Below are 57,308 nucleotides of genomic sequence, written 5' to 3' on the forward strand. Positions count from 1 at the left end.
CAGTACGACCGCCAAACGGAGTCGTTCTACCTCCACGCACGGATGCGCCGAACCACGGACGAGCAAGAACAGTCCACAACTGATTCTCCCGACGCCAAGCACAGAACAGTCCTTGGTGTTGACCTGAACGTGGACGGCTCGCTCGCCGTGACTTCCACAGGCGCGTTCATCGGGAACGCCGACGAGATGAACCACCGACGCCGAGAGTTTGAGAAGACTCGCGGGTCGATGCAACAGATAGGCACTCGGTCGGCACATCTGTCGATTCAGTCGATGAAAGACCGCGAACACCGCTGGATGCAGGACGAAATCCACCGTGTCTCGAACCAGATTCTCGAAGAAGCCTCCGACCACGGATGTACACATATCGCCTTCGAGAATCTGACCGATATTCGTGACCGGATGGCTGGTGCAAAGCGATTCCATGCGTGGGCGTTCCGACGGCTCTACCAGTACGTCGAATACAAAGCCGAAATGGACGGCATCGAGGTTAAGCAGGTGAGTCCTGCGTACACGTCTCAGCGGTGTTCGTCATGTGGGTTTACGCATGAGTCGAATCGGCGGTCGAAACACCAGTTCGTGTGTCAGAAGTGCGAGTACGAACTGAACGCGGACTACAACGCGAGTAAGAACATCGCTCGCAAACTTCTCAAGAAACTCCGCTCGGGGCAGAAGTCTCCGAGTGGAGGCGCACCCTGTCAGTGTGCGCTCGCGTCAGGGACGCTGAACCTGAATGGTGATTTCCACACCTACTCCATTACGGAGTCAGAAGGGGAGTCCACTGACAAGCCCACGACTTCAGTCGTGGGTTACTGACTCCGACTTGAGTGGCTCCGTCGACTGTCGGTCCGCACCCCGGATGTCGATACTCCCCGTGAGCTGTTGGTACGGATACGGCATCTCGATGCCCGCCTGGTCGAACCGCTCTTTGACCCCTTGGATGTACTCCGAGCGCACCTTGCTCAGATCGAGCTGTGCGGGGTCGCGGACCCAAAAGCGCGCCTGCAGCGTGACGGCCGACGGGGCCAAGTCTTGGACCCGCACACTCGGCCGGGGTCGGTCGAGGATGTCCGGATGCGCCAGTGCCTCGTCGACGATAATCCGCTTTGCCTCCTCTAGGTCGCTCTCGTAGCCGACGCCGAACTGGTAGGTCGAGCGGAGATGTTCCTTGGCGACGGGGTTCGTGACCGCGTTGGCCGTCAGCTCGGAGTTCGGTACCGAGATGAGTTCGTTGTTGAACGTGTGGACCCGCGTGACCCGGAAGCTGATGTCTTCGATGATGCCCTCCTGGCCGTTCCACTGGATCCAGTCGCCGATGTTGAACTTCGGGTCGGCGACGATGAAGACACCGCTGACGAGGTTGTTCAGCACGTCTTTCGACGCGAAACCGATAGCGATAGTCGCACCCGCGACGACCGCCTCCGTCGCCTGGAGGAAGTCGCTGAAGTCCGAGGCGACCGCGGCGTTGAACAGCGCGAAGATCGTGATACCCGCGTGCAACACCTTCAAGAAGGGGAGTTCGAAGGTGTCGTTCGTCCCCGCCCAGTCCATCAGCCGTCGCGCACCGGGGACGACGAGAAACCGGCCGGGGAGGTAGATGAGGAGGGCCGTCACGACGAACAGTCCCGCGCCTTCGAGAAACGGGGCGAGTCGCCCCGCCCACAGGTCGAGGAGGTCCTGCAGCCACGGCGTCTGTGGGAGCGTCTGAAACCACATGGACAGAGGCTGACGCGGGGCGGGCAAGAAGCCACGGGATAGCGATAGCCCCACGTGAGAGACGAAAGAGATAGACCGTCGGCGAGTGACACCTCCAGTACCGATGTCTTTCGGCGACGACGCACCCGACCGGCTCGCGTACGACCTCGCACAGAGTGACTTCGACGCCGTCGAACGCGACGGCTACCGCGCCGAGTGGGGTGACGACGACTCGACGGTCGACGTCCTCGCGCTCGGCGGCGACGAGCGGATCGTCTACGACGCCGAAGACCTCCTCCGCGCGGAGTCGGACACCGAAGTGCGCAACGCGCGGAACGTCTGAGCGGACGCGAGCAACCGTGAGCGACTGCGAGCGACCGGCCGTCACTCCGACCGGTCGACGTCGACGCGACCCAGTAGCTCCCGCTTCGACGGCGGCGCGATGGTCAGGCCGGCGGCGTCGAAGCGGCTTTTCACCGAGCGGGCGAACGCCGAGCGGACGGCGAAGACGTCCCGGCGGTCGGGGTCGTCGAGCCAGTAGTGGACGCGGAGGACGACCGCGTCGCTCCCGAACTCGTCGACGTAGACGCGCGGACTCGGCGCGTCGAGGATGGTCTCCAGTTCGTCGGCGGCCGCTTGCAGCTGTCGGAGTGCCTCGCCCACGTCGTCCTCGTACGCGATGGCGACGGTGTCCACGATCTGGTATCGGCCGTGGCCGAACGGCCGGGTGATGGACTGACTCGTCAGCACGGTGTTCGGAATCGTCACCAGTTTGCCGCTGGGTGTCTGGACGCGAGTGACCCGGAGCGTGATGGAGCGAATCGTCCCCTCGCCGTCGGCCCACTCGATGTAGTCGCCGATGTTGAACTCGGGGTCGAGCACGAGCACGATGCCGCTGACGAGCGAGCCGATGAGTGCCTGCGCCGCGACACCGATTGCGAGCGTCGCGGCCGCGATGACCAGCGCGGAGTTCGTCAGAAAGCCGCTGTAGCCAGCGACACCCGCGCCGACGGCGACGGCGACGGCGAGCATCACGAGCTGGACGTAGCGCGAGACGGCCTCCTCCAGCGTCGCATTGTTTCGGTTTCGCCGCCGGACGACGCGGGTGACGAGCGGTTCGACGAGATAGACGCCGACGAACAACGCGACGACGACGCCCGCACAGAACCACGCGAGCCGGACGAGGGTCGGCCAGTAATCGGCGAGTGCCTCGGGACCGAGAGTGACCAGTGGGGCAGAGAGCACGAGACCGTGTCCGACGAGAACCATGTTCTCAGTACCCCCGCAGCGGCCAAAAGTCCGCTCGTGGGTGTCGGTGGGTCATCGTCGCAGCCACCACCAGCCCGCACCGAGGACGACGAGGACGACGACGATACCGAGTCCCAGCACCTCCACGTCGCTGTTGCCCGTCTCGGGTTCGACGACGCTGACGGCGACCGCGTGCGGACCCGAAGTAAAGGGGTCGTCGTCGATGGTCTCGCCGGTGACGTTGACGACGACCGCGTGGGTGTTGGCGACGGCGTCTTCCGAGACGGTGAGTTCGAAGTAGACGGTCGCCGACTCGCCGGGCGCGAGGCTCGCGACGTAGGAGGTCGGTGCGTCGCTGGTGAACGGCGCGTCCGCGAGCAGTCGGGCGTCGAGTTCCGACAGCGGCTCGTCGCCGACGTTGGTCAGCCGGACCGCGAGGCGGTTGCCCGAGTCGACGTCGAACGTCGCGTTCACCGGCTCGACCGCGAGCCGGTCGACTTCGGGACCGACGGGGCGGGTGAGCCGGAGCGGCTCGCTCGTCCGCGCGTTCCCGTCTTCGGTCTCGTGAGTGACAGTGAGGCTGACGCTCCGCGGGCCGCTCTCGGCCGTTCTCGGCACGTCGACCCTGAAGCCGACGGGCATCCGCTCGCCCGCTGCGAGCGTCCCGACCGGATACGACGGCTCGGGGAACGTCAGCGACGGCGACGACGACTCGACGTGGACGACCGCGTCGTAGACGGTTCTGTCGCCCTCGTTGACGACGGTCACGTCGAGCGTCCCCCGTTCGCCGACCGCGAGGTCCGAGCGGACGTCGGCGAGCGCGAAGGGGACGCGTGCGAGCGGTGTGACGCCGACGGCGTCCGTCCCGGTCGACATCAGTCGGCCGTCGGCGTCGGTGAAGGTCGTCGTCACCTCGAAGCTGTAGGGCTGGGGTCGGACGCTCTCGCTCGCGGTGACGACGTACGACACCTGCCGCGTCTCGCCGGACGCCCACGTCCCGACGTAGCGGCTGCCGGTCGGCGCGCCGTCGACGGTCAACCCGGCCGCCGTGGACGTGAGCGACACCCGCGCGTCGCGGGCCGTCTCGCGGCCGACGTTCTCCATCTCGACGGTGACGAGACCGGTGCTGCCCGGTTGGAGATCCGTCGTCGCGCCGCCGACCGCGAAGCGCGGGCGGTCCTCGATGCGGAGCGTGACGCGCGCCCGCTTCGTCCGCTGTTCCTCGTCGACGCTTCCCTCGTCGCTGACGGACTCGGCGTAGCTGTAGCGGACGACGACCGGGAGCCGGTAGGTCCCCGGCCGGGCGTCTTCGTCGACCGTGATGTCGACAGCCGCCGTCCCGACCGCGCCGTCCGGGAGCCCGCCGAGGGACTGCCGTCCGGTCTCGATGGAGACGGGCGCGTCGCCGGGACGGACCTCGACGGTGACGCCGCGGGCGGTCGTCACCTGCGCGTTCAACGCCGGGTTCGTCGTCGACGCACGGTCGAGGTCGGCGTCGTTGGTGACGGCGATCCGCAGCGTCGTCTCGTCGCCGACGCCGACGATGTACTGCGGAAGCGTCACCTGAATGCGGGGCGAGCCTTCAACCTCGGCGACGGCAGGGACCGAAGCGACCAGCAGGCTGACGACGAGCACGACTGCGAGGAGCCGACGGCTCATCGCCGGACCTCCCCGTGACGCACGGTGGTGTCTGGTCGTGGTCGACGGTCGGTACGGACCGGTGGTAGGGGGTGTGAGCGGATGTGCGTCATATGTCTGTCTCCTGGAACAGCTTGCAGCTGACGACGACGAGGACGATGGCGGCCACGAGGAGCACGAACGCGCCGCCGACGTCGACCGTCGAGTCGACGAGTATCTCGGTCGGGTCGAAGTAGCGCGTCGGACTCAGCGTGCCGAGCCACTCGAAGTCCGTCCCCGCCGTCACCGTGTCGACGAGGAAGAGCGCGAAGACGGCGGCCAGGCTCCCGCGCTGGGCGAGGTCGGCACGCTTGATGAGCACCGAGAGCAGGACGCCGATGGCCGCACAGACGAGGAGATACGGAACCGAGAGGAGATGGACGAGGAGGACGTCGCCGAAGTCCAAGGGTTCGTCGATGGCGACCGCGCCGGCCAGGACGAACAGCGGGACGACGAGGTTCAAGAGCGCGATCGGAACCAAGAGCGAGAGCGTCTTCTCGACGAGGACGGTCGTCCGCGAGACGGGTGTCGCGAGGACGACGTCCATCCGGCCGCTCTCGATGTCGCCCGCGACGGTGTTGCCCGCGACGTAGGCGACGTACAGCCCGAGCATCAAGAGCCAGATGAACTGGTAGATCTCCGTCGAGAGAAAGCCCTCCAAGGTACTCAAGGCGGCCCCGTCGACGCCGAACCCCTCCTGAAACGCCGGGGGGAGGTTCTCGACGTAGGCCTCGAAGTCGACGCCCGACGCCTCGATGGAGGGGAAGATGCCGACGATGAGCAGGGTGAAGACGCCGACGCCCAGCGTGAGCGCGAGCGACCCCTTCGCGCGGCGGCGCGCCTCGTAGCGGGTTATCTCAAGCATCCTCTTCCTCCCCGTAGAAGTGCATGAACACGTCTTCCAGCGGCGGCTCTTCGATGTCGAGGTCGACCACGTCGTACGCGGCGAGGAGCGCGACGAGGTCGTTGTAGTCGCCGGTAAAGGTGAACCGCGCCTCGTTGCCCGCGCGTTCGAGGTCGACGACGCCGTCGAAGTCGAGGTCGGCCGCGTCGAGCGGGTCGGCGGTGTGGACGCGGACGAGCTTCCCGCCGCGTTCGAGCAGCGTCCCGACGTCTTCGAGCGCGACAAGCGTCCCGTTGCGGATGACGCCGACACGGTCGCAGACGCGGCGGACCTCCCCGAGGATGTGCGAGGAGAAGAGGACGGTCGTCCCCCGGTCGCGCTCGGCGCGCAGGAACTCGTTGAACCGCTCCTGCTTGATGGGGTCGAGTCCGGCCGTCGGTTCGTCCATGATGACGAGGTCGGGGTCGTGCATGAACGTCTGGACGATGCCGAGCATCTGCTTGTTGCCCGTCGAGTAGGTGCTGATTTTGCGGTCCAGCGGCGGGGTGAACATCGCGAGCAGTTCGTCACGCCGGTCGTCGCCTTTCAGCGAGGCGTGGAAGTCGAGATAGACCTCGCCGGTGACGTTCTCGTCGAAGCTGGGTGTCGCCGGGAGATAGCCGATTCGGGCCTTGGCCTCGCGGAGCGCGCGCTCGTCGGCGATGTCGTGGCCGAGGAGGGTCGCACCGCCAGCCGTGGGCGTCTGAAAGCCGAGCAGTGCGCGGATGGTCGTCGTCTTCCCCGCGCCGTTGGGACCGAGATAGCCGAATATCTCGCCTTCTTCGACCTCGAAGGAGAGGTCGTCGACCGCGACGACGTCGCCGTAATGTTTGCTCAGATGTGAGACCTCAATCGCGCCCATACGAGAATGTACGCTCTCTGAGACGATAAGCGGTGAGCGACGTTCTCGGTCGGTGAGAAACCGACGGACATCGCTCGGAACCCGTCGCTGGCGACGAAGCCACTCTGTCACGTCGTACGAGTTATACGCCTCGGCCGAGACGGTTCGCGCAGAGATGCCCTCCACCGATACCGACGCGCTCGCCATCGAGGCGACCGACCTCCGGAAGACCTACGGAGACGAGATCGCCCTCGACGGCGTCTCACTGTCGATTCCGACCGGAACCGTCTACGGCTTTCTCGGCCCGAACGGGGCGGGCAAGACGACGACGATGCGTCTCCTGACCGGCCTCTCGAAACCGACGAGCGGGACGGTCCGCGTCTGTGGCACGGCCGTCGACGACCGGCGAGCGGTCGTTCCCCATCTCGGCTATCTGCCGGAGACGCCGCCGCTGTACGAGGAGTTCAGTGCGCGCGAGCAGTTGGAGTACACCGCCGAACTCCGCGACATCCCGCGGGAGGCGGCCGAAGACCGCATCGCCGAGTTCCTCGACGAGTTCGACCTCGCCGCCGACGCCGACAAGCGAATCGGGACGTACTCGAAGGGGATGAAACAGAAGACGGCGTTCATCCAGGCCGTCCTGCACGACCCCGACGTGGTCTTCCTGGACGAGCCGACGAGCGGTCTCGACCCCCGCGCTGCACGGGGGCTTCGGGAGTCCATCGTCGGTCTCGCCGAGCGGGGGACGACCGTCTTCCTCTCGACGCACATCCTGCCCGTCGTCGAGGCCGTCGCCGACGAGGTCGGCGTCCTGTTCGAGGGCCGCGTCGTCGCCGAGGGGACACCCGCGGAGCTGACCGCCCGCGCGGAGACGGGGTCCGGTGGCTCGCTCGAAGACGCCTTCCTCGCGGTCACGGGCGGCGAGTCGGCGGAACGTGACCGGGTCGGAGCGCGTGCGGAAAGCGAGTCCGAGCCGGGCGACGAGAGCGAGTCCAAGCCGGGCGACGAGAGCGAGTCCGAGCCGGGCGACGAGAGCGGCTCGACTGGCGTGGGCGCGGCTCGGTCGACGCCGACCGGCGACGGCGGAGCCGACGAATGAACGGCCAGACCGACCTGCGGCACGGTCTCCGTATCGGCCGCGCCGAGTTCCTCCGGAGCCTCCGGAGCTACTTCGGGAGCACCCGGCGGATACTGGGCTTTTTCGTCGTCCTGTTGGTTCTCGGGGGGAACGCCCTGCTGTCGCTTCCGGCGGTGTTCCTGCTCGCCCGACAGGTCGAGTCCGTGGCGGCGATTCCGCTCTTCGGCCCGCTTGCGACGGCGCTCCCGGTCGGCTTGCTCCTGCTTGCGGCGTTGCGAACGGTCGAGCGGATCAGCGGCGTCGACGGCGAGGAGAACCTCTTGACGACGGTGCATCCGCGCGCGCTCATCGTCGGCCTCCTCCTCGCGGAACTCGCGCGGCTGACCCTGTGGTTCGGCGTGCCGATTGTACTCACGGCGGCCGTGTTCGCGGCGGGAGTCGGCGCGCCGACGCTCGTCGTCACCACCCTCGTCGTGGTGGCTCCGCTAATCTGCTGTACGGCCGTCTGGGGCTACGCGCTCGGGATGGCCGTCCTCCGGCTGCTCCGACGGCTCCCGACCGTCCGACGGCTGGCGAAGGTCGGCGGGGTTCTCCTGTTCGTCGCCGTCATCGTCGGCTCGCAGATGGCCGGGCAGTTCGCGGCGACGACGGACGTCTCGCTGACCTCGATTCTCACCGTTCTCACCGTCGGCCCGCTGACCGAGTACGTCGCCCTCGCCTTCGTCGGCACGCCGCTGTCGCCACCGACGGGCGTCGGCGGCGTCGCGGTGCTCGTCGGCTGGGTCGCGCTGACGCCGGTCGGTCTCGTCGTCGCCGAGCGGCAGGCGACGGCACTGTGGTTCTCCGACGGGCCGGTGCGCCGCGAGCGGTCGGCGGCGGCCGACGAATCCGCCCGGCAGCCGAAACATTTCTCGCCGCCGAGACCGCTCGCCTGGCACACCGCGGGACACGTCGCCTGGGGCATCATCGTCCGGGCGATCCGCAAGCCGCAAGAGCTGGTCCATCTCGTCGCCATCGTCTTCTTCGTCGGGCCGGTCGCCGGGACGTTGCTGCAGGACGGGGCACTCAACGTGCCGGTCCTCGCCGGTGCGGGCGTCGTCCTCGGGACGTATCTCTCGGGGGCGACGTTCGGGCTGAACCCCCTCGGCGACGACCGCCCGCAGTTCCCGCTCCTCTTGCTCACGGCGGCGAGACCGCGGACGTACGTCCACGGCCGTATCGTCGCCGGACTCGCCGTCGGCGTGCCCGTCGCGGTCGGCGTGCCGCTCGTCGCCGCCGCCCTCGGTGGAACCCCGACAGTCGCCGCCTTCGCCGGGTTCGGTCTCCTGTCGTGTCTCGGTGCCGGGCTACTCGCGCCGGGCGTGGGCTGTCTGTACCCCATCTACGAGGAGCGGGCGGTCTGGGGGACCGAGACCGTCTCGCCGTCGATGCTCGTCGTCATGGGCTTCATGTTCGCGACGATCATCGTGACGGCCCTCGGTCTCGTCGCGCTGTGGACGCTCCTTGGTGGCGGCCATCTGTCGGTCGTCGTGCTCGTGGCACTCGGGGTGTTTCTCCTCATCGTGGTGGGGCTGCCGCTCGTCGCCTACCGGTACGCTGTCCGGCGGTACCGACGGTACACCGTGGACTGACCCCGCGGAGCCGTCGAACCGAGAGGAACTATGTACTCCCCGAGCGACGCGACAGACATGAGACAGTCCTCCTTCCGCTATCTGGGTCTCTTCGACCTCCTCATCGTCGCGGCCTTCACTGCCTTCTTCGGGGTCGAAGCCTTCACGAGGCTGCTCGCCATCCCTGCGATGACGCTCGCAGGCGTCTCCGCGCTCCTCGCGGGCACCGTCTCGCGCATCACGCTCGGGCCGGTGACGGTGACGTGGCGGTATCTCGCCGCGCTCACCTACGCCCTGTTTGCGGTCATCCTCCCGAGCAGTTTCGCACCGAGTGTCCTCACCGGAACGGCAGCGCGACTCGACTGGTTCATGCTCGTCGTCGGGCTGGTAGGCTCGCTGTGTATGCTCTACTTCGCCGCCGCCATCGTTCGCGACGGGGACGGCTTCGTCGTCGAGGAAGACGTCGAGACTGTCGTCGGCTGGTGAGGCGGTCGGTACTCGGGTGAGGTGGCAATCGCTCCGACGAGTCGCCGACGGACTCAGGCACCGGCGTCGACGACGTCCACCGCACAGCTCGCACTCGCTTCGACCTGTCGGCCGACGCCACCGAGATGCTCTCTGTGCTCGCCGTGGGCACCGAGGACGATGCGGTCGGCGTCGAGGTCGGTCGCGTACTCCAGGATGCACTCGTGGGGAACCCCGTGACAGGTGGTGGCGTCGACCGAGATCCCCGCGGCGGTCGCCATCGTGACGATTCGAGAGACGTGCTCGTAGCCGTGGTCTTCGGCGTCGATGGTGGCGAGTTCGCCGGTACTGAGTGCCGGTTCGTCGAACTTCCGGCTGTCGACGACCGAGAGGACGTGCAACGAGTGGTCGCCCTCGGTGGCGAGGTCGATCGCGTGTCTGGCGGCTTCCAGGGAGTGGACACTCCCGTCGGTCGCGAGGAGGATGAGAGCCATGACTAGAGAGACGCTCGCAAACGACATATGGGTTTGCGCGAGCGTGCCTCCACGATACCCTTTATGAGCGTGGCTTACGACCACAGAGCCGTGTCTCAGTCCGAACGCATCGCGGTGGTCGGTGGGACGTTCACCCCGATCCACAACGGCCACCGTGCACTCCTGCACACGGCGTTTCAGACCGCCAGCCACGACGACGGCGGCGACGGCCACGTCGTCGTCGGTCTCACGTCGACGGCGTTGGCGACGCGGACGCGGAGCGATCCGGCGCACGTCGAACTGCTCGGCTCCTTCGAGACGCGCCGCGACGCCCTGGACACGGAGTTAGAGCGCGTGAGTGCCGCCTACTCGGCCTCTTACGAGATCATCGAGTTGACGGACACGCAGGGACCGGCGGCGACGCGTGCCGACGCCGACGCGCTCGTCGTCTCACCCGAGGCGAAGGCCCAACGCCGCGCCCACGAGGTCAACCGGAAGCGGATGACCGACGGGCTTCGGCCGCTCGAAATCCACACCGCGCCGTTCGTCATCGCCGAGGACGGGACGCGGATCAGCAGCACGCGGATTCGAGACGGCGAGATCGACGTTCATGGCCGGGTTTTGGACGACGGCGAGTGAGCCGCCGAGCAGCACTGTCGCCGCACGAACTTGACCGACGGTGACTATTCGACGATGACCGCGCCCTTCATCCCGAGCGACTGGTGCGGTTCACAGGCGTACAGATACACACCGGACTCTTCGAACGTGTGCTCGAACGTCGCGCCCTCCTCGGCTGTCGGCGTACCCGAAGTGACGTCGATGTCTTCGAACGCGACGTTGTGTGGGCCGGCGCCGGTCCACTCCCACGTGATAGTGGTGTCAATCGAGACTTTCAGCACCGGCGGGTCGAACGCGAAGGTCCCTCTGTTGCCCTCGGCACCGACACGAACTGTCGCCGTCTCGGAGTCGGTCTCGTCGGCGACGCTCCCGTCGAAGTTGCCGCTGTCGACGACCCACTCGTCGACTTCCTCGTATCCCGTCGATGGTGGTTCGGCGACGACGACGGCACCTTTCATCCCGTCGCCGTAGTGGGGTTCCGAGACGAACGGATACACGCCCGGTTCGTCGAAGATGTAACTGTACGCGAGGCCCGACGAGCCGTTGGGTCGGCCGCTGTCGAACGTCCCGTCGAGAGCGACGACGTTGTGTTCGCCGTGGCCGGTCCACTCCCACGTGACGCGTGTCATCGGTGCGACCTCGACCGCCGGCGGGTAGAAGGCCAAGCCGCCGTCGGTCGGTTCGCCGACGCTGATGCTTGCGCGCCCGCCGTGGCCGACGCGAGTGATCTCGCCGGGGTAGTGGTTCGCGTCCGAGAGCCAGCCGTCGAGGTCCTCGGGCGGCGTGAGCTCGGTCGCTTCGACACCTGGTTCGTCCGGCGAACACTCCTCGGCCGGCGTGGTGTCGGCGGTGGTGGACTGCTCGGCGTCGGCGGGCGTGTCGCCGTCGCTGTCGGAGACGGCACTGGAGAGACAGCCCGCGACCGACGTGACACTCAGGAGGGCGGCACTGTGCAAGAGTCGTCTGCGGTTGGGGGACCACGTCATTGCACTTCGGCGATACTTACGGCTGATAGCAAAAGAGGGGGTGCGATTCTCAGATTCTGAAAACCGTCTAACAGGTAGTGGACTGTGTCTCGGAGTGACGCGCTCACCGAGGCCACGGAGTTGTCACGCCACGAGTGGCTCGTTGGGCGGCGAACTGCACTATCCAGGCGTATGTCGGTTGGTTGAAAACACTCTTGCCGGCGGCGGTCGACGGGGTAGTCACGATGGCCCTCCACACGACCCTTTACCGGCGCGTGACCGACCCAGACCTCCGACTCGCGACGCTTCTCGGACTCCTCTCGGTTCCCATCACGGGGGCACTCTCGTGGGGAACGGTCCCCGACGAGCGAGTGGTCGCTGGCGGCACCCTCTCGGGGGCTGCGTTGGTTGTCGTTGGCCTCCTCGTCGGCTATCTCTACTACGACCGGCCGACCGACAGGCGACGCGCCGGGATTCGAGCCGGGCTCGCCGCTTCGCTCGCAGTGGTCCCGGTGTATCTGGCCACCATGGTCTCGACGGTCGAGTCGTCGTCGCCGACAATCGCCGCCGTGAGCGTGGTCGTGACGCCCATCGGCATCGCCATCGGCACAGGCTTCGTCGTCCTCGTCGTGTCCGTGACTGCCGTCGTCGGCGACCGACTCGCCGCAGTCCGGTCGTGGCGTGCGGAGGTACGGGAGCCGGGACGTGTGCGACAGCAGGAGACAGACGGGTCGAGCTGGTGGCTGTACGTGGCCGTGTACGTCGCGCTCGTGCCAGTGGCGGCCGGCTACGTCTTCGGAATCGTCCCGAGGGACCTCGGCAGTGGTCTCGTGGGGGCACTCCTGGTGTTGCTCACGACGGTCGTTGCGGCACTCGCGCTCGTCTCCGTCTACAGGGACGCGAAACGGCTCTACGAGGACGGCTCACCGTGGGTTCCGAACGTCCTCGCGTACGTCGGTGTCCCCGTCGCCGCGTTCGTCGTCGGGTACTACGTCACGACGCTCAGCGCGTGGGAGGCCCCAGCCGCGGCGGTCGGCCAGTACAGCTTCATCGGCGTCTGCTGGGCCGTCGCGGTCGTCTATCTCGTCGACCGGAGACGCGCTACGACAGCGGCGTGATCGGCCGACCCTCTCGGCGACGACGCCCGGAGAGATCGGGGCCGTCCCCTGATGTTCGGCGACGTACAGGCCGAGAAGATACTGGTTGGGCTTACTCATGGGTGGGGACCTCCACCGGCATGCTACACCGCCGACTCGATAGGGACGCTCGTGAGGTCACTCGGCCCGCCGTCTCGTGAGTGGACGAGCGTCAATTGCCAGTCGTCGTCGTCGATGACGCGAACCGACGAAAGCGGCCATGCAGACTCCCGTCGATAGACTCCGAGGACGAGCGGCAGCACCGGAAGCCGCCCGTCTCGGGGCGACAGGGCGTAGTCCGAGACGCGGACGACGATCGTCCGCGTCCCCGAATCGAGGTCGACCGAGGGAGGGCCACAGCGGTACGCCGAGAGCAGGCCATTCCCCTCGAGCGTCGCCAGCGCGGCCGAAACCGCGTCGTCGTTCGACTCGGCCGCGGGGAGGAGGGTCGCCGCCTCGGCGAGGACGTCGGCCTGCTCCGACGGCGTCAGCCGGCTATCGAGTTCAGCGGCCATGCTCTCGAGGAGACAGAGACAGAGTTCGTCGGGGTCCCGAACCGTCTCGGCTAACTCGAAGTAGGCGTCCATGACCGCCGTCTCGACGGCTCTGTGCCCTGCATCACAGAGTGCCTCGAACACGCTCGCGGCGACCTGGTGACAGAACTCGACCAGCGGCGGCTGGCCGACGGCCGCCGAGTCGGCTGACGGCTCCAGCGTCGGAGCCGCCGTCTCGTCGGTGTCGCGGTCTCGGCTGTCGGTTCCGTACACTCCCGTCTCGTGGGAGACGACGAGGGCGTAGTGGGGCAGCTGTGGGTCGTACCGTCGCAGTGCGGCGCGGTACTGTGTGGCCGCGGCGACGGCACGTTCGGCGAGCGTGCGGCTCGCGAAGCGTTTCCCGGCGACCGGGACCGGACGCTCTCCCGTCCGGCTACAGTGGACGACGTACCGTCCGTCGGGAGCGGCGAGCGATTCGACGTGTTCGCGGATCGCGGCGAGTGTCGTTCCGACCATCGTGGGTTACTCCACGTTCCACCCGACCCACGTGGGCCGCGTGCAGTGTCCGTCCGTCACCACGCTTCGGTCCGTCATCGCGACAGCTCCCCGGTGACGATGTCGGCGACTCGCTGTCGGTCGAACAGCTGCTCGTCGCTCGTCACGTCGCCGAAGACGTCCGGATACAGCTGTTTCGCCCCGCGCTCGGTCAGGAACAGGTTGTGGATGGGACCCTGATAGAGATAGCCGCCGCGGTAGACCCGGCCGTTCCGGACGGCGGTCAGCTCGCTGGCGACGGGATGGTCGCGCATATACGCGAGGACCGTGTCGCGGAACTCGGCCGCGGACTTGCGCTCGTGTGCGCGCAGCATGATGACGTCGGGGTCGACTTCGAGCATCGTCTCGTAGTCGATGCGGCCCCGGTCGGTCGTACTCAGCCCGTCGACGCCGGTCCCGGCGAGCGCGTCGCTGACGCCGAGGTCCCGGAACTGCTTCTTGCTCGTCCCCTTGTCGTTGAGCCGGTACGGCGAGAACTGCTCCGGCTCGTCGCTCCCCTCGTAGACGAGCAGCACGTTCGGGCGGTCGTCGGCTGGCGGCAGCTGCCGTTGGACCTCGGCGATGAACTCGTCGTGCAGTTCCTCAAACGCACGGTAGCGTTCCTCCTCGCCGAAGACCTGCGCGACCTTCTCGAAGGCCTCGTAGAGGGTGTAGTAGCGGTACTCGTGCCAGGCGTCCTCGCGACGGAAGACGAGGTTGCCGACGAACGGGCCGACGTTGGTCGTGATCTCCTCGACGTCCGCCTCGCTCCAGTCGAACCAGTTGCGGAGCATCCCCGGATCCATCAGATGGACGTCGTTGTCGAGTTCGTAGAACAGCTCTTTGGCCATCCCCGACGCGCCGAGGTCGTTGGCTTCGAGCGTCTCGCGGTCGACGCTGACGCCGGGCAGTTCGTCGTAGACGTACGTGTAGTAGCGGCCCGCACCGCCGATGCCGGTCATCCCGTCGCCCTTGCCGAGTGCGACGCCCATGTCGGCGTAGCCGCCGCCGTAGGCGACCCACCGCTCGGGGACGGAGTCGAACGTGACCTCGCCGACGGGTTCCATCGTCACCGAGTACGAACTGTCTCGGGCCGTCGTCTCCGCAGTCGACGGTGCTGTCGTTGTGTCGGCTGCAGTCGGATCTGTGTCCTGGCCAGCGTTGCCAGCGCAGCCGGAGAAGAGACCGGCGGCGGCGACCGCAGTACCGTACTGCAGATAGTCTCGGCGCGTCAGTCCGTCGGGGTTGGTGTCGTCGGTCATTGTTAGATGTCTCCGTTGATGATGTCCGCGACGCGTTGGCGGTCGAACAGCTGTTCACCCTGCGGAATCTCGGGATACGGACCGTTTTCGTAGGTCGGCCAGGCACCGAACTGGTCGGGGTAGAGCTGTTTGGCAGTCATCTCCAACTGGAAGAGGTTCAAAATCGGACCCTGATACCGCGCGCCCTGCGGATGGACGCGACCCGCCGCGACCGCCGTCATCTCGGCCGCGACGGCGTTCGATTCGAGCGTCGCACGGATCTCGCCCATGTCCGTCGTCGGCAACATCCCGCCGAGCATCAGCATCACGTCGGGGTCGGCTTCGAGCAGGGTTTCGAGGTCGACGATGGTTCCGGACTCGACTGCGCCCTCGAAGGCGTCGACCGGATGGAGCGGCCGCGTGTGTGCGGTCAGGAAGCCGGGATTGGACAGCGTGTACGCGTAGATGTCGCCCTCGACGTCTGACGAGCCGATCATCACCGCTGTCGGCCGCTCGGACGTCGGTGGGAGGTCGGCCTCGATGGTCGCGAGCAGCTCGTCGCGGACCTCCGCGAGCGCGTCGTACCGGTCCTGTGCGCGGAACACCTGTGCGACCCGTTCGAACTGCTCCCACAGGCCGTAATACTCGTACTCGCCGGGCCAGTCCGTCGGCGGCGTCTGGTGACGCGCGCTGAACGAGTTGCCGAACCACGGCCCGATGTTCTCCCCGATCTCGTCGAGGTCGGCCGTGCTCCACGTACCGAGTTGGAACACCGACGCCGGGTCGGCGAGATGGACGTCGCTGTCGAGTTCGTAGAGCTTCTCCTTGCTTACCTCCCACGAGGAGTAGAGACCTGTCCAGTCCAGCGTCACGCCGGGGAGCCGTTCGACGAACTGGTTCCACAGTGCGTCGTAGTAGTCCGGCGCGTGCATCGCGTTGACCGCATCGCCGCGGCCGAGTGCGAACGCCATGTCCGCGTGGTGGGTGAGCCGCGTGAAGACCGACTCGGGCACCGACTCGAACTCGACGTCCCCAACCGGCGACATCGACACGGTGTACGACCCGTCAGTCGGCGTCTCGGTCTCCGTCGTCGTTCCGTCCGAGCCATCGGTCGTCGACCCGTCGCTCGTTCCGTTCGTTTCGTTCCCTTCGTTCGTTCCGGTACAGCCTGCGAGCAGTCCGCCGCCGAGGACGGCACCGCCGTATTTCACGTAGTCTCTGCGCGTCGGGCGGATCCCCCGACCGTCGTCTTCGGACATATAGTTTAGGCTCGCCTAAAACGTGATAACTGCTTCGAATTTTAGGTCGGCCTAAAAATTGGCGAGTCGAGACATCGTGGGTCGGTTACTCGCCCGCTTCGACGGTTTCGGACCGGATCTCGCGTGCGCGTTCGAGGACGAGGTCGTCGTCGACGTGGTCGAGCAGCCGACGGTGGCCGCGCTCGGTTCGCTGCTCGATCTCCTCGGCCGTCAGATACGTCCCGAGTCGGCGGTCGATGTCGCGCTCGCGCATCGCCTGCCACTGTTCGTCGTCGGTGTGGTTTGCGGGACGCCGCTCGTCGTACCACTCGCGCCAGCGGCCGCGGTCGGCCCACTCGTCGTCGAGCGTCGACTCCTGGCGGACCCAGTCGTAGTGGTCCGCGAGCGACGCCGGTCGACCCCGCGCTCGACGAGCGTCGCCGACGACCGCCAATCCGACGCGCGCGCCGCGGCCAGCGGCGACCACGGCCTGCCGGTCGGCCTCGCTCGACGGCGAGGCGACGTAGAGACCTCCGACCGGCGTCGTCCCGTCCGACGCGGCGTACGACCGGTCGAACCGCTCGTGCGTCTCACCGTCGTGCTCGTACGTCTCGAACATCGCCTCCTCGTCGTCGAGGCCCCGGAGATACTCCCCGTCGTACCGCGTGGCCGCGACGACACGCCGCGCCGTGACACACTCGCCCGCTTGGGTCTCGACGACGAAGCCCTCGCCCCCCTCACGGCGCGTGACCGACTCGACGAACTCCGCGACGAGCGTGCAGCCAGCCTCGGCGACGTGTTCGTGCATCAGCCCGTACAGCGTCTCGACGTCGATCCCCGCCGGGAAGCCGAGATAGTTCTCCAGATACGCACAGCGTTGAATCGAGGAGCGTCCCCGGTCGAAGACGACCGTATCAAGCCCGTAGCGGGCGGTGAAGACCGCCGCCGAACAGCCCGCAGGCCCGCCGCCGACGACGGCGACGTCGTAGTCAGTGCTCATCTCAGACCTCCCCGGCGACGATGTCGGCGACGCGCTCGCGGTCGAACAGTTCCTCCTCGACGCCGTAGAGCGTCCGCGCGAGTCGTTCGGTGATGACGAGGTTCGTGATGGGGCCCTGATACAGCGGCCCGGCACGGTAGACGTCGCCGTTCTCGACGGCGGTCAGGTCGCTCGCGACGCTGTGGTTCTCCATGAACGAGACCACGGTATCCTGAAACTCGCTCTCGGTCTTCATCTCCTGGCCGCGGACGAGCAGCACTTCGGGGTCGACCTCAAGCAACGTCTCGAAGTCGATGGCACCGCGGCTCTCGAAGAAGTTCTTCACGTCCGTCGCTGCGAGCGCGTCCCCCACCTGCAGGTCGTTGAGATGCTTGAAACTCGTCCCCTCGTCGATGACGTACGGATAGTACTGCTCGGGGCTGTCGCCGCCGCCCCAGACAACGGCGGCCGAGGGCCGCTCGCCCTCGGCGGGGACGACGGACGCGAGGTCGGTCTGGAACTCCTCGTGGAGCGTGGCGAACGCCTCGTAGCGGTCCGTCCGCTGGAAGACCGCTGCGAGCTTCTCGAAGCCCTCGTAGAGCGTGTAGTAGCGGTAGCCCTCGTGCCACGGATAGCTCCGCGAGAAGATGCTGTTGCCGAAGAAGGGACCGACGTTCTCGGCGATCTCGTCGACGTCCGCCTGCTGCCACGTCCCGCGGTTCAACAGGAAGTTCGGGTCGACGACGTGGACGTCCGCGTCGAGTTCGTAGAACTGCTCCTTGCCGACGCCGCCCTCTCCCCACAGCTGCCGAATCGAGTCGATATCGACGCTGACGCCGGGAATCTCGTCGTAATACTGGGTGTGGTACCGCCCCGGAAGCCAGACGCCCATCGGTGCGTCGAGACCGAGTGCGATGCCCATATCGGCCCAGCTGCCGTTGTTAGCGACCCACGTCTCGGGGACCGACTCGAAGGTGACCTCGCCGACGGGTTCGATGGAGACGCTGTAGCCGTCGTCGGCCGTCGTTTCGGTCGTCGCAGTCGGCTCCGTCGCGGTGTCCGCAGTCTCCGCGGCGTCGGTCGTCGTCGACCCCGACCCCGTATCACCGGTACAGCCTGCGAGGAGGCCACCACCGACCACCGCACCGCCGTATCTGAGATAGGCTCGTCGGGTCGTCGACCGGTCGCCGTCTCCGCTGTGTTCTTCGCGCATAGATTTTAGGCCCGCCTAAACAGTGAAACCTCTTTCGGTTTTTAGGCCAGCCGAAAAAGAGGGTCAGTGAGGCTGGCCGCACCGCGGACACATCGGTGGGCCGGACTCCGCCAGCGGGAAGCCGCAGCTCGGACGCATACCGTCGGAGTCCGGCGACCGAATCTCCTCGGCCGCGTCGGCGGTCGATGCGGACACGCTCTCGATGGTTCCGACACCGGGGGTCGGTCCGTCTGGGTCGGCGGTCCCCCCGAGAGCACTGAGTGCGAACCGTGCGCGGTCAGCGACGAACGGTTCGTCTGCGTCGCACAGGTCACCGAGGCGTCGCTCCGCGGCACGCCCGCGGACGAACGTACTGTCGTCGCTCAGTCGGATGCGGAGGTCGTCGGCCACGTCCGCGAGCCGGTCGGGAGACTCGGATCCGACGACGACGAGGGCCGTACAGAGATGGCACCGGACGAGTTCGTCGTCGTCAGCGAGGTGCTCAGCAAGTGTCGGCACGTGGTGTCGGAGCCGACGCGGGTCGCCGAGTGCGACGTGTTCCAGCGCCTTCGACAGCTTCTGTGTGACCTCCGGCTCGTCGAACGAGAGCCCGAGACGGAGGTCCGCGAGGAGCTCGGGTGTCGCAACCTCGTCGGGGTGTTCGAGTGCGACGTAGCCGAGTGCCTCGGCCGAGCGAGCCCGGACGTAGTAGAACTCGTCGTCGTCGGCCACGCGCGCGGCGAGCACCGGGACGAGTTCGAGGATAGCGTCGGGGGTGGTTTCAGCGACCGAGACGAGGAGCTTCGCGGTCGTGAGCCGAACGGCACGGTTGTCGGCGTCGAGTGCCGAGGAGAGTAGTGGAAGGAATGAGTTGAGTGAGACCGTGTCGTCGTCTACGAGCTGTTGGATCGACTTGAGGAGCGCCTTCTTCTTGTCGACGGAGACCGCGTCGAACTGTTCGGGAGGAATGCTCGTGTCCGGAACGTCTCCCCGTTCGAGGGAATCGAGCACACACTGGAGCCAGGGTGGGATGTCCTCGTCCATGTGTTGGTCGTTGGTTCTCCCGTTGGCGACCGGTGAGAAAAATCCTCGCACCGGAGGGGTCGAAGGGCACATACGAGGAGTGTGTGACCACACGACCGGCATCCAACCGTCAGGCAGTCTCCCAAACTGCCCCGATTCGGGTATCGACCTCAGACAACACGTGCTTCAGGAGCGAGGTCAACTCGGTTGGGTAGTCTCGGTCGGTCGCGTCGGTAGTGCGTGCTGCTGGTGGGTGATGGAAGTGGTCCCGTTCGTTGTGTGGGTTGTCGTGGCGGTCCCACCGACACATCCACTCATCTCCGCCCCAGTCTTCTCGGTAGGTGACGTGGAAGTCGTCGTTGACATAGGCGCGGACTTCGAGGACTGCGGTTTCAACAGTGTCGGGGTAATACACGGTGTCAAGCGTCGCAACGACCGACTCAGGTTTTGTCCGCGGAAACACAGAGACCGAATCGACAAGCGTCAACGAACCCAGACGACGTGCAACGGCCCGTAAGAGCGCTTCGTTGAGCGTTTTTCCGTCGTCACTCATCGGGTTCAGGCAGAGGCCTCTGCTGTCCCATCTCGGTCACGGCGAGCTAGCTCGACTTCTCGGATGCGTCGTCGGACAGTCTGCCACTCTTGGAGAGTCATCCAGACGTCCTCGACTTCATCATAATCCGCGTGCTCGAGTGCGTCGACGTCGCCGGGAGCATCGACACCAAATCTATCGCGGTAGGATCGCTCTTGATCCGTAAGTTCCCGGAGTTCGGTTTCGAGCTCCTCAAGCGGTTTGTCACGAAGTTCTTGGACTCGCCGCCACTGAAAGTACGAGTCGTTCCGTCGATACGTTGCTGGCGACGAACTCACCTCGGTGAGAATCCCCATCTCCGCGAACCACTGGAGGTAGTCACGTGCCGTCTCGGCGGACACGTCGGCCCGATCTGCGACTGCCGAGACGCGAGTTGGGTCGTACAGTTGCAACGCTGTCTCGTACACTCGCTCTCGGGTCGACCGACCCGATAGTGACGACTCCCACTCGTCAGCCAGCTGTGGTCGGTCGGTAGGTGGTTCTCCACTCATGACGTTATCTCTGTAGAGTAGCCCAATATATTTTGCCACTGCAAAGAATAGTTGCTTCTTGAAGTGCAGGTCGGACGCAGATTGCTGAAAGCGCTGTCTCCGTCACTGGGTGCGTCGAACCAGTTTGTGTGTATTCAACCGGAAGTAGCCGAATCGAAGCTCCCAACAATGTCCTCTGGGGAGAACAGTGAAACGTCATCACGAGTGTTTGCCGCCTGTTCGAGATCAGTAGAGAACCCGGACCGGCTGAAACAACAGTAGTGATGACATTCTCCCCGGCGTGAACGCTGGGGTTTCCTCGCGCTGGGGGTATCGCTTACCGACTCACGGAGGCAACTTTCGGGTTCGTGCGCTCCTCGTTGGAACAAGAGCGTGGTGACTCTGACCAGTCGTGGTCGTTCCACTTGAGGTGCACAGGCCGTGCCATCGGCCGTGCTACCGTCGTCTGCCGTCTCAGGAATGTCTCGGACGCCGTGAGGTCCGCATGTCCCTCGAAGCCGCACGGGCACGTTAGCGTGTCGTGGTGGCGCGTCGTTCGTTCCGCGGACCCGCACTGTGGACACTCTTGGGAAGTCCACGCTTCCGAGCGAACCTCCACCGAGATACCGTACTCCTCGGCGGTACACGCGAGGCGGTCGATAAACTGCCGGAACGCCCAGAAATTGTGTGTCTTGGCGTTCGCTTTGGCCGACCAGTGCGCCTCCAGCACGTCGGTTAACGCGCCGACGTACACCGTGGAGACGCCCTCGGCGTGCAACCGTTTGATGAGGTTGCGTGCCAGTGCGTCTTGGGCGTGGTCGCGGCGTCTCGTTCGGCGTCGGTACAGCGAGCGTATCCGGTGTTGATGTCCGCTCTTTCACGCTACGCGTACCAGCGAAGTCCGCTTCGCGCTACCCGTTACTCCTCGCCGATAGGCGCAAGGAGCGGCCGCTTGCTCTCGGGAGCCAGGTCACTCCACGAGACGGACTCCTCAGCGACAATGTTCTCAGGGTCCATCGCCGGGTCGCTCAACACGAGTCCGGCAGTGAACTCCGGTGGACGCGACTGTTCGGAGGGCGCGGGTGCCCCCCCGACCGGGTTCGCTCCGGGGCCGGTCGCCGAGCCGACGACGATGGTTCCGACCATGCCGAACAGCTCGTGGGGCGCGCACATGATGTTGTGGACACCCTCGGTCTCGAAGGTGTACAACCAGTACTCGCCCGCAGAGAGAATCGGAGAGGAGAACGGCGGGACGCCGTCGGGGACGCGCTGAGTGTAGCCGAACGCTGGGTGGTGTGCATTGACGTTGTGGTGCGGCGACGCGAGGTTGAACCGAACGGTGTCACCAACGTCGATGGCGAGACCCGTCGGCTCGAAGTAGAACTCCGGAAGCGGCACGTCCTCTCGCGGTCGAATCTGAAGATCGATGGTGTGGTCCGGTTCGACCGGTGGCTCTTGGTCACGGGTACCGACGTACCCGAACCGCGGGTCAATTGCGTCGCCATCCGTCTGCGAGGTAGTGTTCTGTTGCATTGTAGAATTGTCAGTTGAAGAAGTGGTCGAATTGCTCGGTGCACCTGCACAGCCGGCGGCAGCAGGCATCGCTGCGGCACCGAGTGCGGTCAACAGCCGTCTCCGCGTCGGCGAAATTCGTGATGCTGTGTTCGTCTCTTCTCGTCTGTCTGCCATTACACTGGAGATGGAGAATAGTTCTGCACTTTGATGTATCGGTTAATGAAACTTTCAGATAAAGTGTCGTGAAACAGCATTCTCAGACATATCTAACGGTTATCACTATAGGTGACTCAAAGTCACCGATCTCGGTTGAGTGGACGCCGAAGACGACGACGCCTGCAGAGAGGAGGATTTCGGGGATGGAGAGTCAGAACCACGTGTTTCGCAGGATGGACGTTATCAGAACAATCGTGTGGGGTCGCGTGGATGTATACTGTGTGGCTCGACAGTTGACGGATCCCACTCAGGCGGTCTCGTCGGCGACCTCGAGTGCTGGTGCTGTCCGACCACTCATCTCGTCGATCGTGAGTTCGTACCACTGTGGTTCGAGTTCGTCTGCTGTTTGGTCGAAGACGCTGAAGCCGACCATCGTCGCGAACTCCGCGAAGATCTCGGCGGCGTCGACCACGTCGGGTGAGCTCTCGATTGGGGAGAGGTGGCCATCGACGAGGACACTCGTCCAGTCGTCGATTCCGTCCCACTCGTAGACGGTGAGGTGGACGGCATTTGAGTCGTTGAGGTGTGACTGCTTTCTGCTCCCTTTTGTGAAGACCAACTGCAGGATACAGCGGTTCTCGAAGACGTCGTACCCGAACGAGACTGGAAGTCCATAGGGTGTCTCGCCGCCGAACGACAGGACGCCGTGGCCCTGCCGTTCCAGGAACGCACCAATCTCTGCCTCGGTCATTTCGACGCCGGGAGTGTCCATGGCCGATGTTGTTAGCGTACCAAAATGAATCCGACGACTGTGCTGTGTTACTTGTTCCGCGCCGCTCCGGGCTCGGTGAGTTCGAAGTCGTCGTAGTAGTACTGTGCGTCGACGCCGAAGTTGACGCTGTTGACGATGAACTCGAGGAACTGCGTACTGGGTGCGAACACGTTGTAGCCACGCTCGTCGACGACGAGTTTGTTGTTGATTCGCCACTTGAATGCCGCACCGTCGCTGGTCTGCTAGAGTTGCGCTTCGATGTCGACCCAGCCACCCTCTTCGGGGTCGATCTTGAGTTGCCTCGGGAGGCCGAGGTTTACCCACTCTGCGGTGACGTTCCCCTCGTCGTCAGACTCGTACACGTACGCACGGAACCCAGCCTCGCCGTCGTCGTTGGCGTCGCTGTCCTGGTAGTCGAGAATCGGGTACGCACTGATGTTTCCGTCCGCCGTGCCGAGCACGGGCCACACGCCTGTCTGATGTGGGTCGTCGTCGGACTCCCATTCAGGGTCGATGTAGAGGCGGTACGAGAAGCGCGAGCCCGCACCGGCGTTCCAGTACGCGCCGCCTGCGTCTTGGTACTTCTTCCCCTGATAGGCGTAGAAGCCAGAGGTGTCTTCAGTTTCGTCGATGTCGATACAGAGTCGGCCGTTGTCCGCCGTCCACGCCTCTGGTGCTCGCCGGTCGGTTACCCACCCTGCGCTGGACGCGGTGTTGGCTGCGGCGTCCGCAGCGATGTCGAACGGCAGGGAGAAACGGGCGTTCGGACTTCGTTTTGCAGTCGCTGTGGTTGTGGAGAGTGTGAGTGCCCCGAGTGCGATGTCACCGAGCTTGGTGAACTGTCGCCGAGTTGTCTTGTCAGAGAAATAACACTTCATCGGGATTGTCTTACTTAACACAATTCTAAAAATCTTGACTATTAAGACATACCCGAAACGAGGAGTGTTTCGTGGGTTCGAGAACGACTTTCGGGTGGCGAAAGAGCCGTCGACGGGTTAGTCGTCGCTACCGTCTCGGACGAGCTCGACCACGTCGACGCCGACGCCCCACAGTTGGCGGATGACGATCTTGACGTCGAACCAGAAGGACTGCTGGCGGATGTACGCGAGGTCGTAGCGGATCTTCTCTTCGGGTCGCGTGCTCGATGCGTCGTTGATCTGTGCCAGTCCCGTGAGACCGGGTTTGACGAACCACCGCTTTTGCCACTCCGAGACCTCCTCTTGGATGTCCGCGTCCAACTCGGGGCGTTCGGGTCGGGGTCCGACGACGCTCATGTCCCCCACGAGAATCGACCACAGCTGCGGAATCTCGTCCAGATGTGTCTTCCGAAGGACGCGGCCGACACTGGTGACGCGGGGGTCGACGCCGCCAGCGTCCTCTTCGCTGAGTTTCGCCCCAGTTTCCGCCTCTGCGTCGGGGATCATACTCCGGAACTTGTAGACCTCGAAGTCGCCCCCGAACTCGGCGGTCCGCTTCTGGCTGTAGAAGATCGGACCGGGGCTGGTCGCCTTGATGGCGACCGAGATGAGGACGATGACGGGCGAGAGGACGAACAGTGCGGTTCCCGCGAAAGCGACGTCGAAGAGCCGTTTGACGGCGTACTCCTGCCAGTCCCACGGCGTGAGGTCGACGTCGACGATGGTCGTGTTCTCGTCGCTGTCGAAGAGCACGCTGTCGACGTGGTTGCGGTGTGCCTTCGCACGGACACCGTGGTCGGAGCAGACTTTGAGCGCGCCGAAGAACTCCGCCCGGTCGGAGAGCCGGAGCGCGAGATACGCAGTGTCGACGTCGTATCTGACCAGCAGGTCGTCGAGTCTCGACAGTCCGCCAAGATGCGGTACGGACTCGACGTCGACGCCGGTGCCACCGTCGGTCGAGAGAACGCGGGCTTCACCGACCTGTTCGTCGACGTCGTACGGACTCGGCGGAGAGACGTAGCCCAAGATGTTCGCGTCGGTCTCCTGCAGAATGTCCTCGATCTGTGAGTAGTCGTCGCCGATGATGACCGCTCGCTCGTCGGCCGCGTTCGGGGCACGCCTGATCGCAACGAACCACAGCGGAAGGACGAGAAGGAGCAGACCCATACTCAAGATGAGCGTCGACCGGGGAAGCCGGTACGTGTAGTCGAAGTAGCCGATGGCTGCGAGCGCGAACCCGGCGACGACGACACGCTGCTGGACGAGGAGTGCAGTGTCCAAGAGCCGACGTGGCCGAGGTTTGAACATCGGGGCCAGCGAGGCGAGGACGACCGCGGTCGAAACGAGTGCGGCGAGCCACAGGTTCGGGCCGGATAGCACTGTGGAAGTCAGCCGGTTAAAAATAGGAATGGCCGACGTCGTGAGGTTCTGTACCGTTGTGAGGTTACTGACGAAGACGGAGAGCGCGGTCAATACCACTACGCCGCCCGCGCTGAGAAGCCGGTAGAGAACTCCAGAGACCACAATCGTGTCTCGAGTTTCGCATATAATAAGGGTATCTTTTCAGACACCGAACGGCTCGCAGCTACGACGAACGTTGGCTTTTTGAGACTGACAGCGCGAGTGGTAGGAAATGACGGACGTCCGTGAGGCGACGACCTCACTCCTCGAATCCCATCCCTCCATGGAGTCGGCACTTCGAGAGCTCCTCGAACTCGACGACGACGGGCCCTGGACGTTTCAGGAGACGAGCCTCGACTCGGGAACGTTCGGCGAGATCGTCTCGTCGGGGATCGTCGAGAAGCACGACAGCGACTATCGCATCGCGGACCGGGATGCAGTTCGGGCGGTGCTGAACGGTGAGTCGACGAGCACCGGATCGCCGGACGCCGATTTCGGACTCGGTAATCGGGTCAAACAAGCCTGGGCTGGAGTCGACCGGAACGCCCTGCTGCTCCTCTGCGGGGCGCTAGTGCTCGTCGCAGCCTTACGCATGGTCTCGTTTCCCGCCGTGTTCCGCGACGGGGATGTCGTCCTCCTCGGGAACGACCCATACCACTACCGGTACTGGGTCGAGCAGGCCGCCGCCGTCGCGGGAACGTTCGACTTCGCCGGGCTTGCGGAGTTACCGAGACGGGTCGAACTGGGCGAGCCGTTACTCGTGGCGACGTTGTGGTTCGTCAGCTCGGTGTTCGGCGGGGGGACAGCCGTCACCGACGTCGTCGTCGCGGTGTATCCGGTCGTCGCCGCCGTCGTCGTTGCGGTGTGCGTCTACCGAGTGGCGACGTCGGTAACGGACGACCGGCGCGTGGGGCTCGCAGCCGTCCTGATGCTCGCACTAATCCCGGCGCACGCCTACCGGAGCGGACTCGGATTTGCCGACCACCACGCCTTCGACTATCTGTGGCTCGCGCTGACCGCGGTGGCACTCGTCGAGTTGGTCTCGGACTCCGGGCGGCCGTGGCCCTACTCGGCACTCCTCGGCGTCGGCGTCGCGGGACAGATACTCGCGTGGGACAACGGGCCGCTGCTCGTCGTCCCCATCGCGCTCGTCGTCGCCCTCCACGGAGCGGCCCTGGTGGCCCGCGGAACGTCGCCGCTCGGTCGGCTCCTCCCGATCGTCGCTGGACTCGGTCTCGCGTCCGTGCTCACCTGGGGGGCGCACACGACGCTCGGCTGGCACACGACCGTGGTCGCGTCCGTCCCCCTCCTCTTGACACTCGGAGCACTCGTGGTGGCGGTACTCGGCGAGGCGGCTCACCGATTCGATGTACCGTTGGCGGCACTCCTCGGGACGGAAGCGGTCGGCGCGGTCGCACTGGCAGTGGCACTCCCGGCGGTCTTTCCGGAGTTCGCACAGGGAGTGAACCGCGGAATCGACACGCTGTTCGCGACTCGGAACATCGCCGAGACGACGTCGATCGTCGGCGAGGAGATGGGGTCGATCTTCGGCCCGCTATTGCTGTTCGGCTTCGTCTTCCTCCTCGGACTCCCATATCTTGGGTGGGCGACGCTCCGTGCAGCCCGTCAGCGCGACAGCCGGTGGATGACACTGTCGGCGTACGGCTGGTGGTTCTTCGCGCTCACGCTCGTCCAACTCCGGTTCTCCGGCGAGTTCTCCGTCTTCCTCGCGATGTTTGCCGGGGTCGGGTTCCTCCACGTCGCAGCCGCCGTCGGTCTCGCCGACCCCGTCGAACTGTTCTCGGACGACGCCGACAGTTCGGGGCGGCCGTCGCATCCGAGTGACGACCGCGACGGAGAGCTCGCGCTACCGTCACGCCGTGAGGCACTTACCTCCCTCAGCTTCGTCGGCTTCGTCGGCAGCCTCAGCCTTGTCCAGATTCCGGTGAAGTTCAGCCAGTTGACCATCAGCCGTGACGAGTATCGGGCGGCGGTGTGGATGCGTGACTACGCCGAGGAACGAGACTGGTCGTATCCCGAGAACTACGTCTTCAGCCAGTGGGGCAAAAACAGGATGTACAACTGGTTCGTGAACGGGGAAGCAGATTCGTATGGGTACGCACAACGACGGTTCACGAGCTTCCTCGAAGCCGAGAACCCTGAAGAGTGGTACAACCGGCTCAACGGCCGGGCCGGGTTCGTCGTCACGGACGTCGACGCGTCGGACGGCACTATCGCGACTCAGCTATCGAACTACGGGAGCGAGACGGAAGAGGCGGAAGCCCTCTCGCACTACCGGCTGGTGCATCGAAACGACTCGCTGCTCATCTTCACGCTCGTCGCTGGCGCGAGGCTCGTCGGCGAGAGCGAACAAGGAGCGGTGACTGCCTCGACCGAAGTGGACGTCGAGGGCGAGACGTTCGACTACGAGAACACCGTTCAGGTCGCTTCCGACGGGACGTTCTCCGTGACGGTTCCGTACCCTGGTGAGTATCATATCGGAGACGAGACGTACGTCGTCGAATCGGAGGCTGTCGTCGAGGGGTCGCAGATACGTCAGCAGAGATAATCAGGTCGGTTAGGCTCCGGCGTAGTACTGTCTGCGAGTGTCTGCGAGTCTGTTCGCCGCGTGAGACCGGGACTATTTATTGGGTGGCCGGGAGTGGTCAGAAGTATGAAAGCCGTCGTGCTCGCAGCAGGAGAGGGAACCCGGCTCCGACCGCTGACAGAAGACAAACCGAAAGGGATGGTCGAAGTCGACGGAAAGCCGATTCTCACGCACTGCTTCGACCAGTTGGCGGAGTTAGGTGCCAACGAGTTCGTCGTCGTCGTCGGCTACCGCAAGCAGGACATCATCAGCCACTACGGCGACGAGTATCGAGGTATCCCCATCACCTACGCCCACCAGCGAGAGCAGAGCGGACTGGCACACGCGCTCCTCACCGTCGAAGAACACATCGACGACGACTTCATGCTGATCCTCGGCGACAACATCTTCGATGCGAACCTCGACGACGTCGTGAAGCGGCAGAAAGAGGACCGTGCGGACGCCGCCTTCTTGGTCGAGGAAGTTCCGTACGAGGAGGCGAGCCGGTACGGGGTGTGTGACACGAACGACTACGGTGAAATTACCGACGTCGTCGAGAAACCTGAAGACCCGCCGTCGAACCTCGTGATGACCGGCTTCTACACGTTTTCTCCGGCGATCTTCCACGCCTGCCATCTCGTCCAGCCGTCGAACCGTGGAGAGTACGAGATCAGTGAGGCAATCGACCTGCTGATTCGAAGCGGCCGAACCATCGACGCGATCCGGATGAATGGGTGGCGGGTCGACGTGGGATACCCCGAGGACAGGGACAAAGCTGAGCGACTGCTACGAGGCGGGGAACCAGAAGCGTCGGCGAACTGATCACGGGTGAACTCGGTGGCTTTTTGCTGAGTGAGCGAGCGAATCTGACACAATGCAGATACTCGTCACTGGTGGGGCAGGGTTCATCGGTGGACACCTCGCAGCGCGGTTTGCGGAGGATGGACACGATGTCATCGTCCTGGATAACTTCGAACCGTACTACGATCTCGGGATTAAACAGCGGAACGTCGAACAAGGGCGGCTTGCCGCCGAAGAGAGCAGCGGGACGTACACGCTCGTCCGCGGGGATATCCGTGACGAAGAAGTAGTCTCGGAGGCTGTCGCCGACGCCGACGTCGTCTTCCACCAAGCCGCCCAGGCTGGTGTTCGGACGAGCGTCGAACAACCACAGAAGGTAAACGAGATCAACGTCGATGGGACGTTGAACGTTCTCGAGGCTGCGCGTGACTCGGAGACAGAACGTGTCGTGGTGGCGAGTTCCTCGTCAGTGTACGGAAAGCCCGAGTCTCTTCCGTACGACGAAGAACATCCGACAACGCCAGTCAGCCCGTATGGAGGGTCGAAACTCGCAGAGGAACAGTACACGCGCATCTACAACGAGGTGTACGGATTACCGACTGTCGCACTTCGGTACTTCACCGTCTACGGGCCGCGGATGCGACCGAACATGGCGATCAGCAACTTCGTTTCACGATGCCTGAACGACGAGCCCCCGGTTATCTACGGGGATGGTACACAGACACGGGACTTCACGTACATCGACGACGTGATTCGCGCGAACGAGACACTCCTCGACACCGCTGCTGCTGACGGTGAAGTATTGAACGTCGGAAGTACGGACAACATCGCTATCAAGACGCTCGCAGAGGAGATTCGAGACCAGCTCGCGCCGAACTTAGAGCTGCAGTACGACGAGCGTCACGACGCCGACGCCGAACACACTCACGCGGATATTTCGAAAGCGAATGAACTCATCGGATACGAGCCGACCACGACGATTCGAGAGGGCGTCGAACGCTTCACGGACTGGTACCGAGAGAACCGCGACTGGTACGAGCCGCTGGTGCGGAACTCCTGAGGGAAGAGACTGGCTGCATCCAGAGGCGTCGTGGAAGCACAGACGGGCTGCCCCCAGCTAGTGACGAGCGAGAGGCCGCGTGGAAACTGTGACGTCGCAGCGTCGACAGGGCGAGATGGGCACTTCGGCGATTCTATCGGCGGATTTAATTCGCCGTACTCGGTGGTGAGAGGTGAATGAAGATTCTTCGCGTCGCACAGAACCTCTATCCGGAGGTCCCCGGCGGTGGGACGTACCACGTCCACGCGATGAGTCGCGACCAGGCGGCGATGGGCCACGACGTGACTGTCCTGACGGTCACCGACGATGACTCACTCCCACGACGAGAGGAACGTGACGGCTACACCGTGATTCGTCGGTCCCCGACGGTGGAGTTACTGGGTAACGAGATCTCGGCTGGCGTTGCCAAAGACCTAGCCTTCGCCCGTGACTACGACGTGATTCACGCACACTCTCATCTCTACTTCTCGACGAATTTGGCGGCGTTGAAGCGGCGACTGGGGAACATTCCACTGGCGATTACGAACCACGGACTCTACTCACAGACGGCTCCGGAGTGGGTGTTTGATGCGTATCTGAAGACGGTCGGTCGGTGGACGTTCGACAGTGCGGACGTCATCTTCTGTTACACCGAAGAAGACAAAGGTAGGATTCGAGAGTTCGGTGTCGAGGCCGATATCGAAGTCGTCGCGAATGGTATCGACCAGACGCGGTTCACGCCGGAGGGGCCGCAGAGCGAGTTGGTCGATAGCGATGGGCCGGTCGTGCTGTTCGTCGGCCGACTCGTCGAAGGGAAGCGTCCGGGAGATGCAGTCAAGGCGTTCGCGGGCGTTCGCGAGGAACATCCGGACGCAGAACTGTATCTGTGCGGGGACGGGCCGCTCCGTGAGGAGTTAGAACAGTTGGTTCGGGAAAGAGGGCTATCGGAGTCGGTGACGTTCCTCGGACACGTCGACTACGACGAGATGCCAGCCATCTATCGGTCGGCGGACGTACTCGTGTTACCGAGTCGTGCGGAAGGACTGCCACGGACGGTGTTGGAGGCATTCGCTTCGGGGACGCCCGTAGTTGCGAGTGACCTGGAGCAGGTTGCGCCGATTGTCGAGGAAGCAGGAGAGACTGTTAGAATTGGGGATGTGAAGACATATATACGGGAGATTTCTTCACTAATCAGCGAGAACAATCGGAGGAAACAACTTGGCCTGAATGGACGTGAACTCATTGATGAAAGGTATAGGTGGGAAGATACAGTGACTGCAACAACACAAAAGATTTCCAAATTTCCAATTGAATAAATCCATTGCAGTTCAACTTTCCCACAGAGAGCGCAAAGATAACATTTTTTGCTGGTTTTCAGTGGAGTTGTGGAGAATAAGACTTCTAATCAGCAGTGCAAATATGATAATCTCTATTTTAGCACTAACTACCTAGATATTTCCCGGTAGAGATCAGCATAGCGTTGCGCAGATGCGTACATATCGTACATACACTCAATTCGTTTTTGTGCACTCCGTCCAATCTCTTTTCGACAATCTTCGTCAAGTAGTAACTCAATACCTTTGCGGATGCTGTCGACACTTTGCGGATCAACTCGTATACATGCATCTCCCGAAACTTCGCGAAGTACATCAATATCACTCACGATACTGGGAGTTCCTGTTGCCATCGCTTCGGCATTAGCAACTCCAAAGCCCTCATATAGCGACGGAAACGCAAAAATATCGATTGCTTCGTAAAATGCGTACACGTCAGCACGCTCGGGTAACCACCCCAGAAATGTGACAGAGTCCGTCAATCCACGTTCGCGAACTTCCCGCTCGAGTGTAGATCTAGAAGGGCCATCACCCGTAATTGCAAGGTGTAATTCTGGATAATTTTCAGATAGAGAACCCACAGCACGAATCAGCCGTTTTAGATTCTTTTGGGGTACCAAACGCCCACCAGTACCGATAACTACGCCATTAGGGAGGTCAACCGAACGACGTATACTGACTTGCTCCCTGATATTTCGGATGTCTGCTCCGTAATGAATCACTTGGTGTTCGGTTCCCGAAGCGAGAAGGAGTAGTTGTTCCCAGGTTTTGAAACTACGCTTAGTAGCGTACGAGTTGCTAACTATCGTATCGGAGAGTGCGTTTGATATTCCGTTCACCAAGTTCTTAATTGAGCTATACTCAGCGTGAGTATTGTGTTGAGTAGCGACGACAGGTATATCCACTTTTCTGGCGAGTAGTGTTGCCACCGAGCCAATGGCAATTGGATGAACGTGCAAAACATCATAATCGCGATCTGCAAGTATTCGAAAGAGCTTCAGATAGGCGCGTAAATCAATCTTTGATTTCGCTTCCAGACTCTCAACCTCGACACCAAGTGTATGTTCAGAAGCGTTTCCCCACGCAAATATATCCACTGAGACTGAGGGGTTGTCAATGAGGCTTGCGGCTTCAAGTGGTGTAGAGCCCTCGTCAGCCCCGCTCAAAAGTATAGCTACATCCGTGGTTTCAGTCATCTGTATTGGTCGCGTGTTCGTGAGACTATTGAGTGTGTCGAAGGAATGTTATCCTTGTCTGTTAAGAAGATACAGATTGTTGTAGTCTCTCAGAACAACACAAGAGGGAAATTATTTCCAATGAGAATTAGTATCCTTATTTGATGGTTCAGGATGTCTCTAATATTGAACGAGGATTATTACTATTCACAGTATTTCTCTCGCCATTGTTCTTTGTCCAAATTGCCGGTAAGAATCTCGCACCATGGGATTTCATTTTCATAATTACAGTGCTTCTTTATGCTTTGAGAACTGGTAGCGTAGCTATTGGGCCGACAAAACGGTACGTTCTAGGGGTGGTTATCTTCGTGACCGCAAGTGTTCTCTCTCTCTTGAATAGTCCTTTTCCGGCGAATTCATTTCTTGATTCAGGTCAGTACTATCTAATCCTGTTTGCCGTCGTTCCAGCATCATTGACTGTATTTAGCGATCGTAACTCACGATGGTTGGGTTACCTTACTGTGGCTGCAATTTTAAATATTATCTCTGTCTTGTGCATAATATATAGCGTGGCAACTGGCAGTTTCACTGTTGAAATTGTATACGCGAACCACAATATTATTCCAGTACTTACAGCGGGTGCAGCAATTACTGCAGCAGGACTTGCTCTATGCGGAAACAAACCCACATATTTTCGGGTGATCGGTGCCGTATTGATGTCGGTGAATACACTCGCTGTGTTTCTTGGACCATCAGTTGGTGCGTATATAATGGTAAGTGTTGCTATTTGGTTGTTTGTCTGGTGGAGGGCTGTTCGGCATCCAGGTATAGAAAAAATATTTTGGACGGTCTCTTTCGTTGGGGGAGTTGTCGGACTCTTGGTTCTTCTCGGCAAGTGGCAAGTAGTTTATCAAATCGGATTTGAACACCGATGGCCAATGTATCGTGAAGCCTTCTTTGATGGATTTCAAGCGTTCCCATTAGGAGGAGGAATGTCTTCGGCAGACATCTACCTTGCAGACATTCCAACTGACATTTCAAGAGAAGTACACAACATATGGTTGTCGCATTGGCTGGAGTTCGGGGTTCTTGGGATCATAGGAACCGTGTTGATTTTCTCCGACTGGCCTGTTGCCCTCTACCAGACGGTCTCTTCAGATGAGCAAAGAATTCCGGCATGGGAGTATTCTCTTGTCGCCCTTTTTGGTGCGTGGTTTATACAAGTCCAGTTCCAGCCGGCACCTGTAACTCGATTTTGGTGGGTGATATTCGGATTATCGTGGACAGTATTACTCGATCGCCAGCAATCCGTTCAAGTTGTGAGTACCTCCTCAGAACAACGCAGCATCCGCGAGAACCTATCGGACCAACAAGAGAGTAATTTAGTAGAATAATATCAAACAGGATCCGGATGTGGCACTCAATAGCCATTCGTTTATAATTGTGCAGAATTAGAAATCCTCTTGCGAATAGTATTGCTTATAAAAGTCTTGACGTTCCTCAATTAGCTATATTAAATTCTGTGGGTGCATCGGTTAATCGACAGCGTTACCGGCCCGCCGAAGGCGCAACCAAGGTTGATCACCGTCGACGAAATCACTGTCAACACCAATAAGGTGTATTTTAGAATTTGCCGCAATAAACCCGAATCTAAAAGAGGTTCTTCACGCTGCGATGCTCAAGAATCGGAGGATTGATCCGACAATTACGTTTCTTCACAGAACTTGTGGGAAGCTCAACCGCTTAGCGACTGTGTCTCTAGCCAATGCATTTGGCTATCAGGCTGCCTTCTCTCGAGTGAGGTTAAATGGTCAAATCACTATACATATCGAAGCCTGATCAAAAGTGCTTGGTGCGTTCAATATAGGGTGGACCGTTTCCACAACTAACGGATGGGCAGTCAACTCGGCGTGAAGCACCAGCTCGTGATAAAATAAACTCATCTGTCAAATGTGGGTGAGAATAAAGTGATAATACGATTCAGTTCTGTTTCCGGAAAATTCCGCAGTTGTAGAATGTTGCGTATTTCCCTTCTCTTGTGGCTGAAACTTCTTGGAAAACATCGGTGTGTAATATATCATCTGATAATAAAACACCGCCAGGTACCAAAGAATCGATGATCTTGTTGTATGCGTATCTCATTTCACTAGGGTCTTTACTTGCATCATAAATCCCAAAATCAAGTCCATCGATCTCTTCAAGCACTGGCTCCAGTATCTTTGTGAAGTCTCCAATTTGTATCTGGTAATTGTGTCGCATTCGAAGGCTCTTGGGTGCAATCCAACCGACTTCTTTCTCATCGGGAATGTAGCCACCCGCATTCTTAAGGGCAATTTTTCCCCGACGTTCACGAATCTGGTTCTCAAACTGAGGTCGGTCAATACCATATACCACAGAATTGTCTACTGAAGTTTGGTCTAATGCGGTCAACAAGTAGAAAGTAGACATACCATTTGCGACACCAACTTCCAACACAGTTGACGGATCTAGTAGTCGTGAGATTATGTAAGCGGTTTCACCATTGAAATCCATTCCACCAGGGCTATATGACTTATTAGCAAATTCGTTCTCCACCTCCGCTAATCTATTAGGAATCGGACTTCTCATTATCTCAGAGTAGTACGAATCGATTTTTGACTCTTCGCAATTGAAGAGTCGCGCCAGTTCGCGACGTCTTTCAGAGGCTGCGCGTTGGCTATCCAGTTGCTCCTTATTAGGAGTGGCATTCAACGAATTTTTAACCACACGAAGTGCCTTACTTGGATTTTCAAGAGCACGCCGTGCGTCACTTGGATTGAGGAACTGAAGCAGGTTTCGGAGATCAGACATAACAAAGAACTCACTCTATAGGGAAAAAAAGATACGCTTTTACCGAGGCTTGAACCTAGATTTGCTATTCCATTCTATAATCAAAATATGCTGACATAGCCTGCTTGCGACTACAGTACAGAAACAACGAGAAAGAGTGAGTGATCAATGAAAGGTTTCTCGCAGAGGCTGGTAAGAAGCATCACAGTAGCCACTTTTGCTCTTGTCAGGGACTTATTAATAGAGGTAGAAGTACCCTGCATCTCCCAGCGTAGAACGCTCCCTCAAGTGATTTCCAGTGAGTGAATGGGTTAGCTGATGGGGCTATAGACCCGCCGAGGGTGCAGCTGAGAGGAATCAGTGTCTAGAGGAGTATTGCTAACCATAACGACAATACATTTTAGATGAATACATTATGCAAACATCGAGATAACGGTGATTCCTCACCCCACATTGTTCGACACAGGACTGATCCAGCGGGTACGTTTCTCCACTATGTTTGGGAGATATACGATTGCTCAGAGCTTATGTTTTAGCCGAGCACTCAACAGTCGAGCTATCTCAGAGGTTAACTAGACAGTGCTCAGTGAGAGTTAACATTAAATTTGTTTGATATATAGTTATTGTTATCGGTGTTCTTGAATCAATTTCTTCATTTTGAATCGGATTTCAGAATCAAGAATAAGCAGCAGAGAGAAATAAATCAGGCCACCAAATAATATCAGAATTGTAGTATTATATAATTTCCCATAAACCAGTTGGAGAGATAAAAAGGGTAAGAATAAAAACATTATGGCCGCAGAGATAATTTGCATGACAATCATTGGCTCAAACGGGAATCCCAGATCTTTTCTTAGGATATAGACATAAGCCCCAAGTCGTAAAATTTCAGTGGATACCGTAGCAACTAGAATACCAATAAGTCCGTGTGTCAAAGTAAGTGCAGTTGCTGTAGGTAAAAATATTATCACAATACCCACATTCACTCGAAAGTTAATTTCTGGTTGATTAAGACCGTCAACAACGTTCGTGTATTGAAGTCTATAAGTATATATTAGTTGAAACAGTGCCAACCCAACCAATGCAGGCCAAGCGCGAACATACTCAGGAGTATAGAGAACCGCGAGAAGGTCTTGGCCGAGCACTATCGAGCCTGCTAGCAGTGGAAACCCAAATAAGCCAGCAAATCGGGTACCTTGTTGAAGCTCCCGCTCAACTCCCTCCTTGGCTCGCGACGCAAGACCACTAGTTTTGACACTAAGAGTTCGTGCTAAGACTACAGCCGCAGTTACAGAGGGGATGGTCAAACGAAGTGCAGCCTCGTAGAATCCAGCCGCTGCATTACCAGCAAGGGCACTCAACAATAATATGTCCGCTCTAGAGTACAATCGCTGCAAAAACTTGTTTGGGACACTATATCGAGCGAAAGAGAGGGTTCTGTAGGCAGTTTCTCTAGAAGGCAGCGTGGGGTGAATATCGAGAAGGAACAAAATAAGCAGAAAGGCAAGGAAGTTTGCACACGCAACAGCCCAAATCAGCATTGGAACCATAGTTGTTAAAGATAGAATACCAACTACTGCAAGTAGACGAATAAGAGATCGGCCCGCATTTGCTATTGTAGCGGCACCCGGGTTACCAGTTCCAGTATAAGTGTCGAAAGCTATTGAGAACAGTCCGAGCGTTAGAGTAGTCACAATAACACCGAAGCTATCGGAAACTGTGAGTCCGAACAGAGGACCACTCGTACACCAGTAAACTAGTCCGACTATGGCACCAAGTAAGAGCGAGTAAGTGATTGCGAATAAAATGCCCGCACCAAGATATTCACTTGAAGAGGAACCAATCTCACTGACCCGTTTTCGGATTGCTACACCAGTACCGTCAATGACTTGGCATAGAATCTCTGCAGCAGAGAGAAGTACGTAGAACGAACCAACTGTTGATGGGTTGAGGAATCTAGTAAGTACAAGGACTTCAATGAACCCACTTATCAGCAACAACACTCGCCCCACCATACCGATTACAGTCTCTCGACCAAGGCTGAGAGAGCTAGTATCCTTTGCCATCAATCAGCTTTGATTTTTGTTTTCTCATAAGCTCTCTGAGCGATTTCAGAGATTTCAGCCTGAAATCGCTCCACGCTGTACTGTCTTGCTTCTTCGATGATTTCTTCTCGCGACCAACCAATTTTCTCCGGCTCAAACCTCTTAATAACGTCACGCAACTCCGGGATTCCTCGATCATACAAAATCCCATTTTTTCCATGGTTTATCTGATATTGAGTGTACCCCTCGCGGACTCCAATTACAGGAGTTCCAGAAGCAAACGACTCAATTGGAACAATACCAAAGTCCTCAGCATGAGCGTTGAAAATGAATGCTTGAGCTTCGCCTAACCGCCTGCGTTTCTCCTGTTCGTCAAGGTAGCCAACGAATTCCACGTTATCTGGGGCAATCTCTTCAAGTCTGTGCTTTTCCGGTCCATCTCCGCCCACAACCAACTGTTTATTAAGACCGTCAAACGCACGCACAATCTCGTCAATTCGTTTTTCTGCGCGAAGGTGTGAAAATGTGAGATAATAGTCCTCTTGTTCGCGAGGTTCATATGAGTCAACGTCAACCGGTGGGTAAACGACTTCGACATCGTCAACGCCCCAGTATCGCTGTACCCGCCTGGCTACCAATTCACTATTTGCTACCCAAATGTCTGGGAACGGTATCGTCTGTGCATAGAGGGTGCGCAGTGCTGTTCCATACAGTTTCCCGACAAGTGTATTGCCAGTTTGCAAGAAGCGATGGTATGCAGCATAGGGTGTGCTGTGTACGTACCGCACAACAGCTTGGGTGTCCCGCGGAACATACCATCCTGGATTGTTTCCACTCTCAAAAACGACGTCCGCGTCATGAAGTTCTGGAACATGCTGCCAAGCTACTGCAAAGTAAAGGTCTCGAGCAGTAGTTGATTCAGAACTGACACGGCGCGCAATTGAAGAGTCAAATAACTCGGTCGTGCCAACATCATCCGCGACTACACCTGCTAGTTCAAAGCCGAGATGAAGATTACAACTAAATATCCGAGCCAGTTCTTCGGCTACAAATAGGGCACCGCCTCGATCAAGTGCTTCAGAATGTGCAACTCTAATATCCATTCTACCGGTCCAAGGTAATATAGCGTCGACTCGGGAGGTTTTAATCCCTTTTGTCTGAGGTCAAGGAACACTTGGACCGATTCTTTTATCGGACCCATTGAATTGTGTAACAGCATGAACGTCCTCTACATTACTATCGATGCACTTCGTGCCGATCATGTGCAAGAGGACTCGATGCCTTCGATGCGGTCATTTGCTGACGGTGCCATCGAGTTCACAGAATGTGTCGCTAATGGGCCAGGAACACCTTGGTCATTTCCTGCCTTGTTAGCCAGCCGATACGCTGGTTCAACGGACGGGTTTGGGATACCGGAACCGGGAGACGCTCATCCAACCTTGGCCGAAGTTCTCTCAGAAGCAGGAATGGCAACTTCTGGGTTCACAGATAACAGATTTGCGTCCAGTTCATACAATTATGACCGGGGAATGGACGAGATGCATGATAAGGGAGCGACCTCTCCACTAAAGGGTGCAAAGCAGTTCTTACGCGAGAAGCTCGACCACGACGGAGTTGTCTTTCAGTCACTTCTTCGAGGATATCACTTGCTGGACAATGTATTTGTCACCGCCAGTGATCGTGACAGCCGATTTGTTAGAGCAGAAGTTTTCGTTGATGAATTGATAGAATGGACAGAAGAACAAAACAAAGATTGGTTCGCCTGGCTTCACCCGATGGACGTTCATGCCCCTTACGAGGCCCCACCTGAGTACCAACGTAAATATTTGGACGAACCAGTTAGTCGGGTCAAGTCTCAGAAGCTAGCCCGTACTGCTGTTCACCATCCCGATGAGTTAAGCGATGAGGAGTGGTCTCTACAACAAGATCTTTACAAAGCCGAATGTCGGTACCTTGACGACCAACTTTCAAGGCTAATGGACACTCTTGAGCATCGGGGAGAGTTAGACGATACTGTTGTTGTCCTCACTGCCGATCACGGTGATATGCACGGAGAGCATCAGAGAGGTGGACATCCGCAGGAATTTTGGGAAGAGGTTATTCGAGTCCCCTTAGCACTTCGACTTCCTGAGTCAAACCCGGCAACTATTAATGGACAGGCTGCCCTCATCGACGTTCCTCCGACAATTCTTGATGCGCTTAATCTCAAAATTCCGAGTTCGTGGGATGGTCAATCGCTACTGTCCCGAATTAACGGTGACTCAACAGCACGGAAGCACGCATTTGTTGACGTTGGTGCAACGTTGAACCGGCAGCACGCAGCTCTTCGTCGCTCTGATGGGTGGAAGTTGTTGCGGCACGAGAAAAAAGAATATTTGTTCAACCTGTCAGAGAACCCCAACGAAGATGAAGAGAAAAACAAGGCTCAGAGTGCTACCAAAGAGTATGACGATCTGTCTGCAACTCTCGACAAACACTTAGACAACATGGAGCGCAGGAGAGAACTAGGAGAGGCAGGTATTGAAGATGAAGAAATGATTGAAGACCATCTGAAGGAGCTCGGCTACTTGGAGTAATCTTATAATGTGTGGAATTGCCGGCCAGTTTGTGGAAAGCGGGAATCCAGATGGGGAAGAGCTCGAATCAATGAGCTCATGCCTGACTCATCGTGGCCCCGACGACTCTGGAGTTTACCTTGATGGTTCTGTAGGTCTTGCGCATCGCCGACTCAGTATTATAGATCTAAATACTGGCCGACAACCAATCTTCAACGAAGATGAATCCGTTGCAGTGATATTCAATGGTGAAATTTACAATTACCGCCAACTTAAAAAATCGCTCATTTCTGATGGCCACCGGTTCACGACTGAGACAGATACCGAAGTTATAGTACACCTATACGAAGAGAACGGACTGTCTTTCGTAGAACAACTCCAAGGAATGTTTGCCTTTGCTCTTTGGGATTCAGATAGGGAACGGCTAGTTCTCGCACGAGATCAGATAGGAATCAAACCACTACTGTTCTCACATGACGGTGATACTACCGCATTCGCATCTGAACTCCCCGCACTATTGAGAACTGAAATAGATCACGGAGGACTTGATGAGTCAGCGCTTGCACGATATTTCGCCTTCGGATTTATCCCATCTCCTGACACCGCGTTTTCAAATATATCAAAGCTACAGCCAGGGGAGATGGCTGTTGTTTCCGAAAACGGCCTCAACATAGAGTCGTACCACACTCTATCTGTTTCCCCCATATCACTGGGAATGGAGGCCGCTAGCTCAGTATTACGTACTCAACTTGAGAGTGCTGTAGAGCGACGGCTTCAAAGCGACGTCTCGCTGGGGGCATTTTTGAGTGGTGGAATTGACTCAAGTATCGTTGTTGGCCTTCTATCTCAGCTACTCGACCAGCAAGTGAAGACATTCACTGTTGGGTTTGAAGAGGATCGATTTAATGAATCGCGAGCTGCTCGCAAAGTAGCCAACTACCACGAGACAGACCACACTGAATTTACGATCACTGCAGCCGATGTGCGTAATAAGATTCCCGAAGTGATTGAACGCTTAGGTGAACCATTCGCCGACCAATCACTGATACCAACATATGTAGTTGCCCGTGAGACAGGCCAAAATGTGAAAGTTGCTCTCTCAGGGGACGGTGCTGACGAGTTATTTAGCGGGTACGACCGTTATCGTGGCGAGTTTCTCTCGCGGTATTATCGAACACTACCGTCGTCAATTCGACAACAGATTATCGAGCCAGCAGTTTCCTGTCTGCCAGCTTCACGCTCATCTACAACTGGTGAACTTGGCCGTTTGGCACAGAAATTTGTCCGTGGTGGTGTAGAAGATATCAGTGCTCGTCATTTTGAGTGGATGCGTATCCCCAATGAAAATGCCGCCCAAGCAGTTATTCCAGACGTGGCCTCTCAGGGAAAGCAGAGATTAGCTGAGGAGCATAATATGCTGGGAACGTGGCTTCCGGATGACCGTCAAGACGACCTCTCTGCAATGCAAGCAGTTGACGTTCAATATACGCTGCCAAATCAGATGCTCAACAAGGTTGACACTGCAAGTATGTACAATTCCCTTGAAGTGCGTGTTCCATTTCTTGACACTAGTGTGGTTGAGTATGCTCTTGGACTACCGATAAACCATAAGATGACAACTCGAACTCGTAAGCGTGTGCTTAAAAATGCATTTGACGATATCTTGCCAAAAGAGGTCTTACAACGAAACAAGCAGGGCTTCGATATGCCTGTTGGGGAGTGGTTCAAAGAAGAACTTCAAGACGATTTCCGTACTACGGTAAGTACACTTGAAACGGATATGCTTGATATCAATGAAGTAATGGACATATATCAAGCACACGTCAAAGACGAAGCGGAGCATGGAAAGTTCCTCTGGACAGTATACGTGTTCGCAATATGGCTTCGCCGAATGCGCAGGAACAACGTTCTTTGAAAATGGCAACGCAGGTCCTGATAGATTAGTTGTTGATTCGGTTGGTCAGTTTACCCCTCACAAACAACTCCAGCCAGTCATGGGTCACATTTGGTTTTGCTTCAACTCCTCCTGCCTTCCTAAATGCGTCCCTCTCTAATCAACTCCCCCCTGCTCACAACTCACCGTATACGCAGCTTCCAATCTCTCCCCACATCTTCCCGAATTACTCCGGCCAACTTCTGAATTCTTCCATAGTCTCAGTTCTGACGTAGTGCACTTTACTGACGTGTCCCGTCGTCGGTACTCTCAAATCTGCTTACAAAATAGTGTCCCCAAAAGCCCTCAAAAAGAAGGTGTCAACCATACTTTAGTCGCTTGATTAGACTGTGTTACAGCCTCGTGATTTGTAGATTATTTGACACAAATAAATAAATTTTGAGGCACAATAATTTCATCACCTTAGGTAGTTTATAGAAGTTTGTGTACCGGCCCAAGAAATCCGACTCCACCTCGTTTGTTGAAAATATCAGTGTTTAGAGGCTCAGGCATAGTTTAGTGAAGTATGTAGCGACTACTCTTGCTTTGGTAGTGACCTTTACACAGAACGAAAACTGGTTTATCAGACGAGCAAACATCCTCTTCCATGAACATCATCGACGAAGAGGGTCGCCTCTTCGGCTACGCCAACGTCGTCGACGCCCTCGTCGTGCTGGTCGTCGTTGCCGTCGTTGCGGCGGGCACTGCGTTCGTCCTCGCTCCCGAACCCGAGCAGCCCGAACCCACCACCGCGACCACCAACGCGACGCTCGACCTCGGGACGCAACCGGACTACATCGCCAGCAGCATCGAAGCAGGTGACTCCTTCGCACCGGCCGCCGACAACGAGCTCACTGTCACCGACGTCCATCTCGCACCGGGCGGAGACGGCACCAGAGTCGTCCTCGGTGTCGAACTCCAGGGCACCGTAGCGGGCGACACGATCAAATACAACGGCGCGCCACCCCGACTGGGCCGCAGCCTCACGATACAGACGGACTCGTATCAAGCGTCCGGGACTATCCGCGCCGTCGGCGACACGGAGACGTTCGATACCACGTCGACAGAGCTCCTGACGCGGACGACGCTCTCGGCCGAAGACGCCCGGAACCTCACTGCTGGACAGGAGATCCGCGTCGCAGGGCGGACAGTTGGGACCGTCGAGTCCGTCACCACGTACGGAACAACCAGCCCCGACCGCAAGCAGGTCTACGTCGGTCTCTCACTGGATACCGTGACACTCGAGCGGCAGCCCCGCTTCGGCGGGACGGTCGTCCGAGAGGGAGCGACCGTTCCGGTACAGACCAACGTTCAGAGCTTCACCGGCGAGATCCAGCGCGTCGGGACGACGAGCCAACCCGGTGAACAGGCGGCCCGGACCGTCACGCTTCGGATGCGGAACGTGCCGCCGGAGGTCGCAGAGAGCGTCCAGGCAGGAATGGAGGAGTCCAACGCTGAAGGAACCGTTGCCCGGCTCACCGACGTGGAGCGATCGGAGTCGACGGTCGTCCTCACGAGCGACGACGGAAACATCTACGAGCGCGTCCACCCCGTCAATCAGGACGTCCGACTCACTGCCGAACTGTCCGTCCGTGAGACGGCGACCGGAGCGACGTTCAAGGGACAGACGTTACAACAGGGACGGACGGTTGTCCTCGATCTCGGCACCGTGACCGTCGAAGCAACCGTCGTCACCGCTTGAACGATGACTGACATCGAACGCGAGAACGACCACGGGCGAGTCGCCACCAGCGAGCGAATCGCAGCCGCCTTCGAGACGTCGAGCGTCCTGGGCGTGGCCCGCCGTGCATTCGGGGAGCACTCGCGGAGCAACGCTGTGGGCCGATGGATGCTGCGGGCGGTCGAACAGTCGTTCGTGTACCGCTGGCTCACAAAGGAACCCAACCCGGAGGTGATTGTCATCGACCTCAGAGAGACGTACACTGTCGGGCCGTTCGTCCGGCTCGTCGACTCGATTGTCGACGCCGCGACGCCGTACTGGCATGGGTCGGGGCTGAAGCGCGCCCTCGACCGTACCGAACACGTCTTCAAGCGTGCCGCGGAGACCCGCGTCGGGCGTCAGCTGGCAGCCCTCTTTGCACCCCCGGAACCGAGAGGGGAACGAGACGGAGACGAAGACGACGGCCGCTGAGACAGCCGAAAGCTGAACGGAGAAAGACGGTCGAGAAACGAGGGCGTCGGCGACGTGCGGTTCTATTCGACGGTCACGCTCTTCGCGAGGTTCCGCGGCTTGTCGATGGACCGACCCATTCGCTTCGCCATGTGGTAGGCGACCAACTGTAGCTGGACGTTCGCGAGCAACGGTGCCATCCGGCCGTTCGTCTCCGGAATCTCGATGACAGCATCCGCATACCGCTCGGCGTCCGACTGGCCGTCGGTCACCACCACGACCGGCGCGTCCCGTGCTTCGACCTCTTTGACGTTGCCGATGGTCTTGCGAGCACGCTCGTCGTCGCCCGTCACCACCGCGAACACCGGCGTCTCGGCAGTCACGAGTGCGAGCGGTCCGTGTTTCAACTCGCCCGCGGCGAAGCCCTCGGCGTGTTCATAGGTGATCTCTTTGAACTTGAGCGCGCCTTCTAGGGCGACCGGGAAGTGCAGTCCGCGGCCGATGAAGAAGAACGACGAGCAGTCGCCGTACTCCTCGACGATTTCGGCCGCATTCGACTCGTCGAGCACCGTCTGAATCTGCCCTGGAAGGTTGCGGAGGGCCGCGACCAGCTCTCTGGTGCCGCCGCCGGACTGCCCGACCAGTCGCTCGACGAGGAGATTTACGCCCACGAGCTGTGAGGTGAACGTCTTCGTCGCGGCGACGCCGATCTCCGGTCCGGCGCGGATGTAGAGCACGTGGTCACATTCGCGCGACGCCGTACTACCGACGACGTTCGTCAGCGCGAGCGTTTCCGCGCCTCGACTGCGTGCTGCCCGAAGCGCGCTGAGGGTGTCGGCCGTCTCGCCGCTCTGGGTGATGCCGACCACGAGCGTTCCGTCCGGAATCGGCGGCGTCGACGTCGCGTACTCGCTGGCCAGGTAGGCGTTCGCCGGAATCCCGGCGTCGCGCAACAGCGAGGCCGCGTAGAGCGACGCATGATACGAGGTCCCGCAGGCGACGAGCTGGACCGTCTCGGGCGTCTGAATGTCGTCGAGTTCCTCGACCGTGACCGACCCCGAGAGTTCGTCGACGCGGCCGCTCAGACACTGTCGGAGCGCGGTCGGCTGCTCGTGAATCTCCTTGAGCATGAAGTGGTCGTAGCCGCTCTTACCGGTCTGTTCGGCACTCCACTCGACCGTCGTGACTGACGGGTCGGCCACAGAGCCGTCTCGCTCGGTCACGGTCCACCCGTCCGGGCGGAGCGTCGCGAACTGTCCGTCTTCGAGGTAGACGACGTCTCGGGTGTGCTCCAGAAACGCGGGGACGTCGCTCGCGAGGTAGTAGCCGTCGTCGCCGATACCCAAGACGAGCGGCGAGTCGTTGCGGACCGCGAAGATGGCGTCCTCGTCCGCGACGACGCAGGCGAGCGCGTAACTACCCTCCAGGCGGTCGACTGCGCGGCGGAACGCGGTCTCGGCGTCGTCGCCCTCGGCGAGATAGGCGGCGACGAGATGTGGGACGACTTCCGAGTCGGTCTCACTCGTGAAGCTGACGCCGTCGGCTTCGAGTTCGTCGCGGAGCGTCTGGTAGTTCTCGATGATGCCGTTGTGGACGACGGCGACCGTCTCGTCCTCGTCGGTGTGCGGGTGGGAGTTGCGGTCCGACGGCGGCCCGTGGGTGCTCCATCGGGTGTGACCGATACCGGCGGTGCCGTCGAAGGTACGTTCGGAGACTGCATTCTCTAACGCAGACAGTTCGCCCTCCTTCTTTGCGACCTGGAGCGTCCCGTTCGCGACGGCGATGCCGGCCGAGTCGTAGCCGCGGTATTCGAGCGTCGAGAGCCCCGAGAGGAGCACGTCATCAGGCCGTTGGTTCCGACCGACGTAGCCAACGATGCCGCACATCAGCGAGACACCTCAGCATTCTCATCGATGTTCCGAGTGACACTACAGCCAGAATGAATCCGTGCACTCGCTCCAACGAGTACACCTGGCTCGACAGTAACTCCGCCACCAAGGATAGCTCTATCAGCGAAGACACCACCGAGCCGCGTCTCCGTATGGACTGTCGTCCCAATCGTCACGTCACCCTTCCCACCGGTGACTGTCGTTCCTGGGCCAATCTGGACGCTCTGACCCGTGACAGTATCGATGACTGTTGCATTTGCCCTGATTCGTGTGTCTCCATCGATGACGGAATCGTGGACAACCGCTCCGGCATTGACGGTCACGTTCTGACCGAGAGCTGTGTTCGGACCGATTACCGCTTGCGGACCGATTACCGAATCCGGACCGATGATTGCTGGGCCCTGAACGGTCGCATCAGAATGTACCGATGCCGTCGGATCAATATATACGCCGGATTCGATTTCCGGCTCGTTAACGAGGTTCTCTGCTTGGAGAATCTCTCGTGAGAGAGAAAGGAGGTCCCACGGATACGTCGCGTCTTGCCACGTCCCATCCGTCTTGACACCACGAACCGCGCCTTCGATTCCAGTCAACCGCCCAATTGTATCGGGGAGTGAGAGCTCGCCGTGTTGGCGTGGTGTCGACTCAATTTCGGCGAAGAAGGAAGGTGCAAACGCATAGATTCCAGCGTTAAGCAAGCGGTAGCTCTCGTCACCAGGGCGTTCGATGAGTTCTGTGATGCGGTCTCCGTCCAAACGGACGGCACCGTATTCGGATGCCTCTTCACTTTCAATGACCGCAAGCGTCGCCAAATCTTCAACAGTGTGGGCATCCCGGACAGCTTCGATAATCTCGTGATCGATTAGCTGGTCACCGTTGACGACCATGAAGTCTGAATCGAGCGCGTTGGACGCTTGGAGGAGTGCATGGCCACTCCCCAATTGCTTTGCTTGGTGGTGATACGTGATATTCCGGTTGCGGTACGTGGTTCCGAAGTGGTTCTGGACGCGATCTGCTTTGTAGCCAACCACGAGATGGAGGTCATCAATCCCCGCATCAATGAGCGCGTCAAGAACGTATTCGAGGATTGGGCGATTTGCCGCCGGGAGCATCGGCTTCGGTCGATGCTTCGTCAGTGGCCGGAGTCGTCGTCCTTCACCAGCAGCGAGGACAACAGCCGAAGAGAGGTTCATTACCTGCAGACAGTTCAGCGAGTGGCAAATACCTTGTTGTCGGATGCTTGTAAATATCTCAGCGCGCCTGTGGGTTATCCAGGCTCAGCGTCCAGGGAGGGACTGATTACATCGGAACTCCGGTACATTAGTAAGGACACCTGACACACTCTCGCCCATGGTTACGGCGCGTCGAGAGCGGTTTATCAGAGCACAGGTTGCCTGGATGGCAGCGTCGCTTCTCGTGCTCACACTGCTCGACGCGTTGACGCTCGAGTTGTTTTTCGTGGTCTGTTTGATTGGCTTTCTCGTCGTCGTCGAACTCACCGCACCGTTCAGTGTCACACCTGCGTGGCGTAGTCGGCTGAAATGGCTCATCGCACTGGGCCTTGCAGTCTTCGGCTACATCGTCGTCCGCCGGATTCTGGAAATCCTGCCAGCAGGGGTGATTTGACGTGGAGTGGTCCTCTCTCCGCGGTGACTATCCACGAATGCTGCTTGTGGCACTCCTTGGTGTCGTAGTGATTGCGTTCGTCATCGCCGCTAGTACGTCGACGACAGCGTTCGGCGTGTACAACAATGCATGGGACGGTGCATCCGAGTTACAGAATCAAGCTGAAGCGAGCGGTGTTGAGGGCGAGATTATCCTCAACACGAGCCAGTACCCCACTGTGCAGGCAAACACGACCGTTGCGTTCGTCCTCTCACCGGGACAGGCATACAGTCCGAGAGAGACCGAACAGGTCAGTCAATTCGTCCGCGAGGGAGGAACGCTCGTCGTTGCTGAGGACTTCGGACCCCACAGCAACAGCCTGTTATCGGCGGTTGGTGCGAACGCATCCGTCGACGGTCGACCGCTGCGTGACGAGCAGAACCTGTACCGTTCCCCTGCAATGCCGGTTGCAACGAACGTTACGAATACGTCGCTCACCCGTGACGTCGAGCAGCTCACTATCAACCACGGGACTGTCGTCGAGCCGAACGGCACACAGGTGCTCGTGCGGTCCTCGGAGTTCTCGTATCTCGACACTAACGGTAATGAGGAACTCGACGAGAACGAGTCGCTACAGGAACACCCGGTCGTAACGGTCGAGTCAGTCGGTGAGGGCCGGGTCGTCGTCGTCAGTGACCCCAGTCTGTTCATCAACACGATGTTGGAGCAACCAGGAAACCAGCAGTTTGCCGAGAACGTGTTGACGGCCCACGATAGAGTCCTGCTCGATTACTCACACGCCGGCCAACAACCACCACTTGCTGTGGCATTGTTGTCCCTTCGGAGTACGCCACTACTGCAAGTGGTCTTCGGGAGTGTCGGCATCGGAGCGATTGCCCTCTGGCTACAGCCGCCAACGGCACTCAAGCGTGTGCTCGGTAGAGAAGAGTCCCGTCCAGCAGAGTCAGTTGTAGACGGCCCAGCGGGAGAGGCTGCGTTACTCACGTATCTTCGCCGTCACCATCCGGAGTGGGAAGAAAGTCGAACCCAGCGAGTAATAACAGGTATTTTAGACCATCAGCAGGACGATAGCGATAATGACTGATCCCGAGGCAATCGTCGATGCCGTCCGTGAGGAGGTCGGGACCGTCCTCATCGGCAACGAAGACGTCGTCGAAGGGCTTGCGATTTCCATGTTGACTGGCGGTCACGTCCTTCTCGAGGGCGTGCCAGGAGTTGCGAAGACGACAATTGCGAACCTCTTCGCACGGACCACTGGACTGGACTACCAGCGGATTCAGATGACTCCGGACGTTCTGCCGGCAGACATCACTGGGACGCACATCTACCGGGAGAACGTTGGTGAATTCGAACTCCAGAGAGGCCCGATCTTCGCGAACATCGTCGTCGCTGACGAGATCAACCGTGCGACGCCGAAAACACAGAGTGCCCTGTTGGAAGCGATGCAAGAGCAGACAGTAACTATCGAGGGAGATACCCTTGAGTTGCCACGGCCGTTCATGGTCATCGCCACGCAGAACCCGATCGAACAGGAGGGGACGTTCGAACTGCCCGAGGCACAGCGTGACCGCTTCCAGCTGAAGTACATCGTCGACCTACCGCCGCGGGCAGAAGAGACGGAACTCCTCCGACGTTTCGACTCGAATCCCGGACTCGGACCGGACTCTGTCGAACAGACGGTAAGTGGCGACGAGTTGCTCGATGCTCGTGAGACAGTCAGCAAGATACACGTCGACGAGAAAATCCACGAGTATATTCTGGATATTGTGGCCGAGACGCGTGAAACGTCCGTTACTGCACACGGTGCCTCACCCCGTGCATCACTCGCCTTCCTCAACGCGGGCAAGGCGCGTGCGGCCATTCACGGTCGTGAGTACGTTATCCCCGACGACATCAAGTCGCTCGCACCCAACGTCCTGATTCATCGGTTGATTCTCGGTACTGAAGCTGAACTGAGCGGGCGGTCCAGAAGGGAAGTGGTCGAAGAGATCCTCGAATCGGTAACGCCCCCTCGAAACGTTGAGAGTGAAAGCACTGTCGCGGACACCTCGGAGTGAACGCTGAGAGATTCGAATCGCTGTTGAAGGGCTGCTTCTGAGAGACTGACTTAGCCAAGAAAGACTGCCGAAAACAACATCGTCGCAATCACAAGTGAAAGGAATCCAAGTACACAAACTCTCGGCCCGGGCAAATTCATTGAAATCGTTTTTGCGGACCTGTCTATTAAATGAATGGATTGCGGACAGTCTCTAAAAATTTCATTTTTGTTTTGACGTCACTTCCCCCAGAGCGTGAACACACAGGAGAAGTCAGTCGCGTGGCGATGTCGAATTGTCTCTCTCCCAGCGGCATGTGACCCGGAAGTCAACATCGTCGGAGTTCCCCGGCTCGGTAGTCACCGTCGTCTGGATAGGTGTCCCGAGTCCGGTGGCTAATCCGACAGCGACGAACGATGCGACGGGGTGGTCGACGTCATCATCAAACGTGTACGCACTATCAGTTACAGCGACGGTTAGTCGCCCGTCTTCTGCATCAAGATCCGTGGTCGTCGCTTCGACGACTTCGAACACATTAACGAGCGCGTCGGTTAGTTGGTCACGCAGCTCATGTGGTGTCGTCCCGAGTGGACCGGAGAGAGTCTGTTCGAACTCTTCGAACAGGTTTCGCCCTGTCGGCCGCAGTGCTAAGCCACGTTCTCGTTCATTCTCAGTGACGACGAATGTCGACTCGAGATCACCCTCACTCGGCACATCGAACTGGGAATGTTGGGGGACGAACAGCCGAGCAGTCTGACGCTCGTGGGGAATATAGACGCGAGTATCACTCAATCCGAGTTCACGGACGATTGCGGTTTCGTTCGTCATCAACGCTGCGTAGATTCGTTCGCCCACGTCGGCCGCGATGAACCGCTCTGGAGTGAGATAGTAGGTGAGTACACCAGCGAAGAGCCCGATCCCTGCAAGTGCGAAGAGCACGGTCTGCGCAGCCGGGAATAATAGTGCGCCGATGGCGGACACGACGCCGATCGAAACAAGTCCGAGAGCACTCTGTCGGTAGCTGGTGCGTCGGGCGCGGACGTACTGTCCACGGAGCCGCTGGTTCTCCTCTCGGAGCAATTCGAGTTCAGCACGGAGATCTGAATCGGTAGCCGAACGGTCCGTCTGTGTGTCCTCCGGGGAAGGTTGTTGTTGGCTCATGAGTCGTCTGTAATGAGTTCAAGTTGAACGAGTTCGAATCGGTGGAGTCCGTACCCAACAAATGCCCACAGTCCGATGCCTACGATGGCGATTATCCAGAGTTGGACGTCAGCGAGTACTGCTGCATAGCCTATACTAACCACAAGGGTGATGACAAGCACTGTCTCAAGCCAGAATCGGTACTGCCGAGGTGTGGAGGCAAATCCACTCAGGAGAAGAACGACGAGACCAGCTTCTGCGACAACAGCCTCAAGGAATGCTGCCTCGGGAAGAACACCCAAGAGAAGCACTTGGCCAACAGCGAATGCGAACGGTGGAGTGAGCGCGATTACCGCGACTACGAGTCCGATACCGAAGGCGAGTCCGAGTGGACCACCGAGGACGCCCCATGCGACGACAGTGAGGAACAGTCCGATGCCTTCGAGGCCAGTTGGAAGCGACCAGGAGCGGTGGTCCACGTCGTTCTCGACAGTGCCGCTCATCGGACTCCCTCCGGAGCGGCCGACTCACTGTGTGAGCGCTGTAGAACTGTGTCAAGATGGTCGCCTGGACCAACCTCGAATGCCGTCACGCGCGGGAGTTGGTGAAGTTCGCGTCTGAACTCCTCGAAATCAACGTACCGCTGGTAAATCTCGTCCATGTCGGAGAGCCCACTACTCTCGAACAGTGCTGTTGGGGTCAAGAAGACGAGTACGTTGTTCCCACTCTCCGATGCGAGACGAACCGTCTCGCGGATGCTGTTTCGCTCGGTGTCGTCAGTGAGGAGAATCGTCCACGTCTGGCCGGACTGCCTGAGGCGGGTACGGCGCACCGTCTCAAAGAGTGGGTCACCTTCGATACGCTCGACGTAGACATCGCTGGCAGTAAAGAACGGACGAAGACGCTCAGCGAAGGCTGATGTGTCGGCATCGAGGTTTCGAGCTGCTTGGCGTGCCGTTGTGGGGCGTGCAGTATCGGTCGTGTGGCGTGTAGTGTCACTTGAAGGACGCGTCGGCTGGATTGTATTGAGGTCGTTCCGAATCGAACCGTAGTTCGACGTCGCCGCGCCCGGCGGTCTATTGACAGTGAGTCCCGAATCGCCGACTGCGTAGAATCCGAGTGAGTCTCCATACGACTCCGCCGAGCCGACGAATCCGAGCGCGACTTCACGTGCAAAATCTAGCATCGTCTGTCCGTCAGGGCCGACGTCCATCGCTGCTCGGTGGTCGAAGACGAGCACAGTTGTTCGATCAGTCTCTAGCTCGAACTCGCGAACGTGCGGGTAGCCCTGCCGTGCAGTCGCTTTCCAATCGATTCGGTTCAGCGTATCGCCGGGGACGTACTGGCGGAGGCCTGCAGGTGTGAGACCGGACCCGGTCTGGTTAGTTGGATGTTCGCCGTAGGCAGCGAGCATCTGTTCGCCACCTTGCCCGACGTGGATGTTTCGTGGTGCTCTCGGTTCGGCAGTGAGTGTCGCCGTCGGGCCCCGCTGGTAACTCTCGGTGAACAGCCCGTGTTCGTCGGTGAATTCGATGCGAGGGGCAGCGAGTGTAAACCGTCCAGCGAGGGGAACGGTTAGACTAAACGAAACTGTGGCACTGTCGGTTCCTGGGGGGAGCCGAACCTGCCGTTCCGACTCGGCAACTGAATCCGCTGCAGCCGGTAAGCGAGCGGTAACCGTCACGGTAGACTCGGTCTGGGCGGTCCGTGTTGCAGTCATCGTCACGAAGACCGTGTCGTCGACGGAAACATACGACTGACTCAGTGAGTAGTCCGTGGTAAGTGCTGTGTCAGTCTCGACGAAATCTCGACCCGCTCGACGCTGTGCAACGAGGAGCACCGCACCGAGCGTCACCGTGCCCCCGAAGGCAAGTGGTCGGTCGGCGACAAGCGCGACGAGCGTGCACAACGCGCCAAGTCCGAGGAGTGCCCAGTAGTGGCGCGTCGGCTCCATCGTCAGTCAAAATCCGAGGAACCCAATTGAAACTTGCGCAATTTCTCTGTAACGACATTTCATTCGGTGTGACTACTGTTCGCTGGCAGGCCGAGCACCGACAGAAGATGGACTAAACCGCAAATGATGCCAAAATAACAACAGTAGAGTCATCGACAGTACGAGTCAGACGTGCAGCATGCCGGACGGTTCTTACCCGAGCGGCAGTCAGCGCGCTGTCTGAGGCATCCATCCCCTCAACGCAACCTGACATGGGTGCCCTTTCCGATCAGGAATAGAAGGGTCAACTCAGACGAAAGTATATTTATCCGTTCATCTACACCAGACTACTGTGACCCCGGTGGCTCCCACTCATTTGCGAGTACTCGGCCTGGTAGCCATACTCCTCTGTTCAGTAGTCGTCGTACCCGCTGGAGCAACCGGACAAACATCATCCTCCCAAGAAGTAGACGTACGGGAATCAGTCGACAGCGACGCCACTGTACCGTTCTTCCAACAGCAAAACAACACTACTGTCAGGCACGAAGACCCCGATTCGACAAACGAGAACGGAGACCTCGACGGTGTCGAGTCGCATCTCGCTGGTGTCCTCGCTGAACGGTTGGGAGAGAGTACGGTCCAATTGAGTCAAGGGGAGTACGACAGGGCACGGGATCTTGTAGGCGACGACTATTCGAGTCCACTAGAGAAATACGTCGATGTCGCTGGGGAGACTGGAAACGAAGCGACTGCCGAGGAGTTCGAAGACGCCCAAGAAGCTCAACAGGAGTTAACGAATACGGTTCAGGAGTTCCGTGAGACACGCGAAGAATACCGCGAGGCGAAGCAGAACGGAAACGAACGGCGTGCACGGGAGCTAGCTCGCGAACTCTCGCGACTCTCACAACAGTCAGAGCAGAATTCCCAGCGTCTGACTCAATCGTTCGCGAACGTTTCGAATCAGACAGGCATTGACGTTAGCGACTCGACGCAAACAGTCGACGACATTCAGCGGAACGTCTCTGCACAAGAACAGGACGTGATAGCAGCGGAGTTCACACAAACTGATCTCACAATCGATGTCAGCCGCTCGGAGATCTCGTTCCAGAGCCCACTCTTGGTTAGTGGACGACTCGTCGCTGAAAACGGAAGCACGCTCACACAGCGGCGAATCTCACTCGAAGCAGGTTCCCAAACCATTACCACAACGACGGACAGTGAGGGACGCTTCTCGTTCAACTACCGACCGGTTACTCTCCCACTCTCAACAGAAAGCGTCACGATTCGGTACATCCCGAACAACACCTCCGTCTATCTCGGGTCGAACGCAACGGCGACCGTCTCAGTCACCCAGACCAATGCGTCACTTGCAATCACGTCGGCATCGTCTTCCGTTGCATATAGAGAGGAAATGACGGTGACGGGAGTCGTGAGTGTGAACGGGACATCTGTTGAGGGAATGCCGGTCCTGGTGTCGCTCGGAAACACGCCACTCGAGACAGTCCAGACGAACACCGACGGACGGTTCCAACTGGAGACCGCGCTTCCCGCAACGGTCTCAGCGGGGACACAACAACTCAGCGTCAAAGTCGAGAGAGACGACCGTGCAGTGACTGCGTCACCGGCTCGGCAAGCAGTTGAAGTCGAACAGACGGTGACGACGCTCTCGGTCACAGCCGAAGAGGACTCCACTCGCTCGGTTCGTCTCTCGGGAGAGTTCAAGACTGCAGATGGCAGCACGATTTCGAACCAACAAATCAAGTTCCTCGTCAACGGCTCACTGCTTGGAACCTCGACCACTGGTCCTGAGGGTGGCTATCAATCACGGATACAGATTCCCGAAAGCGTGGTCTCTGGTGTGTCGGAGGAAGTGACTGTGAGGGCAGTGTTCACTGGAGGTGGGACGAATCTCGAATCTGCTCGAGCAACGGTCTCCGTTCCAATTACTTCCGATAACGGATCCGGCGAGGAAGACAGCTCGCTATTCGCGGCTCTCGGCTCGCTCCCCACACTGATTAGTGGAGCCGTCGTTCTGACGCTGGTTGTCGCATCAGGAGTCGCCTACTCTCGCCGCTCAGAAGACGATGAAACGGCGACTGTACCAACCACCGGCGGGCCAGCGAGTCAACCAACTGAACCGACAGAGACTGCAGGACGGTCGCTACTCACACTTGCGCGCGACCACGTCGACCGAGGTAAGACCGAGACAGCAATCGAGGCAGCATACGAGGCACTCCGTCGACGATTCGAAGGGAGACTCGAACTCGCTCCTTCGGCGACACACTGGGAGTTCTATCAACAGTATCACACAGAGATCGGTGATCAGAGCACTGAGCTTCGCGAGCTAACCGAGCGATACGAACAGGCAGCCTACGGTCCTCATGACCCGTCGGCAAGTGACGCATCTGCGGCAATCGCGCTTTCAGAGCGATTCTTCAATCCCAACGGGCAGCCGTCCGATGACGACTGAATCGATCAGTGGACTGGCCGTGGTTTCGGATACTCTCAACCGACTGGTTTTTTACTGGTGACTCGTTTGACGTTCGTATGACCGGCCGCGAAACGTGGCGACTGTTGTTGCCACCCGCGATTCGGACGCTGCCAGCCGACCTCGCGGTCGTTATCGCATTCGTCTTCCTCACTGTCGGTGCCGTGTTCGTCCCTGGTGTCAACGACACCCCACTCCGAGTCGTCGTCGGGCTGCCGTTCGTGCTCTTCATTCCAGGATACGCATTCATTGCGGCACTGTTCCCGGAGCGTGGTGACCCCGTTGATGATAAGACGCCAGAGTTTGCCGTCGGTGACGATGTTCCCGATGACGTCACGGAGAGTCGGGGGGGAATCGACGGCCTCGAGCGTGTTGCACTCTCGTTTGGGACGAGTATCGCTATCGTCCCACTAATCGGTCTCGTACTCAACTTCACTCCGTGGGGGATTCGGACGCTTCCGATTGTTCTCTCCGTCGGTGGCTTCACCGTCGTTGCGGCAGCAGTCGCGTCGTCTCGTCGTCGTTCGTTACCTGCCGAGGAACGGTTCCGCGTTCCCTACGAGGCATGGATTGCCGCTGGACGGACAGAACTATTTGAACCGGACTCACGAGGTGACGCCGTACTCAACGTCGTGCTCGTGTTGAGTGTCCTGCTGGCTGCCGGGAGTGTCGGGTATGCAGTTGCTGAGCCCAAAGAAGGAGAAGCGTTCACCGAGTTGTACTTGCTCACCGAGTCCGAAGACGGTGAGCTCGTCGCCGACGGCTATCCTGAAGAGTTCGTGCGAGGTGAGAGCAAAGAACTCTACGTCGGCATCGGGAACCACGAACACGAGCCGGTCAACTACTCGCTCGTCGTCGAACTCCAACGCGTGCAGGTACAAAACAACTCAACGCAGGTCCTCGAAGAACAGGAGCTCAGGCGGTTCGAAACGAGAGTACAGGACAATGAAACTTGGCAACGCCAACATAACATCACGCCGCAGTTGACTGGCGAGCGGATGCGTGTCGCCTACCTCCTGTACAAGGGCCAGCCACCTGCAGAGCCAACCGTGAACAACTCGTACCGTGAAGTCCATCTGTGGGTGAACGTGACTGCGCGTGGGGCACAGACCTAAGCAAGATCCAACGCTACGGACGCCATTTCGTTTCGACGATTGCAACTGTCCGGTACGAGCGTAGCGCGCTTTCGAACGCACAGGTGCCGAGTGCAAGCCCACACTGTGCGTCAAGGTTCCCGAGAACGTGGACGACGCACTAGGTCTGGTGGAACGGGGGGACCGAATACGCCGGGGTCTCAAAGTGGAACAGCCACACCAGAGATATCATCGCGAAGTGTTGACCGCGAAAGAGCGCGACGCCGAAATCCGTGAACATGTGAGAGAGCCACCCGATGACGAACGGCACGGGTCACCAATCGCAGCGAGCGGTTTATCCATGAGATCTGGAAACTGGGTTCCGAACTCCAACACGAGAGTCTCCACGCCAGTCGGTGCACGACGATACCCCTACCCGTGCAGTGAGCGAGTACACAAGATTGCCAGTTACAGCGTGTCCCCACAGCAGTATCTTAAATAGCACGTCCGCGGGCGTCACAAAGAGACGACAGTATCGGACGGCGTATGACAGGCAAGACGCGTCGGCGAGGTTTTGGGTACTAGAGCTGGCGAACTCTGTAGATTGCACCAGTAAGGACAAACGCCACGAAGAGCAGTTGGATGCCCTCAAACGGAGCCGTCGTCGTCGTGGTGCTCGGCGTCTGAGACGTGTTTGTCTCACTCACCGTCGACGTAGACTGCTGGGTCGTCGTCGGTTCCGCAGACGAGACAGTCGATGTCTGCGTGGTCGTGGCTGACGTCGTGGTTGTCGTCTTCGAAGACGTCGTAGTCGTTGTCGACTCCGAGGACGTCGTGCTCGACGGCGAGGTGCTCGTAGCTGTCGTCGTAGTCGATGAAGACGTCGTCGTGGCCGTTGTCGGTGTCGATGTGCTCCCAACATCACCACCGTCACCATTTGAACCGGAGGTCACCGAGACAGAATTGATATTACTGAGCCCGATGAGTTCGTTTTCCCCGTTGTACGTGTCTGTCCCGTGTGCAGTCGCGAAGACACGGTAGTCACCTGCCTCGTCGAAAGTAACCGTTGCTTCGTAGGTCTCCCCACCCGTCTTCGTCGCTGTCAGTCGCTCGGTGGAGCCGTCGTCACCAACAATGACCTCTACCGAGTCAAGCTGGGGCGCGTTTTGGTTTGTCTGGAGAGTAACGGTAAACTCCGTCTCGGAGCCGGCAGTGACGGTATCTTCGGTAGAAATGCTCACGTCATAGCCCGAGACGACGATGGGCTGGATCTGGACAACGTTGCCATCACTGTCAAGGAGTGAGACGACGTACGAGCCAGGCGGCATCTCCTCGGTTGAGAAGGACGATGTCTCGGTTCCGGAGAGCGTATTTCGGTAATCCCAGAGTTCCCGCTCATTGTTCCGCAGATTGATACGGTAGAACTCGTCGGTGGATCCGGTCGTATGGACGGTAATCGGGGTTCCTGGATGGACGCGCGCCGTTTCGGAGATTTCGAACGA

51 protein-coding genes and 1 pseudogene (1 of these 52 running past the window's edge) are annotated in these 57,308 nt (G+C 59.4%); 21 read left to right on the forward strand and 31 right to left on the reverse strand.

The annotated features are described in order from the left end of the window. The coding region (locus BLR57_RS13590) for an RNA-guided endonuclease InsQ/TnpB family protein (protein WP_139173350.1) at positions 1-816 on the forward strand (816 nt) is incomplete at its 5' end. On the opposite strand, the gene BLR57_RS13595 is transcribed toward BLR57_RS13590, so the two are convergent. After that, positions 799-1,716 carry a mechanosensitive ion channel family protein gene (locus tag BLR57_RS13595; RefSeq protein WP_089698422.1) on the reverse strand — a complete coding sequence of 306 codons (918 nt, stop codon included), beginning with the start codon at positions 1,714-1,716 and terminating at the stop codon, positions 799-801. The genes BLR57_RS13590 and BLR57_RS13595 overlap by 18 nt on opposite strands. A 103-nt stretch (positions 1,717-1,819) precedes the next feature. On the opposite strand from BLR57_RS13595, the gene BLR57_RS13600 reads away from it, so the two are divergent. After that, a complete protein-coding gene (locus BLR57_RS13600) occupies positions 1,820-2,038 on the forward strand; it encodes a hypothetical protein (protein ID WP_089698424.1) in 219 nt (72 codons plus the stop codon). 41 nt (positions 2,039-2,079) lie between these two features. On the opposite strand, the gene BLR57_RS13605 is transcribed toward BLR57_RS13600, so the two are convergent. The 4 genes from BLR57_RS13605 to BLR57_RS13620 form a co-directional block, all read right to left on the reverse strand. Then, positions 2,080-2,964, reverse strand: a complete 885-nt coding sequence (locus BLR57_RS13605; RefSeq protein WP_089698426.1) for a mechanosensitive ion channel family protein — start codon at positions 2,962-2,964, stop codon at positions 2,080-2,082. Positions 2,965-3,015: 51 nt separating this feature from the next. Continuing rightward, complete coding sequence (locus BLR57_RS13610) at positions 3,016-4,602, reverse strand: COG1361 S-layer family protein (protein WP_089698427.1); 1,587 nt, start codon at positions 4,600-4,602, stop codon at positions 3,016-3,018. Between the two features lie 88 nt (positions 4,603-4,690). Next, positions 4,691-5,485: an ABC transporter permease subunit gene (locus tag BLR57_RS13615; protein ID WP_089698429.1), complete on the reverse strand. Its 795-nt coding sequence runs from the start codon at positions 5,483-5,485 to the stop codon at positions 4,691-4,693. After that, positions 5,478-6,365: an ABC transporter ATP-binding protein gene (locus BLR57_RS13620; protein WP_089698431.1), complete on the reverse strand. Its 888-nt coding sequence runs from the start codon at positions 6,363-6,365 to the stop codon at positions 5,478-5,480. Before BLR57_RS13620 ends, BLR57_RS13615 begins: the two co-directional genes overlap by 8 nt. A gap of 154 nt (positions 6,366-6,519) precedes the next feature. Between BLR57_RS13620 and BLR57_RS13625 the strand changes: the two genes are divergently transcribed. From BLR57_RS13625 to BLR57_RS13635, 3 genes are read left to right on the forward strand one after another with little or no spacing between them, the layout of a single operon-like run. Further along, positions 6,520-7,443: an ABC transporter ATP-binding protein gene (locus BLR57_RS13625; RefSeq protein ID WP_089698433.1), complete on the forward strand. Its 924-nt coding sequence runs from the start codon at positions 6,520-6,522 to the stop codon at positions 7,441-7,443. Next, positions 7,440-9,053: a hypothetical protein gene (locus BLR57_RS13630; protein WP_089698436.1), complete on the forward strand. Its 1,614-nt coding sequence runs from the start codon at positions 7,440-7,442 to the stop codon at positions 9,051-9,053. The genes BLR57_RS13625 and BLR57_RS13630 overlap by 4 nt, the downstream gene beginning before the upstream one ends. Positions 9,054-9,110: 57 nt before the next feature. Further along, positions 9,111-9,518, forward strand: a complete 408-nt coding sequence (locus BLR57_RS13635) for a DUF7994 family protein (RefSeq protein ID WP_089698438.1) — start codon at positions 9,111-9,113, stop codon at positions 9,516-9,518. A 53-nt stretch (positions 9,519-9,571) separates the two neighbouring features. On the opposite strand, the gene BLR57_RS13640 is transcribed toward BLR57_RS13635, so the two are convergent. Continuing rightward, positions 9,572-9,991, reverse strand: coding sequence for a universal stress protein (locus BLR57_RS13640; protein ID WP_089698440.1), 420 nt, complete (start codon positions 9,989-9,991; stop codon positions 9,572-9,574). 90 nt (positions 9,992-10,081) lie between these two features. On the opposite strand from BLR57_RS13640, the gene BLR57_RS13645 reads away from it, so the two are divergent. Next, complete coding sequence (locus BLR57_RS13645) at positions 10,082-10,609, forward strand: phosphopantetheine adenylyltransferase (protein WP_089698442.1); 528 nt, start codon at positions 10,082-10,084, stop codon at positions 10,607-10,609. 44 nt (positions 10,610-10,653) lie between these two features. On the opposite strand, the gene BLR57_RS13650 is transcribed toward BLR57_RS13645, so the two are convergent. Further along, positions 10,654-11,574, reverse strand: a complete 921-nt coding sequence (locus BLR57_RS13650; RefSeq protein WP_089698444.1) for a halocyanin domain-containing protein — start codon at positions 11,572-11,574, stop codon at positions 10,654-10,656. Between the two features lie 224 nt (positions 11,575-11,798). Here BLR57_RS13650 and BLR57_RS13655 point away from each other — a divergent pair, with 224 nt between their 5' ends. Continuing rightward, the gene (locus tag BLR57_RS13655; RefSeq protein WP_089698446.1) at positions 11,799-12,671 is read left to right on the forward strand and encodes a DUF5518 domain-containing protein; all 873 of its coding nucleotides are present in this window, start codon (positions 11,799-11,801) and stop codon (positions 12,669-12,671) included. 122 nt (positions 12,672-12,793) lie between these two features. On the opposite strand, the gene BLR57_RS13660 is transcribed toward BLR57_RS13655, so the two are convergent. The 14 genes and pseudogenes from BLR57_RS13660 to BLR57_RS13725 form a co-directional block, all read right to left on the reverse strand. Then, positions 12,794-13,699 carry a DUF7551 domain-containing protein gene (locus tag BLR57_RS13660; protein ID WP_089698448.1) on the reverse strand — a complete coding sequence of 302 codons (906 nt, stop codon included), beginning with the start codon at positions 13,697-13,699 and terminating at the stop codon, positions 12,794-12,796. A 74-nt stretch (positions 13,700-13,773) separates the two neighbouring features. Beyond that, positions 13,774-14,979 (reverse strand): ABC transporter substrate-binding protein, encoded by a 1,206-nt coding sequence (locus tag BLR57_RS13665; RefSeq protein WP_089698450.1) that lies wholly within the window; start codon positions 14,977-14,979, stop codon positions 13,774-13,776. Positions 14,980-14,981: 2 nt separating this feature from the next. Further along, a complete protein-coding gene (locus tag BLR57_RS13670; protein ID WP_089698452.1) occupies positions 14,982-16,217 on the reverse strand; it encodes an ABC transporter substrate-binding protein in 1,236 nt (411 codons plus the stop codon). Between the two features lie 85 nt (positions 16,218-16,302). Then, a complete protein-coding gene (locus tag BLR57_RS13675) occupies positions 16,303-17,196 on the reverse strand; it encodes an NAD(P)/FAD-dependent oxidoreductase (RefSeq protein WP_089698456.1) in 894 nt (297 codons plus the stop codon). A gap of 1 nt (position 17,197) precedes the next feature. Further along, positions 17,198-18,388: an ABC transporter substrate-binding protein gene (locus tag BLR57_RS13680; RefSeq protein WP_089698458.1), complete on the reverse strand. Its 1,191-nt coding sequence runs from the start codon at positions 18,386-18,388 to the stop codon at positions 17,198-17,200. Between the two features lie 63 nt (positions 18,389-18,451). Continuing rightward, entirely contained in the window at positions 18,452-19,411 is a 960-nt protein-coding gene (locus tag BLR57_RS13685; protein ID WP_089698460.1) for a HEAT repeat domain-containing protein, read from the reverse strand. A 109-nt stretch (positions 19,412-19,520) separates the two neighbouring features. Further along, positions 19,521-19,943 carry a toxin-antitoxin system TumE family protein gene (locus BLR57_RS13690; protein ID WP_089698462.1) on the reverse strand — a complete coding sequence of 141 codons (423 nt, stop codon included), beginning with the start codon at positions 19,941-19,943 and terminating at the stop codon, positions 19,521-19,523. Between the two features lie 5 nt (positions 19,944-19,948). Then, positions 19,949-20,473: a DUF7342 family protein gene (locus BLR57_RS13695; protein WP_139173351.1), complete on the reverse strand. Its 525-nt coding sequence runs from the start codon at positions 20,471-20,473 to the stop codon at positions 19,949-19,951. Positions 20,474-20,789: 316 nt separating this feature from the next. After that, a pseudogene (locus BLR57_RS13705) lies at positions 20,790-21,314 on the reverse strand (zinc ribbon domain-containing protein); the annotation flags it as partial. Between the two features lie 56 nt (positions 21,315-21,370). Beyond that, positions 21,371-21,985 carry a cupredoxin domain-containing protein gene (locus tag BLR57_RS13710; RefSeq protein WP_170830647.1) on the reverse strand — a complete coding sequence of 205 codons (615 nt, stop codon included), beginning with the start codon at positions 21,983-21,985 and terminating at the stop codon, positions 21,371-21,373. A gap of 445 nt (positions 21,986-22,430) precedes the next feature. Further along, positions 22,431-22,895, reverse strand: coding sequence for a pyridoxamine 5'-phosphate oxidase family protein (locus BLR57_RS13715; protein WP_089698470.1), 465 nt, complete (start codon positions 22,893-22,895; stop codon positions 22,431-22,433). A 47-nt stretch (positions 22,896-22,942) separates the two neighbouring features. After that, a complete protein-coding gene (locus BLR57_RS19895; protein WP_280140455.1) occupies positions 22,943-23,065 on the reverse strand; it encodes a hypothetical protein in 123 nt (40 codons plus the stop codon). Between the two features lie 72 nt (positions 23,066-23,137). Further along, positions 23,138-23,773 (reverse strand): hypothetical protein, encoded by a 636-nt coding sequence (locus BLR57_RS13720; RefSeq protein ID WP_244510030.1) that lies wholly within the window; start codon positions 23,771-23,773, stop codon positions 23,138-23,140. Positions 23,774-23,890: 117 nt separating this feature from the next. Next, positions 23,891-25,336: a sugar transferase gene (locus BLR57_RS13725; protein ID WP_089698472.1), complete on the reverse strand. Its 1,446-nt coding sequence runs from the start codon at positions 25,334-25,336 to the stop codon at positions 23,891-23,893. 109 nt (positions 25,337-25,445) lie between these two features. On the opposite strand from BLR57_RS13725, the gene BLR57_RS13730 reads away from it, so the two are divergent. From BLR57_RS13730 to BLR57_RS13745, 4 genes are all read left to right on the forward strand, one after another. Further along, entirely contained in the window at positions 25,446-27,782 is a 2,337-nt protein-coding gene (locus tag BLR57_RS13730; protein WP_089698474.1) for an STT3 domain-containing protein, read from the forward strand. A gap of 105 nt (positions 27,783-27,887) precedes the next feature. Next, a complete protein-coding gene (gene aglF, locus BLR57_RS13735) occupies positions 27,888-28,622 on the forward strand; it encodes a UTP--glucose-1-phosphate uridylyltransferase AglF (protein ID WP_089698476.1) in 735 nt (244 codons plus the stop codon). A gap of 52 nt (positions 28,623-28,674) precedes the next feature. After that, entirely contained in the window at positions 28,675-29,661 is a 987-nt protein-coding gene (locus BLR57_RS13740) for a GDP-mannose 4,6-dehydratase (protein ID WP_089698478.1), read from the forward strand. A 176-nt stretch (positions 29,662-29,837) separates the two neighbouring features. Beyond that, positions 29,838-30,956, forward strand: a complete 1,119-nt coding sequence (locus BLR57_RS13745; protein WP_089698480.1) for a glycosyltransferase family 4 protein — start codon at positions 29,838-29,840, stop codon at positions 30,954-30,956. A gap of 128 nt (positions 30,957-31,084) precedes the next feature. On the opposite strand, the gene BLR57_RS13750 is transcribed toward BLR57_RS13745, so the two are convergent. Then, on the reverse strand, positions 31,085-32,170 hold the full coding sequence (locus BLR57_RS13750) for a glycosyltransferase (RefSeq protein ID WP_089698482.1): 1,086 nt from the start codon (positions 32,168-32,170) through the stop codon (positions 31,085-31,087). A 143-nt stretch (positions 32,171-32,313) separates the two neighbouring features. Here BLR57_RS13750 and BLR57_RS18990 point away from each other — a divergent pair, with 143 nt between their 5' ends. Beyond that, complete coding sequence (locus BLR57_RS18990) at positions 32,314-33,543, forward strand: hypothetical protein (protein ID WP_139173353.1); 1,230 nt, start codon at positions 32,314-32,316, stop codon at positions 33,541-33,543. A gap of 586 nt (positions 33,544-34,129) precedes the next feature. On the opposite strand, the gene BLR57_RS13755 is transcribed toward BLR57_RS18990, so the two are convergent. From BLR57_RS13755 to BLR57_RS13765, 3 genes are all read right to left on the reverse strand, one after another. Then, complete coding sequence (locus BLR57_RS13755; RefSeq protein ID WP_089698485.1) at positions 34,130-34,978, reverse strand: class I SAM-dependent methyltransferase; 849 nt, start codon at positions 34,976-34,978, stop codon at positions 34,130-34,132. 605 nt (positions 34,979-35,583) lie between these two features. Beyond that, complete coding sequence (locus BLR57_RS13760) at positions 35,584-37,023, reverse strand: lipopolysaccharide biosynthesis protein (protein WP_089698487.1); 1,440 nt, start codon at positions 37,021-37,023, stop codon at positions 35,584-35,586. Beyond that, complete coding sequence (locus BLR57_RS13765) at positions 37,023-38,105, reverse strand: glycosyltransferase (protein WP_089698489.1); 1,083 nt, start codon at positions 38,103-38,105, stop codon at positions 37,023-37,025. Before BLR57_RS13765 ends, BLR57_RS13760 begins: the two co-directional genes overlap by 1 nt. Before the next feature lie 114 nt (positions 38,106-38,219). Here BLR57_RS13765 and BLR57_RS13770 point away from each other — a divergent pair, with 114 nt between their 5' ends. From BLR57_RS13770 to BLR57_RS13785, 4 genes are all read left to right on the forward strand, one after another. Beyond that, positions 38,220-39,578 (forward strand): sulfatase-like hydrolase/transferase, encoded by a 1,359-nt coding sequence (locus BLR57_RS13770; protein WP_089698491.1) that lies wholly within the window; start codon positions 38,220-38,222, stop codon positions 39,576-39,578. A 7-nt stretch (positions 39,579-39,585) separates the two neighbouring features. Continuing rightward, entirely contained in the window at positions 39,586-41,472 is a 1,887-nt protein-coding gene (gene asnB / locus BLR57_RS13775; protein ID WP_089698493.1) for an asparagine synthase (glutamine-hydrolyzing), read from the forward strand. Between the two features lie 625 nt (positions 41,473-42,097). Then, positions 42,098-43,192, forward strand: a complete 1,095-nt coding sequence (locus BLR57_RS13780; protein WP_089698496.1) for a DUF4330 family protein — start codon at positions 42,098-42,100, stop codon at positions 43,190-43,192. 3 nt (positions 43,193-43,195) lie between these two features. After that, on the forward strand, positions 43,196-43,642 hold the full coding sequence (locus BLR57_RS13785) for a hypothetical protein (protein ID WP_089698499.1): 447 nt from the start codon (positions 43,196-43,198) through the stop codon (positions 43,640-43,642). 62 nt (positions 43,643-43,704) lie between these two features. On the opposite strand, the gene glmS is transcribed toward BLR57_RS13785, so the two are convergent. Together glmS and glmU are read right to left on the reverse strand one after the other, a co-directional pair. Beyond that, complete coding sequence (gene glmS / locus BLR57_RS13790; RefSeq protein WP_089698501.1) at positions 43,705-45,507, reverse strand: glutamine--fructose-6-phosphate transaminase (isomerizing); 1,803 nt, start codon at positions 45,505-45,507, stop codon at positions 43,705-43,707. Further along, positions 45,507-46,703 (reverse strand): bifunctional sugar-1-phosphate nucleotidylyltransferase/acetyltransferase, encoded by a 1,197-nt coding sequence (glmU, locus tag BLR57_RS13795; protein WP_089698503.1) that lies wholly within the window; start codon positions 46,701-46,703, stop codon positions 45,507-45,509. The genes glmS and glmU overlap by 1 nt, the downstream gene beginning before the upstream one ends. Before the next feature lie 157 nt (positions 46,704-46,860). Here glmU and BLR57_RS13800 point away from each other — a divergent pair, with 157 nt between their 5' ends. The 3 genes from BLR57_RS13800 to BLR57_RS13810 are packed head-to-tail and all read left to right on the forward strand — an operon-like array spanning position 46,861 to position 49,193. Beyond that, positions 46,861-47,136, forward strand: coding sequence for a DUF8044 family membrane protein (locus BLR57_RS13800; RefSeq protein ID WP_089698505.1), 276 nt, complete (start codon positions 46,861-46,863; stop codon positions 47,134-47,136). Positions 47,137-47,173: 37 nt separating this feature from the next. After that, positions 47,174-48,220, forward strand: coding sequence for a DUF4350 domain-containing protein (locus BLR57_RS13805; RefSeq protein ID WP_089698507.1), 1,047 nt, complete (start codon positions 47,174-47,176; stop codon positions 48,218-48,220). Next, positions 48,213-49,193, forward strand: coding sequence for an AAA family ATPase (locus tag BLR57_RS13810; RefSeq protein WP_089698509.1), 981 nt, complete (start codon positions 48,213-48,215; stop codon positions 49,191-49,193). Before BLR57_RS13805 ends, BLR57_RS13810 begins: the two co-directional genes overlap by 8 nt. 252 nt (positions 49,194-49,445) lie before the next feature. On the opposite strand, the gene BLR57_RS13815 is transcribed toward BLR57_RS13810, so the two are convergent. From BLR57_RS13815 to BLR57_RS13825, 3 genes are read right to left on the reverse strand one after another with little or no spacing between them, the layout of a single operon-like run. Next, positions 49,446-50,333 carry a DUF7982 domain-containing protein gene (locus tag BLR57_RS13815; RefSeq protein WP_089698510.1) on the reverse strand — a complete coding sequence of 296 codons (888 nt, stop codon included), beginning with the start codon at positions 50,331-50,333 and terminating at the stop codon, positions 49,446-49,448. Further along, positions 50,330-50,815, reverse strand: coding sequence for a DUF8163 family membrane protein (locus BLR57_RS13820; protein ID WP_089698512.1), 486 nt, complete (start codon positions 50,813-50,815; stop codon positions 50,330-50,332). The genes BLR57_RS13815 and BLR57_RS13820 overlap by 4 nt, the downstream gene beginning before the upstream one ends. After that, positions 50,812-52,266, reverse strand: coding sequence for a DUF58 domain-containing protein (locus tag BLR57_RS13825; protein ID WP_089698514.1), 1,455 nt, complete (start codon positions 52,264-52,266; stop codon positions 50,812-50,814). The genes BLR57_RS13820 and BLR57_RS13825 overlap by 4 nt, the downstream gene beginning before the upstream one ends. Positions 52,267-52,621: 355 nt before the next feature. Here BLR57_RS13825 and BLR57_RS13830 point away from each other — a divergent pair, with 355 nt between their 5' ends. Together BLR57_RS13830 and BLR57_RS13835 are read left to right on the forward strand one after the other, a co-directional pair. Beyond that, on the forward strand, positions 52,622-54,715 hold the full coding sequence (locus BLR57_RS13830; RefSeq protein WP_139173354.1) for a DUF4129 domain-containing protein: 2,094 nt from the start codon (positions 52,622-52,624) through the stop codon (positions 54,713-54,715). Between the two features lie 77 nt (positions 54,716-54,792). Next, positions 54,793-55,848, forward strand: coding sequence for a DUF1616 domain-containing protein (locus BLR57_RS13835; protein ID WP_089698518.1), 1,056 nt, complete (start codon positions 54,793-54,795; stop codon positions 55,846-55,848). Positions 55,849-56,387: 539 nt separating this feature from the next. Here BLR57_RS13835 and BLR57_RS13840 read toward each other — a convergent pair. Beyond that, positions 56,388-57,308: the 3' portion of a FixH family protein gene (locus BLR57_RS13840; RefSeq protein ID WP_089698520.1), read on the reverse strand. The gene runs 159 nt beyond the window's last position; 921 of the gene's 1,080 nt are visible here — the last part of the coding sequence; the start codon falls outside the window, past its right edge; its stop codon occupies positions 56,388-56,390.

The organism is Halogranum gelatinilyticum, assembly GCF_900103715.1.
In the GTDB taxonomy this organism is placed as follows: Archaea; Halobacteriota; Halobacteria; order Halobacteriales; family Haloferacaceae; genus Halogranum; species Halogranum gelatinilyticum.

Coding starts and splice junctions, on each gene's coding strand:
- BLR57_RS13715 (WP_089698470.1), bottom strand. CDS start 22,895: ATGGACACTCCCGGCGTCGAAATGACCGAGGCAGAGATTGGTGCGTTC.
- BLR57_RS13810 (WP_089698509.1), top strand. CDS start 48,213: ATGACTGATCCCGAGGCAATCGTCGATGCCGTCCGTGAGGAGGTCGGG.
- BLR57_RS13780 (WP_089698496.1), top strand. CDS start 42,098: ATGAACATCATCGACGAAGAGGGTCGCCTCTTCGGCTACGCCAACGTC.
- BLR57_RS13835 (WP_089698518.1), top strand. CDS start 54,793: ATGACCGGCCGCGAAACGTGGCGACTGTTGTTGCCACCCGCGATTCGG.
- BLR57_RS13665 (WP_089698450.1), bottom strand. CDS start 14,979: ATGACCGACGACACCAACCCCGACGGACTGACGCGCCGAGACTATCTG.
- BLR57_RS13760 (WP_089698487.1), bottom strand. CDS start 37,023: ATGGCAAAGGATACTAGCTCTCTCAGCCTTGGTCGAGAGACTGTAATC.
- BLR57_RS13660 (WP_089698448.1), bottom strand. CDS start 13,699: ATGGTCGGAACGACACTCGCCGCGATCCGCGAACACGTCGAATCGCTC.
- BLR57_RS13595 (WP_089698422.1), bottom strand. CDS start 1,716: ATGTGGTTTCAGACGCTCCCACAGACGCCGTGGCTGCAGGACCTCCTC.
- BLR57_RS13675 (WP_089698456.1), bottom strand. CDS start 17,196: ATGAGCACTGACTACGACGTCGCCGTCGTCGGCGGCGGGCCTGCGGGC.
- BLR57_RS13765 (WP_089698489.1), bottom strand. CDS start 38,105: ATGGATATTAGAGTTGCACATTCTGAAGCACTTGATCGAGGCGGTGCC.
- BLR57_RS13620 (WP_089698431.1), bottom strand. CDS start 6,365: ATGGGCGCGATTGAGGTCTCACATCTGAGCAAACATTACGGCGACGTC.
- BLR57_RS13650 (WP_089698444.1), bottom strand. CDS start 11,574: ATGACGTGGTCCCCCAACCGCAGACGACTCTTGCACAGTGCCGCCCTC.
- BLR57_RS13685 (WP_089698460.1), bottom strand. CDS start 19,411: ATGGACGAGGACATCCCACCCTGGCTCCAGTGTGTGCTCGATTCCCTC.
- BLR57_RS13625 (WP_089698433.1), top strand. CDS start 6,520: ATGCCCTCCACCGATACCGACGCGCTCGCCATCGAGGCGACCGACCTC.
- BLR57_RS13785 (WP_089698499.1), top strand. CDS start 43,196: ATGACTGACATCGAACGCGAGAACGACCACGGGCGAGTCGCCACCAGC.
- glmS (WP_089698501.1), bottom strand. CDS start 45,507: ATGTGCGGCATCGTTGGCTACGTCGGTCGGAACCAACGGCCTGATGAC.
- BLR57_RS13610 (WP_089698427.1), bottom strand. CDS start 4,602: ATGAGCCGTCGGCTCCTCGCAGTCGTGCTCGTCGTCAGCCTGCTGGTC.
- glmU (WP_089698503.1), bottom strand. CDS start 46,703: ATGAACCTCTCTTCGGCTGTTGTCCTCGCTGCTGGTGAAGGACGACGA.
- BLR57_RS13600 (WP_089698424.1), top strand. CDS start 1,820: ATGTCTTTCGGCGACGACGCACCCGACCGGCTCGCGTACGACCTCGCA.
- BLR57_RS13740 (WP_089698478.1), top strand. CDS start 28,675: ATGCAGATACTCGTCACTGGTGGGGCAGGGTTCATCGGTGGACACCTC.
- BLR57_RS13655 (WP_089698446.1), top strand. CDS start 11,799: ATGGCCCTCCACACGACCCTTTACCGGCGCGTGACCGACCCAGACCTC.
- BLR57_RS13690 (WP_089698462.1), bottom strand. CDS start 19,943: ATGAGTGACGACGGAAAAACGCTCAACGAAGCGCTCTTACGGGCCGTT.
- BLR57_RS13615 (WP_089698429.1), bottom strand. CDS start 5,485: ATGCTTGAGATAACCCGCTACGAGGCGCGCCGCCGCGCGAAGGGGTCG.
- BLR57_RS13670 (WP_089698452.1), bottom strand. CDS start 16,217: ATGTCCGAAGACGACGGTCGGGGGATCCGCCCGACGCGCAGAGACTAC.
- BLR57_RS18990 (WP_139173353.1), top strand. CDS start 32,314: ATGGTTCAGGATGTCTCTAATATTGAACGAGGATTATTACTATTCACA.
- BLR57_RS13635 (WP_089698438.1), top strand. CDS start 9,111: ATGAGACAGTCCTCCTTCCGCTATCTGGGTCTCTTCGACCTCCTCATC.
- BLR57_RS13720 (WP_244510030.1), bottom strand. CDS start 23,773: ATGAAGTGTTATTTCTCTGACAAGACAACTCGGCGACAGTTCACCAAG.
- BLR57_RS13640 (WP_089698440.1), bottom strand. CDS start 9,991: ATGGCTCTCATCCTCCTCGCGACCGACGGGAGTGTCCACTCCCTGGAA.
- asnB (WP_089698493.1), top strand. CDS start 39,586: ATGTGTGGAATTGCCGGCCAGTTTGTGGAAAGCGGGAATCCAGATGGG.
- BLR57_RS13750 (WP_089698482.1), bottom strand. CDS start 32,170: ATGACTGAAACCACGGATGTAGCTATACTTTTGAGCGGGGCTGACGAG.
- BLR57_RS13820 (WP_089698512.1), bottom strand. CDS start 50,815: ATGAGCGGCACTGTCGAGAACGACGTGGACCACCGCTCCTGGTCGCTT.
- BLR57_RS13730 (WP_089698474.1), top strand. CDS start 25,446: ATGACGGACGTCCGTGAGGCGACGACCTCACTCCTCGAATCCCATCCC.
- BLR57_RS13630 (WP_089698436.1), top strand. CDS start 7,440: ATGAACGGCCAGACCGACCTGCGGCACGGTCTCCGTATCGGCCGCGCC.
- BLR57_RS13805 (WP_089698507.1), top strand. CDS start 47,174: ATGCTGCTTGTGGCACTCCTTGGTGTCGTAGTGATTGCGTTCGTCATC.
- BLR57_RS13755 (WP_089698485.1), bottom strand. CDS start 34,978: ATGTCTGATCTCCGAAACCTGCTTCAGTTCCTCAATCCAAGTGACGCA.
- BLR57_RS13745 (WP_089698480.1), top strand. CDS start 29,838: ATGAAGATTCTTCGCGTCGCACAGAACCTCTATCCGGAGGTCCCCGGC.
- BLR57_RS13825 (WP_089698514.1), bottom strand. CDS start 52,266: ATGGAGCCGACGCGCCACTACTGGGCACTCCTCGGACTTGGCGCGTTG.
- aglF (WP_089698476.1), top strand. CDS start 27,888: ATGAAAGCCGTCGTGCTCGCAGCAGGAGAGGGAACCCGGCTCCGACCG.
- BLR57_RS13800 (WP_089698505.1), top strand. CDS start 46,861: ATGGTTACGGCGCGTCGAGAGCGGTTTATCAGAGCACAGGTTGCCTGG.
- BLR57_RS13710 (WP_170830647.1), bottom strand. CDS start 21,985: ATGCAACAGAACACTACCTCGCAGACGGATGGCGACGCAATTGACCCG.
- BLR57_RS13815 (WP_089698510.1), bottom strand. CDS start 50,333: ATGAGCCAACAACAACCTTCCCCGGAGGACACACAGACGGACCGTTCG.
- BLR57_RS13695 (WP_139173351.1), bottom strand. CDS start 20,473: ATGAGTGGAGAACCACCTACCGACCGACCACAGCTGGCTGACGAGTGG.
- BLR57_RS13605 (WP_089698426.1), bottom strand. CDS start 2,964: ATGGTTCTCGTCGGACACGGTCTCGTGCTCTCTGCCCCACTGGTCACT.
- BLR57_RS13680 (WP_089698458.1), bottom strand. CDS start 18,388: ATGCGCGAAGAACACAGCGGAGACGGCGACCGGTCGACGACCCGACGA.
- BLR57_RS13770 (WP_089698491.1), top strand. CDS start 38,220: ATGAACGTCCTCTACATTACTATCGATGCACTTCGTGCCGATCATGTG.